At 53.1% G+C, this 52,510-nt stretch carries 46 protein-coding genes; 10 read left to right on the plus strand and 36 right to left on the minus strand.

What is annotated here, in order from left to right:
• A partial coding sequence (locus RDM26_RS03885) for an amino acid permease (protein ID WP_307737726.1) occupies window positions 1-732 on the plus strand: 732 nt, incomplete at its 5' end.
• Between the two features lie 504 nt (window positions 733-1,236).
• Here the strand turns inward: RDM26_RS03885 and RDM26_RS03890 are convergent.
• Window positions 1,237-2,967, minus strand: a complete 1,731-nt coding sequence (locus RDM26_RS03890) for an ABC-ATPase domain-containing protein (RefSeq protein ID WP_307737727.1) — start codon at window positions 2,965-2,967, stop codon at window positions 1,237-1,239.
• Between the two features lie 121 nt (window positions 2,968-3,088).
• Here RDM26_RS03890 and nrdF point away from each other — a divergent pair, with 121 nt between their 5' ends.
• A complete protein-coding gene (nrdF, locus tag RDM26_RS03895) occupies window positions 3,089-4,063 on the plus strand; it encodes a class 1b ribonucleoside-diphosphate reductase subunit beta (RefSeq protein WP_307737728.1) in 975 nt (324 codons plus the stop codon).
• 181 nt (window positions 4,064-4,244) lie between these two features.
• Window positions 4,245-5,021 carry an SDR family NAD(P)-dependent oxidoreductase gene (locus RDM26_RS03900; RefSeq protein ID WP_307737729.1) on the plus strand — a complete coding sequence of 259 codons (777 nt, stop codon included), beginning with the start codon at window positions 4,245-4,247 and terminating at the stop codon, window positions 5,019-5,021.
• 136 nt (window positions 5,022-5,157) lie between these two features.
• Here RDM26_RS03900 and nrdE read toward each other — a convergent pair whose 3' ends face one another.
• The 3 genes from nrdE to nrdH all read right to left on the minus strand — a co-directional run bounded on the left by nrdE (window position 5,158) and on the right by nrdH (window position 8,103).
• Window positions 5,158-7,314 carry a class 1b ribonucleoside-diphosphate reductase subunit alpha gene (gene nrdE, locus RDM26_RS03905; RefSeq protein ID WP_307737730.1) on the minus strand — a complete coding sequence of 719 codons (2,157 nt, stop codon included), beginning with the start codon at window positions 7,312-7,314 and terminating at the stop codon, window positions 5,158-5,160.
• Window positions 7,299-7,712, minus strand: a complete 414-nt coding sequence (gene nrdI / locus RDM26_RS03910) for a class Ib ribonucleoside-diphosphate reductase assembly flavoprotein NrdI (protein WP_307737731.1) — start codon at window positions 7,710-7,712, stop codon at window positions 7,299-7,301. The genes nrdE and nrdI overlap by 16 nt, the downstream gene beginning before the upstream one ends.
• Window positions 7,713-7,854: 142 nt before the next feature.
• Window positions 7,855-8,103 carry a glutaredoxin-like protein NrdH gene (gene nrdH, locus RDM26_RS03915; RefSeq protein ID WP_307737732.1) on the minus strand — a complete coding sequence of 83 codons (249 nt, stop codon included), beginning with the start codon at window positions 8,101-8,103 and terminating at the stop codon, window positions 7,855-7,857.
• Between the two features lie 824 nt (window positions 8,104-8,927).
• Between nrdH and RDM26_RS03920 the strand changes: the two genes are divergently transcribed.
• The 3 genes from RDM26_RS03920 to RDM26_RS03930 all read left to right on the plus strand — a co-directional run bounded on the left by RDM26_RS03920 (window position 8,928) and on the right by RDM26_RS03930 (window position 11,267).
• Window positions 8,928-9,389, plus strand: a complete 462-nt coding sequence (locus RDM26_RS03920; RefSeq protein WP_307737733.1) for an S-ribosylhomocysteine lyase — start codon at window positions 8,928-8,930, stop codon at window positions 9,387-9,389.
• Window positions 9,390-9,402: 13 nt separating this feature from the next.
• Window positions 9,403-10,281, plus strand: a complete 879-nt coding sequence (locus RDM26_RS03925) for a 5'-methylthioadenosine/S-adenosylhomocysteine nucleosidase (protein ID WP_307737734.1) — start codon at window positions 9,403-9,405, stop codon at window positions 10,279-10,281.
• Between the two features lie 107 nt (window positions 10,282-10,388).
• Entirely contained in the window at window positions 10,389-11,267 is an 879-nt protein-coding gene (locus RDM26_RS03930; RefSeq protein ID WP_307737735.1) for a polysaccharide deacetylase family protein, read from the plus strand.
• A gap of 77 nt (window positions 11,268-11,344) precedes the next feature.
• On the opposite strand, the gene RDM26_RS03935 is transcribed toward RDM26_RS03930, so the two are convergent.
• Both RDM26_RS03935 and RDM26_RS03940 read right to left on the minus strand, forming a co-directional pair.
• The gene (locus RDM26_RS03935) at window positions 11,345-12,532 is read right to left on the minus strand and encodes an ADP-ribosylglycohydrolase family protein (RefSeq protein ID WP_307737736.1); all 1,188 of its coding nucleotides are present in this window, start codon (window positions 12,530-12,532) and stop codon (window positions 11,345-11,347) included.
• A 117-nt stretch (window positions 12,533-12,649) separates the two neighbouring features.
• Complete coding sequence (locus tag RDM26_RS03940; protein ID WP_307737737.1) at window positions 12,650-14,542, minus strand: hypothetical protein; 1,893 nt, start codon at window positions 14,540-14,542, stop codon at window positions 12,650-12,652.
• A 353-nt stretch (window positions 14,543-14,895) separates the two neighbouring features.
• Here RDM26_RS03940 and RDM26_RS03945 point away from each other — a divergent pair, with 353 nt between their 5' ends.
• Window positions 14,896-16,341: a hypothetical protein gene (locus RDM26_RS03945; RefSeq protein WP_307737738.1), complete on the plus strand. Its 1,446-nt coding sequence runs from the start codon at window positions 14,896-14,898 to the stop codon at window positions 16,339-16,341.
• On the opposite strand, the gene RDM26_RS03950 is transcribed toward RDM26_RS03945, so the two are convergent.
• A complete protein-coding gene (locus RDM26_RS03950; RefSeq protein ID WP_307737739.1) occupies window positions 16,331-17,089 on the minus strand; it encodes an HAD-IIB family hydrolase in 759 nt (252 codons plus the stop codon). The two genes, RDM26_RS03945 and RDM26_RS03950, sit on opposite strands and share 11 nt — an antisense overlap.
• Before the next feature lie 439 nt (window positions 17,090-17,528).
• On the opposite strand from RDM26_RS03950, the gene RDM26_RS03955 reads away from it, so the two are divergent.
• Entirely contained in the window at window positions 17,529-17,759 is a 231-nt protein-coding gene (locus RDM26_RS03955; RefSeq protein ID WP_307737740.1) for a hypothetical protein, read from the plus strand.
• Window positions 17,760-18,232: 473 nt separating this feature from the next.
• Here RDM26_RS03955 and RDM26_RS03960 read toward each other — a convergent pair whose 3' ends face one another.
• The gene (locus tag RDM26_RS03960) at window positions 18,233-19,360 is read right to left on the minus strand and encodes a zinc-binding dehydrogenase (RefSeq protein ID WP_307737741.1); all 1,128 of its coding nucleotides are present in this window, start codon (window positions 19,358-19,360) and stop codon (window positions 18,233-18,235) included.
• 407 nt (window positions 19,361-19,767) lie between these two features.
• Here RDM26_RS03960 and RDM26_RS03965 point away from each other — a divergent pair, with 407 nt between their 5' ends.
• Window positions 19,768-20,523, plus strand: a complete 756-nt coding sequence (locus RDM26_RS03965) for a TSUP family transporter (protein WP_307737742.1) — start codon at window positions 19,768-19,770, stop codon at window positions 20,521-20,523.
• Between the two features lie 531 nt (window positions 20,524-21,054).
• Here the strand turns inward: RDM26_RS03965 and RDM26_RS03970 are convergent.
• The 25 genes from RDM26_RS03970 to rpsL form a co-directional block, all read right to left on the minus strand.
• A complete protein-coding gene (locus RDM26_RS03970; protein WP_307737743.1) occupies window positions 21,055-22,707 on the minus strand; it encodes an MFS transporter in 1,653 nt (550 codons plus the stop codon).
• A gap of 30 nt (window positions 22,708-22,737) precedes the next feature.
• Window positions 22,738-23,937, minus strand: coding sequence for a Gfo/Idh/MocA family oxidoreductase (locus RDM26_RS03975; RefSeq protein ID WP_307737744.1), 1,200 nt, complete (start codon window positions 23,935-23,937; stop codon window positions 22,738-22,740).
• A gap of 302 nt (window positions 23,938-24,239) precedes the next feature.
• Window positions 24,240-24,524 (minus strand): 30S ribosomal protein S17, encoded by a 285-nt coding sequence (gene rpsQ, locus RDM26_RS03980; protein ID WP_278606096.1) that lies wholly within the window; start codon window positions 24,522-24,524, stop codon window positions 24,240-24,242.
• Between the two features lie 5 nt (window positions 24,525-24,529).
• Window positions 24,530-24,760: a 50S ribosomal protein L29 gene (rpmC, locus tag RDM26_RS03985; protein WP_022864270.1), complete on the minus strand. Its 231-nt coding sequence runs from the start codon at window positions 24,758-24,760 to the stop codon at window positions 24,530-24,532.
• The gene (rplP, locus tag RDM26_RS03990; protein WP_024059446.1) at window positions 24,760-25,179 is read right to left on the minus strand and encodes a 50S ribosomal protein L16; all 420 of its coding nucleotides are present in this window, start codon (window positions 25,177-25,179) and stop codon (window positions 24,760-24,762) included. Before rplP ends, rpmC begins: the two co-directional genes overlap by 1 nt.
• 1 nt (window position 25,180) lies before the next feature.
• Window positions 25,181-26,077 (minus strand): 30S ribosomal protein S3, encoded by an 897-nt coding sequence (gene rpsC, locus RDM26_RS03995; protein ID WP_278606097.1) that lies wholly within the window; start codon window positions 26,075-26,077, stop codon window positions 25,181-25,183.
• Window positions 26,077-26,445: a 50S ribosomal protein L22 gene (rplV, locus tag RDM26_RS04000; RefSeq protein ID WP_022864273.1), complete on the minus strand. Its 369-nt coding sequence runs from the start codon at window positions 26,443-26,445 to the stop codon at window positions 26,077-26,079. The genes rpsC and rplV overlap by 1 nt, the downstream gene beginning before the upstream one ends.
• Before the next feature lie 27 nt (window positions 26,446-26,472).
• Window positions 26,473-26,754 carry a 30S ribosomal protein S19 gene (gene rpsS / locus RDM26_RS04005; RefSeq protein WP_024059448.1) on the minus strand — a complete coding sequence of 94 codons (282 nt, stop codon included), beginning with the start codon at window positions 26,752-26,754 and terminating at the stop codon, window positions 26,473-26,475.
• A 14-nt stretch (window positions 26,755-26,768) separates the two neighbouring features.
• The gene (gene rplB / locus RDM26_RS04010) at window positions 26,769-27,605 is read right to left on the minus strand and encodes a 50S ribosomal protein L2 (protein WP_278606098.1); all 837 of its coding nucleotides are present in this window, start codon (window positions 27,603-27,605) and stop codon (window positions 26,769-26,771) included.
• 14 nt (window positions 27,606-27,619) lie between these two features.
• Entirely contained in the window at window positions 27,620-27,925 is a 306-nt protein-coding gene (gene rplW, locus RDM26_RS04015; RefSeq protein ID WP_024059450.1) for a 50S ribosomal protein L23, read from the minus strand.
• Window positions 27,926-27,929: 4 nt separating this feature from the next.
• Window positions 27,930-28,574, minus strand: coding sequence for a 50S ribosomal protein L4 (gene rplD, locus RDM26_RS04020; RefSeq protein WP_278609058.1), 645 nt, complete (start codon window positions 28,572-28,574; stop codon window positions 27,930-27,932).
• Window positions 28,575-28,576: 2 nt separating this feature from the next.
• Window positions 28,577-29,245 carry a 50S ribosomal protein L3 gene (rplC, locus tag RDM26_RS04025; RefSeq protein ID WP_278606100.1) on the minus strand — a complete coding sequence of 223 codons (669 nt, stop codon included), beginning with the start codon at window positions 29,243-29,245 and terminating at the stop codon, window positions 28,577-28,579.
• An 11-nt stretch (window positions 29,246-29,256) separates the two neighbouring features.
• Window positions 29,257-29,565 (minus strand): 30S ribosomal protein S10, encoded by a 309-nt coding sequence (rpsJ, locus tag RDM26_RS04030; protein WP_022864279.1) that lies wholly within the window; start codon window positions 29,563-29,565, stop codon window positions 29,257-29,259.
• Window positions 29,566-30,080: 515 nt separating this feature from the next.
• The gene (locus RDM26_RS04035) at window positions 30,081-30,299 is read right to left on the minus strand and encodes a hypothetical protein (RefSeq protein WP_278609057.1); all 219 of its coding nucleotides are present in this window, start codon (window positions 30,297-30,299) and stop codon (window positions 30,081-30,083) included.
• Between the two features lie 61 nt (window positions 30,300-30,360).
• A complete protein-coding gene (locus tag RDM26_RS04040; protein WP_278606102.1) occupies window positions 30,361-30,627 on the minus strand; it encodes a type II toxin-antitoxin system RelE/ParE family toxin in 267 nt (88 codons plus the stop codon).
• Window positions 30,624-30,845: a type II toxin-antitoxin system RelB family antitoxin gene (relB, locus tag RDM26_RS04045; RefSeq protein WP_024059454.1), complete on the minus strand. Its 222-nt coding sequence runs from the start codon at window positions 30,843-30,845 to the stop codon at window positions 30,624-30,626. The genes RDM26_RS04040 and relB overlap by 4 nt, the downstream gene beginning before the upstream one ends.
• Before the next feature lie 380 nt (window positions 30,846-31,225).
• Window positions 31,226-31,951 (minus strand): pilin N-terminal domain-containing protein, encoded by a 726-nt coding sequence (locus tag RDM26_RS04050; RefSeq protein WP_278606221.1) that lies wholly within the window; start codon window positions 31,949-31,951, stop codon window positions 31,226-31,228.
• Window positions 31,952-31,956: 5 nt separating this feature from the next.
• Window positions 31,957-32,958 (minus strand): class C sortase, encoded by a 1,002-nt coding sequence (locus RDM26_RS04055; protein ID WP_307737745.1) that lies wholly within the window; start codon window positions 32,956-32,958, stop codon window positions 31,957-31,959.
• A 58-nt stretch (window positions 32,959-33,016) separates the two neighbouring features.
• Complete coding sequence (locus tag RDM26_RS04060) at window positions 33,017-34,492, minus strand: SpaH/EbpB family LPXTG-anchored major pilin (RefSeq protein ID WP_278606104.1); 1,476 nt, start codon at window positions 34,490-34,492, stop codon at window positions 33,017-33,019.
• A 203-nt stretch (window positions 34,493-34,695) separates the two neighbouring features.
• A complete protein-coding gene (locus tag RDM26_RS04065) occupies window positions 34,696-39,621 on the minus strand; it encodes a DUF5979 domain-containing protein (RefSeq protein ID WP_307737746.1) in 4,926 nt (1,641 codons plus the stop codon).
• The gene (locus tag RDM26_RS04070; RefSeq protein ID WP_307737747.1) at window positions 39,579-41,462 is read right to left on the minus strand and encodes a hypothetical protein; all 1,884 of its coding nucleotides are present in this window, start codon (window positions 41,460-41,462) and stop codon (window positions 39,579-39,581) included. Before RDM26_RS04070 ends, RDM26_RS04065 begins: the two co-directional genes overlap by 43 nt.
• A gap of 281 nt (window positions 41,463-41,743) precedes the next feature.
• A complete protein-coding gene (gene tuf / locus RDM26_RS04075; protein ID WP_278606106.1) occupies window positions 41,744-42,934 on the minus strand; it encodes an elongation factor Tu in 1,191 nt (396 codons plus the stop codon).
• 128 nt (window positions 42,935-43,062) lie between these two features.
• Window positions 43,063-45,216, minus strand: coding sequence for an elongation factor G (fusA, locus tag RDM26_RS04080; protein ID WP_024059456.1), 2,154 nt, complete (start codon window positions 45,214-45,216; stop codon window positions 43,063-43,065).
• Window positions 45,217-45,237: 21 nt separating this feature from the next.
• Window positions 45,238-45,708 (minus strand): 30S ribosomal protein S7, encoded by a 471-nt coding sequence (gene rpsG / locus RDM26_RS04085; protein WP_307737748.1) that lies wholly within the window; start codon window positions 45,706-45,708, stop codon window positions 45,238-45,240.
• A gap of 1 nt (window position 45,709) precedes the next feature.
• A complete protein-coding gene (gene rpsL / locus RDM26_RS04090; protein WP_022864284.1) occupies window positions 45,710-46,084 on the minus strand; it encodes a 30S ribosomal protein S12 in 375 nt (124 codons plus the stop codon).
• Window positions 46,085-46,481: 397 nt separating this feature from the next.
• Here rpsL and RDM26_RS04095 point away from each other — a divergent pair, with 397 nt between their 5' ends.
• Window positions 46,482-47,864: an isochorismate synthase gene (locus tag RDM26_RS04095; RefSeq protein WP_307737749.1), complete on the plus strand. Its 1,383-nt coding sequence runs from the start codon at window positions 46,482-46,484 to the stop codon at window positions 47,862-47,864.
• A gap of 8 nt (window positions 47,865-47,872) precedes the next feature.
• Here the strand turns inward: RDM26_RS04095 and RDM26_RS04100 are convergent, their stop codons facing one another.
• From RDM26_RS04100 to RDM26_RS04110, 3 genes are all read right to left on the minus strand, one after another.
• Entirely contained in the window at window positions 47,873-50,050 is a 2,178-nt protein-coding gene (locus RDM26_RS04100; RefSeq protein WP_307737750.1) for a thiamine pyrophosphate-binding protein, read from the minus strand.
• Window positions 50,047-51,129, minus strand: a complete 1,083-nt coding sequence (locus tag RDM26_RS04105) for an o-succinylbenzoate synthase (protein ID WP_278606110.1) — start codon at window positions 51,127-51,129, stop codon at window positions 50,047-50,049. The genes RDM26_RS04100 and RDM26_RS04105 overlap by 4 nt, the downstream gene beginning before the upstream one ends.
• Window positions 51,130-51,242: 113 nt before the next feature.
• Window positions 51,243-52,334, minus strand: coding sequence for a 1,4-dihydroxy-2-naphthoyl-CoA synthase (locus tag RDM26_RS04110; protein WP_307737751.1), 1,092 nt, complete (start codon window positions 52,332-52,334; stop codon window positions 51,243-51,245).
• Between the last annotated feature and the right edge of the window lie 176 nt (window positions 52,335-52,510).

A 52,510-nucleotide genomic window follows, 5' to 3' on the forward strand; every position in this document is an offset into this window, starting at 1 on the left:
AAATTAAAGACGGTCCTGGGCTACAATAAGCTGGTCTACAACTTCCAGAGAATCCCTCTTCTGGGCCACCTAATCCCAGACAAGCTCTACAAGGGGACGAAAATTCAAGGCCTGATGTTTGCCCTGGTGGGATTGGTCTTTGCGGCTTCCCTAGTTAACCTGGTGGTAATGACTTCGGCCGCCTCGTCATGCAACTCGGGGGTTTATTCCACCTCCCGCATGATGTACGCCATGGCACTGCGCAGTGACGCCCCGAAGCGTTTCCGAAAGCTTTCCCGTCGCTCCGTGCCCTTAAACGCGCTGATAGTCACCTGTCTGTTCTTGCTTACCTCCATTGCTCTGATGGCAGTAGGCGGCACGGTAATGGAAGCGTTTACCCTAGTAACTTCGGTGGCCTCGGTGCTATTTATGTTCGTGTGGGCCATGATAGTGGCCTCCTACGTGGAATTTCGCCGCCGCCTGCCCCAAAAGCATGAAGAATCGATATTCGCCATGCCGGGCGGATACTTTTCAATCACGTTAATCAGTGTGTTTATTGTGGCAATGGTGTTCGTCCTCGCCCTCGATCCCGCAACCCTGTATGCCATGTTGGCGAGCCTACTGTGGATTGGTGTTATTGCTGCAGTGTCGTTCCTGGTACGCCGCACTCCACATAATGCCAAAGTTCGCGCCGAGTTCGCTGACCGTCGCCGCCGAGAACTAGCTGCCGCCCAGCGATACCACGCCCAATAACCCGCCCCGCAGATTCTAGGTTCTTTCTCCTGCTGTGTGCACGGGGAAGAAGTTTTTCCTCCTGCCCAAAAATTTGGAAAACGTAGCGGCGTTTTCCAAATTTTGCGCCCACCTAGCCTGCTCGGATAAAACTTCTCCCTCACGCAAAGGGGGTACGGCTGGTACGCGAATCCCGCGAGGTACGCATTGAGCGTGCAGGGGCGGATTTATGCCGAAGGGCGAACAAGAACTCATTACTGAAAGCATCGGATTCTTACTAAACAAGCCGCCCGCCAAGTAGTCTTTTATTTTCAAGGCGCTGCGATAATAGTTCCCGCTTACGGGTCGTGACCGGTAAAAGATGCGAGAGGGGACACGCCAATAATCATTACACTTCACATCGGATACGTTCCCTTTAGGATAGATTCCTTTCTGCCCTTGTTTTACTTCTTGCGAGGGTCACTGGGGTTCCCCGAGCGCTTTTACCGGCCGTGACCCGACATTCGCGGGGAATTAACGAGAGACTTAGGCAGAGTGGGCTTTTAGGTGGCGATAACGGCATAGTGCCGCGAAAATGTCTTGGAGTCGCGGCGCGGCCAGGAACGCCGGGTAACGCCCAGCGGCGAACGCCTGCCAGCTAGAGGACGCGAACTCGGCAGCGAAGCGGGCGCAGGCATCTGCAATAGTCTCTTTGCCGTTAGCGTCAGTGACCAAAGCTCGAATCGCGTAAGCAATCGCTTCTGCTTGACCGGGATCAACTACTTGGGCGAGGGCGGAAATATCGATTTCTTCGCGGTTCAACCGCAAAGTGGCGGTGCCTTCCGCGCGAGTTTTTTCGCGCCGCCCCGCAGGTGGAGGCGGGCAAGATAGCAGGAGACGTTTACGCGCTGGCTCCTGCGGCCAGTCAGGGGCTGCACTATCCGTACTACTTGCCGTCGATCCTGCCCCGCTCACTTCCCGCGCCCTGGCAGTGGCATCGTAGGGCAGATAATTCTCAAGCAATAACACCTGGTCGGCTAAATCCAAGAAATCTCCCGAGCCTCCCATCACCATAATGGTGGACACCCCTAGTTCGTCCCGGATGCCTCCTACCCGGTCAATTAGGGGAATAATCGGTTCGCTGCGCACCAGCTGCCGCATCCGACTATCGCGTAACAACAGGTTGGTGGCCGAGGTATCTTCGTCAATCAGCAGCGCCCGCGAGCCGCATTCTATCGCTTCAGTAATCGCTGCGGCCTGCGAAGTTGAACCTGAGGCATTTTCAGTAAAGAACTCCGTGGTGTCAGCTCCGCCGGGCAAAGAACCGATAAATAAGGAAATATCGGTACCCCTGACCGCGCGCCCATCCTCAGCGCGCACTTTTATCGCATCGGGCAAAGTGGCTACCAGTTCGCGTCCATCCCCGGGAATATGGGGATACACTGAGCGTTCCAAGGCTTCTAACAAGGTAGATTTACCGTGATAGCCACCCCCTACAATCACAGTTATTCCTTTGGGGATCGCCATTCCAGATATTTTCCCGCTATAGGGCAGCTCTATAGTTTGTACCAGGGACGAGGGCGTATCCTCCCCTAATACCGTAGGTAGCTGGAAGCGCACCGCGTCTGTCATCGGTAAATCACTGATCCCGGAAGCCCGAGCCAGCAGCGCCCCATCCGCCACGAAAGCCACCCAGCCACGCTCATGAAGCATGTTTTGCAGTGCCTCATGGTCTTTGAGCGTGTGAATATGGCGAGTCAGATCGGCTAAATCTGGACCGTCGTCCTCACCGAAACATACGGTTTTATATACCAATTCGCACAGGTCATAGTCTAAAAATCGGGCAAAATTACGTCCTAAAATCCTCCGGCCTGCCGCTGGAAACGGTACCTGGACGCGCAGTTCCACCTCTTCTTCACTCAAGGTTACCGAGGAGCGTGGCAGGATTTCTTGCCCGACCGGCGCAATCCGCAGCTGCGCTTCAGATTTCCCACCCGGACGCCTCGCCCCAAAAATCTTCCGGGCTCGCCGCGCCAAAAAATCACCGGCAGCTATCCGCGCCAACTTATCTAAAGCAATCTCGGAGGGTATCTGGGCAGTATCCAGCGGTACTAATATCCGGCAGGCTGAAGGCGGGGCGAAGGGATCAGACTGTACCCGGTCGATAGAGAAACTAAAGTCCCCGAAACTCCATTGCCCAAGCAGTTGTTTATAGCCTCCATAGGAGCGGCCATCTAGTGATTTCGTTTTTCGAATTAGCTCATCTGCATCCCGCATAGTTTCCTATTCTATGCCGCACGTTGACTCGCCTTGTAGACTGGCATGGTAGCCCCGGGGCAACTCCCAAACTTTACGAGGCGGCTGCGCGAATTAACTCAGAGGATGAAAGGGATTTTTCGTGACTGACAAGCTGAAACTGGCTGATACGATCCAGGCGATAAACTGGAACGATATCGAAGATGATAAAGATATGGAAGTTTGGGATCGACTCACGGGAAACTTTTGGTTGCCAGAAAAAATTCCGTTATCGAATGATCTACCTTCCTGGAAAACCTTGAAGCCGGAAGAACAGCTCATGACTAACCGAGTATTTACTGGCCTGACCCTACTTGATACCTTGCAGGGTACCGTGGGCGCGGTTTCGCTGATTCCGGACGCCCGCACCCCGCACGAGGAAGCGGTCTACACCAATATTGCTTTTATGGAGAGCGTGCACGCGAAGTCGTATTCTTCAATTTTCTCGACTTTGCTGTCTACCACGGAAATCAACGAGTCTTTCCGATGGAGTGAAGAAAACGAGAACCTACAGCGCAAAGCGCATATCATCATGAACTACTATCGGGGTGATGATCCGGAAAAACGTAAAGTGGCTTCCACCCTGCTAGAGTCTTTCCTTTTCTATTCCGGCTTTTATGCCCCTATGTACTGGTCGGCGCACGCCAAGCTGACTAACACCGCGGATTTGATTCGGCTGATCATTAGGGACGAAGCGGTGCATGGTTATTACATTGGCTATAAATACCAGTTAGCGGTTAACGAGTCCTCGCCGCAGCGGCAAGAAGAACTCAAGGATTACACCTTTGACCTGTTGACAGAGCTTTATGACAATGAAGAAGCCTACACTGAAGACCTGTATGACCCCCTGGGATTGACCGAGGACGTAAAGAAGTTCTTGCGTTACAACGCCAATAAAGCCCTGATGAACCTGGGGTACGAGGCGCTGTTCCCCGCGGACTCTACCGATGTGAACCCCGCGATTTTGGCGGCGCTTTCACCGTCGGCGGATGAAAACCATGATTTCTTCTCCGGGTCAGGATCTTCCTACGTGATCGGAGAGATTGTCGATACCGAGGACGACGACTGGGACTTCTAAGTTTCTTGCGCTTGGCGAGGACGCCGGCTGATTCTTATGGAGCATAACCTCGCGTCCCGGCGCAGCAGCTAAAGAAAGCTTTTGATCCGCCTGCCTTATAGGCAGGCGGATCAAAACATTTACCGGTTTATCTCTTAACTCCTTTGCCCACAGCTGCCTTAAATCGGGTTATCGTAAAGGTATGAGTGATATTCCTACTTACCCGCAGCCTCGCCCCGCTTCCCGCGTGTTAGTTACTGGTGCTTCTACCGGTATTGGCGAGGCAACGGTTCGGCAACTACGTGCTAGCGGTTGGGCGGTAATCGCGGTAGCGCGTCGGCGTGAACGCCTGGAAAAGCTAGCGGAAGAAACCGGTTGTGAGTTCTTTGCCTGCGATTTAACTGACCGAGTGGCGGTTGAAGAAATGGTCGCTGACCTGTTATCAAAAGGGGCGCTGACCGCGGTGGTTAATAACGCTGGTGGCGCCATCGGAACCGATTCGGTAGCGGATGGGAAAGTAGCGGACTGGGAACAGATGTATCAGCGCAACGTGGTTACGGCTTTGAACGTCACCCAAGCTACTCTGCCTGCTCTGCGTGAAAATGGTGGCGACTTGCTGTATGTTACTTCTACTGCCGCCCTCGATACCTATCCCGGTGGCGGCGGATATGTGGCGGCTAAGCACGCCGAACAGATGATTCCCTTGACTTTGCGTCAAGAACTGGTGGGCGAGCCGGTACGCTTAATTGAAATCGCGCCGGGCATGGTGAAAACCCCCGAGTTTTCCCTAAATCGCCTGGGCTCTCGACAGGCCGCGGAGCAGGTCTATCGCGGTGTGGAAAAACCTTTAGTCGCCGCTGATATTGCGGATTTAATCAGCTGGTGCCTGTCGCGTCCGCCGCATGTGAATATCGACCGGGTAATTATCCGTCCGGTTGCCCAGGCTACCAACACTCTGGTAGCCCGCTCTGAGGACTAGACCGCAGGTGGCGCAGAGCGCGAGTATCGGCTCTGCCTGTAGCCTTTAGGATTGACTGCCCCGGCCGCTAATCCTCGCACCTGACGCGCGACCTCACAAATGGTCTCCCGGCTCTGCTAAGCCGCCCTCCGACCCCCTAGAGCATACAGGATACGCAGCCCTCAACCTCGGTTCCCTGCAGGGCGTGCTGACGCAGACGCATATAGTAAAGGGTTTTGATGCCCTTACGCCAAGCGTAAATATAGTTCTTGTTTACCTCGCGGGTAGTGACCGTATCCGGGTAGAACAGGGTTAAGCTGAGCCCTTGGTCTACGTGCTGGGTGGCCACCGCATAGGTGTCGATAATTTTTTGAGGTCCAATCTCGTAGGCGTCTTGGTAATATTCCAGGTTGTCGTTATCCATATAGGGCGCCGGGTAGTAAACCCGCCCGATTTTACCCTCTTTACGAATCTCAATCTTGGCCACAATCGGGTGGATTGAGGAGGTGGAGTTATTGATATAGGAAATCGATCCGGTGGGCGGTACCGCTTGCAGATTCTGGTGGTACATTCCGTATTCCCGAACGTTCTGTGCCAATTGCTTCCAATCTTCACTGGTTGGCACCTTGATGGATGATTTTTCTAGCAGCTGACGGCATTTCTCGGTCTTGGGAGTCCAGTCCCCGTTAAGGTATTTCTCGAAATACTGCCCGGAATAATACTGCGAGTCCTCGAAGCCTTCGAAGCGTTCCCCGCGCTCTTTCGCAATCTTGCACGAGGCTTTAATCGCCTCGAATGCCACGGTCATGAAATACATATTGGTGAAATCTAGGGCTTCTTCGCTGCCGTAGAATACCTTTTCCCGCGCTAGGTAACCATGGAGGTTCATTTGCCCGAGGCCAATAGCATGGCTCATGCGGTTACCGCGCTCAATCGAAGGTACTGCGCGAATATTTGACAAGTCAGATACGCTGGTCAGGCCGCGAATCGCGGTCTCAATGGTGGCGGAAAAATCCGGAGAATCCATAGTCTTCGCAATATTTAGCGAAGCTAGGTTACAGGAAATATCTTTACCCACCTGCTCATAGGTGAGGTCTTCGTTGAACTCGCTCTTTTCCGAGACCTGCAGGATCTCTGAACACAGATTGGACATGGAGATCCGCCCCTTAATCGGGTTGGCGCGATTCACGGTGTCCTCGTAAACGATATAAGGATAGCCGGACTCGAACTGGATTTCCGCCAATGTCTGGAAGAAACGGCGCGCATCAATCTTCTTTTTGCGGATCCGCCCGTCCTCTACCATTTCCCGATAATGCTCGGTAATGGAAATATCGCTCATCGGTTTCCCATAGACCCGCTCTATATCGTAGGGACTAAACAGGTACATGGGTTCTTTATTGCGTGCCAGGTGGAAAGTAATATCCGGGATTACCACCCCCAGGGACAGGGATTTAATTCGGATTTTCTCGTCCGCATTTTCCCGCTTGGTGTCCAAGAATTCCATAATGTCGGGGTGGTGAGCATTCAGATAAACCGCTCCGGCACCTTGCCGCGCCCCCAACTGGTTGGCATAAGAAAACGAATCCTCTAGTAGTTTCATTACCGGAACTACCCCGGAGGACTGATTCTCGATTTTCTTAATGGGAGCACCCGCTTCCCGCAGGTTAGTTAAGGATAGGGCGACCCCTCCTCCGCGTTTTGACAGCTGCAGGGCAGAATTAATACCCCGCGCGATCGACTCCATATTGTCCTCGATGCGCAGCAGGAAGCAGGAAACTAGTTCCCCGCGGGCTTTCTTGCCCGCATTAAGGAAAGTGGGAGTGGCGGGCTGAAAACGTCCGGTCATGATTTCGTCTACTAGCTTTATTGCTAGTTCTTCATCCCCACGTGCCAGATAAAGCGCCACCATACATACCCGATCCTCGAAGCGTTCCAGGTACCGTTTACCGTCGAAAGTTTTCAAGGTATAGGAAGTGTAATATTTGAACGCCCCCAGGAAAGTGGGAAAACGGAATTTATAGGCATAGGCTCGCTTAAATAGATCTTTAATGAACTGGAACTGGTATTGATCCACGACTTCCTGCTCGTAATACCCCTGCTCTACCAGGTATTTCATTTTTTCTTCCAGGTCGTGGAAGAAGACAGTGTTCTGGTTTACGTGCTGCAGGAAGTATTGGCGAGCCGCCTCTTTATCTGCCCAAAATTGGATCTTACCCTCTTTGTCATACAGGTTTAGTTCCGCATTTAACGCGTGATAGTCCAGTTCCGGGGAGGGCGCGGTTTCTACTCCGGTGTCAGTTAGATTTTCTGCCAAAACTCACTCAATCCTTTACGGCATATCTCGACGTCCTGGGGGGTTCCCAGAAGCTCATACTTGTACATAAACGGGATATTTAATTTTTGGGCGAGGATGTCGCCGGCAAGGCAATACGCTTTCCCAAAGTTTGTGTTTCCACTGGCGATAACCCCTACACAGTGTTCGCGGTTGCTCTTTTCGTTTAAGAACTTGATTACCTGCTTAGGTACAGCCCCTTTAATGTTTCCGCCCCCATAGGTGGGAACCACAATCACGTAGGGCTCGTTTACATAAAGGAATTCGTCACGAGGACGCAGCGGAATCCTTTTATTGCGAAAGCCAAGTTTTTCTACAAAACGCTTGGTGTTACCCGTTGCGGAAGAAAAGTAGACCAGCAGAGGTTCCCTATCGCTCACCTTTGACCTGCCTTACTGTTTTCGCTTCTCGCTAATACCTGCTCTGGGATGCACTATTAATATTGCTTCCGCAATACCGCCCCCCTGGAGGGCACGAAGTATCCGGAATATATTTTAAAAGCTTTTGGAGGACCCGCCCACCCTAGGCGGTAGCTGCCGCACGCGCAGCGACCACCATGCCCTTGATTTTATCGGGACGGAATCCGCTCCAAGAATCGGTATCAGTTACCACTACCGGAGCCTGTACGAAACCCAAAGACTTTACATGCTCGAGAGCATCTGGATCCTGGCTCATATCAACTTCCGCGTAAGCAATTCCTTGCTTTTTGAGAGCGCGCTTGGTCGCATCACACTGTACGCAACGAGGCTTAGAGTAAACGGTGACCGACATGTTTCTGCGCTCCTTAATTTGGCTTTGTTCGTCTGCGCTATTCAAAGAATAACATCAATGTAGTTCTTATGCCGCCACATTTAGGCGGTGAAGTAAACACTACACCTAGTATTGACTTAACACCAGTACCCCAAGATAATGTGGTTGGGGATAATCGGTGGAAAGAGCGCGAATTTCTGGGGATACCCAGTGAACCCGAACAATCTACTAGCTGGATACCCGGCACCTGCCTGCCTTTTAGGATGAAAACTAGTTCGAGATGATTGGTGAGCGGTTCCACCAAAAATTGTGGATAAAACTTTCCCCGGCGTGTCGCAGGAGCCGTGGCGCTTCCTCTCCAGTTACGAACAGCGCGGGGGCTGAGTTTTTCCTTTCGCAGTCGTCCGCGCACAGGGGCGGATTTCACCTATAAATTGCCACGCGAGGGAAAAGTTTGTCCTCCCGCCCAAGAATTCGGGAAACGTAGCGGCGTTTCCCAAATTCTTATGCCCACCGCGCCCACTCGGACTAAACTTTTCCCTCGCGCTAGTCCCAGATTTTGCTTCGCGCCCCTGCACGCTCAGTGCGTATCTCTCGGTTCTTGTTCCCGCTGAGATGTTTACGTGTGTGGTACCAGCGAGCGTGGAGCCTAGGTTTTATCCGATTAGGCTAGGCGGGCGTAAAAATCGGGCAAAACTTTGTAGCTTTGCCCGATTTTTTGGGCGGGAGGAAAAACCTAGGCTCCGCGCGGAAAACGGCAGGAGGAAAAACCTAGCCCCTCACACACACGCGAATGAATATAGATAAGGTGGTATCCAGAGCAGCTACGGATTAAGGAGCAGGCGATGAGTGAGCGCATGAACGTGGAATCTTTCAACCTAGACCACACGAAAGTGGTGGCTCCCTTTGTGCGGGTAGCCGACCGTAAACAGCTACCTGGCGGAGATGAACTGGTCAAATACGATGTGCGTTTTTGTCAACCAAACCAGGAACACTTGGAAATGGAGACCGTGCACTCGATCGAGCATCTCACCGCAGAGCTGATGCGCAACCACACCGATAAGTTGATTGATTTTTCGCCTATGGGTTGCCAGACCGGGTTTTATGCCCTGATGTTGGGGGTAGAACCTGGCGAGTTTATGCAGCTACTGGCGACAACGTTTGAAGATATTCAACACGTCGACCAGGTTCCTGCGGCGAATGAACGTCAATGCGGGTGGGGCATTCACCATAGCCTTGCCGGGGCACAAAAAGCTACCACTCGCTTCTTGGCAGCGCGAGAAAGCTGGAATCAGGTTTATCGTTAGGAGAAAAACCGCTATGAACAGCCGCGACACTGTTATTATTTGCGCGGAACTTACCGAACTGGCGCCCTTCGTCAACAGGATGTGGCTACAGGAGTGCCTAGCTCACCGCCACCAGGATTCTTACACTCCTGAAGATACTAGGAAAGCGCTCCCTACTCCGGTAACAGAAGTTTCAGGTTTACGGTTTTATTCCCTAGATCTGCCAGAGGTTCCCGGAAAAACTCTCGGGGTACAAAGCGGAGTGGGAATGGTTAATGCGGCCCGCACTACTGCGATCGCGATTGAGGTATTAGGTGCACACCAAGTGCTGTATTCCGGCACCGCTGGTGGTTTAGCCAAAGACAGCCAGGTGGGGGAAATAATTTTCGGCGATAATTACGTATTTCACAGCGCAGATGCTACCGCTTTTGGTTATCAGCGTGGGCAACTCCCGGGGATGCCTCCCTCCTATGCAGGTAGCGAAAGATTACTAGCTAGTGCCCGCAGCCTATTAACTGCTACCGATGGGCAGGATTCAATCACTGCAAGCAGTGTCGCTACCTTTATAAATCCGTCTTTCCCGGCAGAGGCAACACTTGCCGCTAGTTTAAAGGAGACCCCGGCACGCTGCGGCACCATAGCTACGGGGGATTCTTTTATTACTGACGCCAATGTCGGTGCGGTACGCTCGGCCTTTCCTACAGCTCTAGCCGCAGAAATGGAATCCGCTGCCGCAGCCCAAGTGGCATTTTTGTCCCAGGTTCCTTTCTTGGCGGTGCGCTGTATCTCCGACCTCTGCTCCCCGGAGGGGCAAGACGTATACCATGGCAATGCCGCTGTTTGCGGGGCGATTGCGGCGGCAGCCACCATTTGCCTACTTGACGCCTGTTATTTTCACGCAAAACTTCAATAAAAACGTAGTTTGCCGAGATTTTTACCGCTTTTTTTCCTTAAGTAGGGCTGTTCAAAAATCAGCAGGTTACGATATCCAGGTAGTCTTATTGCAGTGGGAGAATTGACATGGACTTGTCACGTCCTCGTAATTTTAGAGTAATGCTCGGGGTAATCGTAGGGGTCGCATTATTGTGTTCAGCTATGGTGGCCGCTTACGCGACAACCAGAAATTCGGGAACTCCGAAAGCAGCAGATTCTACCTCAACTTCGAAAACAAGCCCTACTAAAAATAAGCCCTCCAAAACCACTCCCACCAGCACTACTCCCCCCACTACCACTTCCAGCCCGACCTCCACCCCCACTCTCACTCGTCCTCCGGTGGATTGCGCTAAGGAAAAATGTGTGGCCTTAACTTTTGATGATGGGCCTGGCCCCGATACTCCGAAACTCTTAGATACTTTAAAAGCGGAAAATGTTCCCGCTACTTTCCTACTGGTGGGCAAGTCGGTTGCCACTTACCCAGATACGGTGACCCGCGAGTTCCAGGAAGGGCACTCCCTGGGTGTTCACACCTGGAACCATCCGCAGTTAACTAAACTTCCTGACGACAAAATAGTCAAAGAAATAACCAGCACGGCAGATGCGATCAAAAAAGCCGCCCCGGATGCCCAGGTTAACTTTACTCGCCCACCCTACGGGGCTTTTAACCCCCGGGTAATTTCTGTCTTAAAATCCTTGAACCAGGCCACCGTGATCTGGGACGTTGACACTTTAGATTGGAAGCATCGCGATCCGAATGCAGTGCTGAAACAGGTACAACAGCAAACTAAACCGGGGTCGATTATTTTGATGCACGATATTCACCCCACCAGCATTCAAGCAGTACCCGAAATCATTAAATATCTACGCTCTTCAGGGTTCACCATGGTGACAGTTCCCGAATTATTCGGGGGATCGCTCACTCCTGGCAAGATTTATTTTGATCAAAACATGGTTCGCGGATAGTCGCGGCCAGGGACTTTTAATTGCAGGCTTGCTCCGTAGTTCTTCATCTATCCCCCGGGACTATAATTGTTTGAGCTTTAAGGCTCCGGGGTGGTCATAGCGTCTACTTGGGCATCCGGATGGGCGGCGATCAGATCATTAAGTGAGGACGCGGAGGCAATCATCCGAGCCATTCCGTGGGTGCCCACCACCCCCGCTAACGCAGTTCCTAACCCCATTTCGGAAAGAGCGTCAGCTTTCAGCCCCGGCCAGCCGTGCAACCTCGCTTGCAGATCGACAGGTATTTGCGCGAGCCCAATTCCGGATGCAAATAATGCCCCCACTAAACCGGCAATGGTGTCAGTTGCTCCTCCCAGTTGTACCGCGAGGGAGATGGCACGCCGGAACGCATCTTGTCCGCTGAGCGGCATCCCGGCATGCTCGATTTTCACGGCCTGTAAAATCCCTACCACTGCTTGTAGAGCGGTGACTGCATAGGTGTTGTCACGCGGAGGTTTGAAGTAGGTTTCCTCGGCTTGTTGCAACCATTCGCGCCACGGTTCGCGGCGACCTGCGGGTAGCAACGCTATTCCCGACCCCAGGTTGATTCGGTTTACCCAGGTTTCCTCACCGGGGAGCGGATCAGTAACGGCTCGGCGGATCGCTTCCGCATAGATCACCGCTGCTTCACTGGCTAAGGAATCTACATGGGTTAGTTCGGATACTGCCCGTACTGACTCTGCTGTCCACTGGGGATCTTTTATTCGGGTGAGCCCCAAAATAGCGCAGCGGCTAAGCGGACCGGCTCCGGAAGTGCGGCGGGTACGCAAGTGAAAATATGCGGCGGCGGAACGCATTTTCCGGGCGGGGTTCATATTGGAAGTATCATTGCTGGTAGTTTCTAACACCACCCTGGTGGGCGCATCTAGTTTACGGGTTCCCCCGTGGTACCAGGCTAAATATCGAGTAGCGACTGCATCTAAGCCTTCTTCTGTGGTCAAATCGATTCCGGTGACCGCAACTTCTGCTATACAGATCCCCAGCTGAGTGGCTTCCGACCATTCTCCCGGACTTAGGCGTCCGGCAGCTCCCTGCATTCGGGGAATTCCCTCTAAAGGAGGTGTTTTAAATTCGTAACCAACTCCTAAAGCATTGCCGCATGCTTGCCCCACGAGAACGCCGCTTGCCCGATCTGCCATGATGGCGAGGGGGGCTTGTCCGCCACGCCGGATCAATTCATTTTCTTGATCGGTGCGTTCTGGATTCTTATCACGCGCATCAGCCACCCTTTCAACTTTAATGCACCTACTACCAGATAAGCGAGATTCCCCTGGCTAGAACGCGTGGTTTGCATAATAGCCAGGGGATGAGGACGAGAAAGCTGTCCTCTCTAGCGGGCACCCTCACTTGCGGCGGGCGCGGTAGGAAACTAGCAGTCCCCCGCATCCGAGCGCTATTAGAGCCGCCGACAGCGGGCCAGAGGGACTGGCACCGGTTTCAGAAAGTACAGTCGGTTCCACCGAAGGAGGAGGAAGGGTAGACGGTGGTGGGGTAGATGGAGGCGGAGTTGCGGGAGGCGGAGCCTGGGGCAGGGCATACTGTTCATCCGTTTCGGTTTCCGAACTTCTAAAAGCTTGCGTCCGCGAGTCCCCTTCATAGCTAGTTACGAACACATAGGTATCCTTGCATTCGAAGCGTTCCAGATTGAGAGGGGTTCCCTCTTTATCTTCGTCGACAATGTAGGTTCCGTTCTTAGCCGGTAATTCGATTCTCGCTAGGGGTTCTTTCCCTTGGGCATCTTGATCTTTAATGGGGTGGGGTAGACAGTAAAGGTCATTACGGACTACCGGTTCATCACGTTTCCATTTGCCGCTGCCCCCAAAGTCCGGGTGATCGTCGGGAAATCCACTCAGCTCTACCTGATCGGTCAGTATTTTTCCCTGTTTATCGGTTACTACTTTTGCCTGAGTTTTTACCCCGGGGAAAAACGGCAGTACTTGAGTTTCGCCCTCCTCAAAAAAGTTGGGGACATAGTCTGCTTTTAAGTAAGTATCCTCTGGCTGCAGATCCCGATGAGCGGCGGCAACAAAAGTATAGAAACCGGGTCGGTCTATCTTAAAAGGATCAGTTTCATTTGAGATAGTGACGCCCTTTTCTGCCTCTTGCTCATTTTGGGGAGTCGCCGGTAGCTTCCAGGTTTTTAATGGCTGAGCGTTAGCCGGAATCTGTCCCGGGCCGCGCGCAGAGCTAAAAGGACCGTAAAGTGACAAGTCGATCATCACCGTTTGCCAGGTCTCTTTTCCGGTATTCTTCCCCCATTTTTCTTCGGCTGTCACCAAAATATTGTCCGTTAGTTCCGCTCCTCCTTCTAGCGGATTCATTTGCGATTTAGTCTGCGTTTTTACTGCAAAAAACTGTCGAGGATCAGCATTGGTGGTGGCGATGGTGCTTAGCTGTGAATTCGGGCCGGAAATCAGCAAATCCTGCCAGCGCGCGTGTTCCCAAATTTCGTAACTAACCGGTGGCACTCCTGTCACCTTAACCTGAGCACTCACTTTTCCAGGGCCGGTTACCTCGATCGGGATCTCTTTGACCGTAGCCGCGGAGGAAGTATTTAGGGTTTTAGACTGGCCTTTACTGGAAAAATGTGCCGACCCCGATAAGGTGACGCTTTCTTTGAAACCTTTGAGAGGGCGACCGGCTGCGCTTTGTGGCACTGGCAAGCGCACGATTCCCTGCATGGATCCCGGATTTACTTTTATTTCTGGCTTTCCCATCCGGTAGGGGCCGGCATAGGCAGCGGCCTGCTGTAAGAGCTGGGCCGCCCGCTGCTTGATTGGGGCGGAGCCTTTTTGCTTTGTGGTTAGACGTCCAGACAGGGAGTGAATCGCATAGACAGTGGCTCCCAGTTCCGGGTTTCCTTTGGCGATGGCGCTTCGCAGCTGGCCAGCCAGATATGCCACCCGATATTGTGTCGAAGCCGGAAAGATTACGGCAGTTCCCTTTACCTTATCTTTGACTTCGAAAGTAGCTTTGTTGGAGCGATACTCTTTTCCCGCTCCGATTACTCTAAGCCCTTGATAGGTAATCCATTTGTTTCGCGGCGAGTTGATCTGCCGATCAGTGGCACAAACTGCGACTTTAGTATCGTCCGCAGACTTTCGGGCGTTCAACTCCATTTTTGAGTCACCATAACTCTTCCAGGCAGCCCCCGGCCCGGCGGCTTGGGAAGTGTCCTGATCGGTAACCACCATAGCGGAACTGATCATGGCGATGGCGGTGGCTATCCCGAGCATAGCGAGACGTTTTCGCCTTTGGGCTCGTCGTCGACGACGAGGGCTGATTCTCGAGTAAGGATCGGGTATCTGACTATTTCTGGCGGGAGTATTACCGCTATTTTTCACTGTTTCCATACCCATAGATTCCGCTTTGGAAAGGAGGTAAGCCAGATCCAAAAAACAATTTCTGAGTATCGGGTAGCTAGCTTGCCTTGGGGACAATCCCGCAACTACTGGTTGAAGCGAAAGTAATATCTTCCCAAGTGGATTATTTATTTTTTGTAAAACAGCTGGACAAATCACCCATATTATACTTTAATCTCAATAGAAACATTTACAACACTCGTAACTTACATAACAAGATGGTCCCAATGGTTAGTAAGAAAAAAATTTTTAAAATAGCAGCTGGCATCCTCGCCCTCTCATTAGCAATTCTTTCAGTTCCCCTCTCATCAGCATTTGGCAAAACTGGTTTTCGGGCGGGAAACATTATTTCTGATGCCAATATGTACCAGAAGACCCCCTCCATGTCAGCGGCACAGATTCAAAAATTCCTGGAGACCCAAGGCGCAGGTTGTCGCGGCAATGGATGCCTGAAGAATATGCGTCTGAATACCAGATCCTTTAACGCAGACTATTACTGCAAGGGCAGTTACCGGGGCGCACATAATGAGCCAGTTTCGCAGGTTATTTACAAGATTTCCCAGGCCTGTCAAATCAGCCCGAAAGTTTTACTGGTGACCATCCAAAAAGAGCAATCGGGAATTACGCGTAACCTGTCAACTGTTAGCCAGAACAAACTTACCGGTTACGGCTGCCCAGACGGCAAGCCCTGTGATGAGCAATACTATGGGGTTCAAAATCAAATCTATCAGACGGCGCACCAGTTGCAGCGATACCGCCTCAAGCCTGGATATTACAGTTTCCGGGGCGGCAAAACCGCCAATATCCAGTTTTCTTACCAAAGCGGATGCGGGGCTTCAAAAGTCAGATTAGAAAACCAAGCAACGGCATCGCTCTACAACTACACTCCTTTCCAGCCGAATCAAGCTTTACTTTCCGGCAATCATGATCGTTGCTCTTCTGACGGTAACTACAATTTCTTCAACATTTATCAACGCTGGTTCGGTGACCCAAGAGGCTCAGCTCCCGCAACCACCCCTAATAAGAAAGTCGTGGTTCCTGAGGGCGGGTACACCGGCACTTCCAATAACACCAAAGCCCAAGCCGCCAAGGAACAGGTCACTAGCACCCCGGCTGCTACCGGCAGTCACGCTAACACCGCCCCAAAGGTAGGCTCGGCGAGCTCTAGCTCCTCCAGCACTACTACAACTGCAAATTCTCAGGCCACTACCAGCCCCCAGTCGGCTAACAATTCCAAACCTACGGATAGTTCCCAGGCTGCAAAAGACGCGGCCGCTCAAAACGCTGCTATGAAGGCCGCAGAGCAAGAAAAAGCTCAGCAGGAGGCAAAGGCGGCAGCGGAAGCAGCTCAAAAGGCTGCCAAGGCTGCAGAAGCAAAGAAAGCGGCAGCCGCTGCCCAAAAAGAAAAACCAACCCAGCCAAGTTCGGATTCCCAAACCGCTAAACCTCAAAGCGAAGCGCCAGCCCAACCCCAACCGACTAGCGCCACCCCAAACAAAACAAAGCCAGCAAAGGCGGCTACTAAACCAGCAACCTCCAACAACAGTCCCGCTTTGGCTAGTACCGGCACCGTTGGCGGCTCCGCAACTATCTTGGCAATCGTCTTAGTGATAGCGGGGTGGAGGATTCGCAAGAACGTGATTGACAACCGTCCGATCCGCGTTAACTGCTGACGGCCGCCAGAACCTGCGCAATAATTTCTTGGGTCTGCCAGGGCCCGGAAGTCGCGCGGGTTTGCACTCCGGTGCGGACCGCCGGATAGTCATTTCCGTCCGGGTCGAGACGGTCCCCCACAAATAGGACTTCGGCAGGCTTCAGCGCCGTTCGCGCTAGGAACTTCTCCACCCCGTAGGCTTTATCGATCCCGCGCATCGTAATATCGACGGAAGTCGACCCGCCGGAAAGCACCGTCAGCTCAGGTAAAAGTTTACCGGCACGGGCAGCTAGCTCGGCCCGCTTAACCCCACTGGGATCCCAAGCATCTTTCGCTTCCCTGGCTGCCTGTTGTCCGAGGGCGGAATAGGTTAGCTGCGAACCCCGGTTTTCAATTATCTCCCCCGCCGGATCCTCACACCAATACCCGAGGGAGCGAGCGACATCCTCGATTACTATGCGCGCCTTCTGCACTTGTTCTGGCGCCATTTTCAGCACATACTGCGCTTTCCAGTCCCCGTCTTCAAATAGATAGTAACGCGTACCGCAAGTGGGCAGCAGGTGTAGCTGCTGGGGAGAGAAATCTTGGCTCGATAAGGGTTCTAAGAGCTGGTGGGAAAACTGTCGGAAGGAGCCCCCACTGATCACCCCGGTGGGTAAAACGCGGGTAAGACGCGCGAAGACCCTCGCCATTTCGGGCAGCATTACTTGTTTCGAGGGTGTCAAAGTGCCATCCAGGTCAAATATCATCGCCTTTATCGCGCCCACTCGTCGCCTTTCTGCCGTGGTTCCATAAGGTAGCCAAAAAGCCATTGTAGAGCTAAAAGTGAGTCGGAATTGCATTTACCCGAGGCAACTTGCTTTAGTTATTTGCCCTCGGCTGAGAGAAGCTAAGGAGCGCTTGGCAGGTATTGCTACACCAGTGGCGCCTAGACGATTTAGAAATGGGGTATCGAGAGAATTTCTACCTCTTGTCGGCATCGTGTAATCGTTTTCACAATAGCAATTTTAATCTACCAATTGCGATATCTACCAGGTATTTTATTGGTCACAAAAGCCGCACACTAACAAAAGTTCTCCCATTTTTTGTCCTAACATTGACGCCCCTCGAAAAAACCTCGTATAGTAAACATGTAAACGTTTCCACGAGGGAAAAAGTTCAAACCGAACTTTTCGAATCGCTAGAACAGAAAGAGAGAAAATAAAAATGGCTACTTTGGTTGCTCCTTCGATTTCATTGTCTTCTACTCGGCTCGAAGAGCCGAAAATGGTTGCCTACATCGCTTTCATCTCCTTGATGGTAGCTGGCGTAGCGATCACTTTGATCGGCGCATTTTCCGCTTACGCGGTCACCGCGATCCTGGGCGGACTGCTAACTGCGGTTAGCGGATTCGGTTTCGCCTGGTCTAAAGTTTATTTCCAGCTCAAGGGAGAATAGGTTTTAACCGGCATACGCCTAAAAAACATATGTGCGTCGCCGCCAGCGACGCCTAAAGTCTCACTGAGCTAGATATAACAGCTGAATAGCATCTCAGAAAATCTAGGCGCTAGCATACTTAAAACGCTAGGCGTCAAGATGGTCTGGACAGCCTCCTAATAATTCTGGTCTCGGCAGACTCTCTCAAGACTGTTACTAATGCGGGGCGGATGGATTTCCATCCGCCCCGTTTTTCTAGTTCCAAACCGAGCTTCAACGTCCTTGTTTCCCCTGAACTAGATATGTTCGGGTATTATTCCCGCCAGAGATCTTATAACTGTTGCAGCCACCTGCCCTAGATCCGCCCACCCCAGGGAGCAAAGGCAAATTAAACAGCCAAATAAAAAGGGCGGGCAGGTTCTTGTCAAAAGAACGTGCCCACCCAGTTACGGCAACTAGCAGCTACCTGACCACCTCAACAGTATTAACTTGCTTTACAGCGACATATCAACCACGGCACGGCCTTGTACCTTGCCCTGAGAAAGCAGCTTATAGGTGGCGCCGGCTTCTTCTAGCGGAATCCGCTTGGTAACAATCTTCTGGTAATCAATCATTCCCAGATCTGCCATCCGGATTACCTCCGGCAGATCCTGGCGGGTACGGGCACCGTACGACCCCAAGATGTGCTGAGCGCGACGGACTAGGCGGTTAATCTCTACCTGCGCAGTTTGTACTCCGGCTCCCAGGCCGATCGGCACCATGCGGCCTCCATCTTTAAGTACATCCAAAGCGGTGGTCCAGGTTTCCGGGCGCCCGAGCGCCTCGAAAGCCACATCTACGCCTTTACCGCCGGTGATCTTGAGGATTTCCGCACGCGCATCCTGAGTGACCGAATTAATCGCGTCGGTGGCACCCAATTCTTTAGCGCTGGCGAGCTTGTCATCGGAAATATCGATTGCCACGATCTGGCTGGCGCCAAAGGCTTTGGCGATCTGAATAATGTTAGATCCCACGCCTCCGGTAGCAACTACCGCCACGGATTCGCCAAAGTGCAGGTCAGCGCCGCGGCGTACCGCTCCATAGGCGGTCATAGCGGCACAACCAATAATCGCCGAGGAAACTAAATCCATACTAGAAGGCACAACCGCTACGGAGGTGGAAGGCACTACCGCGTATTCGGCGAGCCCACCCATGGAGTACATGGCGATTTCACTGCCATCTAGATCGGCCAGGCGGGTGGTACCGTCATAGAGTTTGCCCTGCAAACGGTTGAGATCAAAGAACGGTGCACACAAGTCGTCACGTCCAGACGCACAGGCTTCACACTGACCACAAGGCATCAGGAAAGCTCCGGAAACATACTGGCCAACTTCCAGCCCGGTATGTTCATTGCCTTCACCTAGCTCCACGATTTGTCCGGCAACTTCATGTCCGAGGACGCAGGGCTTGGGGAAGTCGATAGCTCCCCCAATTACATGCAGGTCAGAGTGACAAAGACCGCAGGCAGCGACTTTGATGAGCACCTCGCCCGCCTTGGGATGGGGGGTACGAATCTCATTTACTTCCAGTCCCTTCTCAACATCACGAAGAACTGCGGCCTTCATCGTCTCGGGAATCGTCATGTCCTGCTCCTTTGCTAGCGTTTAAATATTAATATTTCAGCCTTGACGGATACCGCCCTTGAAGCTGCACCCGTCGCTCACTTCCAGTATCGTACAGATTTACATCTTTGTCCATACATTTTGACAAAAAGTAGCTTTTTAAAATATATTTCTCTAAACAAGCGACAGAAAGGACTGTAGAAATAACTAAAAACACTGCTTGCAGATTCTTGGTCAAGTTCAGGCAGAGATAGGGATTACTATATAAATGTAATAACAATAGCTCTATTCACACCGGCGGGGATCATCTCGATTTTCACTGCCGGTATTCGTAGAGGCAAAAACTGCAGATACTGGCAGGCTCCTGACCGCACTAGCCTCCGATCAGAGCAGATGACCCCGTAGTTACCTGCCCCAGAAAGGAAACCATGCTTGACCTCACTCCTGGTTTAATCGCTATCTTGGTAGCCTGCGCCCTGATGTGCGGACTAGCAAAAACCGCTCTTCCGGGACTAGCGTGCATACCGGTCGCGATCCTGGCAGCAGTAATGCCTACCCGCCCCTCCACCGCCCTAATGCTGCTAATGCTACTTACCGGAGACTTGCTGGCCATCTGGACCTACCGTAAAGATGCTGACTGGAAAGTGCTACGCGGCTTGTATCCACCGGTAGCGGTGGGGGTAGCCATCGGTGCCGTTTTTCTGGCAAATGTATCTAACCAGGTGATGAAAGTTTCTATCGGGATCATTATTTTGGCGCTGACTGCCCTCACCCTGGGGCTGATCTGGTATGCGGGTCGCACCGGGCGCGACCTGGCGACCTCCATGAGCACTTCCCTACCCGCACGCCTGTTTTACGGTTCCCTGTCGGGCTTTACCACGATGGCCGCCAACTCGGGAGGCCCAGTGGTCTCCCTGTATTTCCTGGCCTCCCGCTTTGAAGTCCGCCGCTTCATGGGCACTCAAGCCTGGTTTTTCTTTATCGTCAACCTGCTAAAACTACCCTTTTCCGCCGGTATTGGCTTGATTGATCGGCAAATGCTGCTGATCGCTCTATGCCTCGCTCCTCTAGTTCTGGGGGCAGCCCTCCTGGGGCGCTGGTGGATAGGGCGCATCGACAATAAAATCTTCGATCCGATCGTAACTATACTAACCATCGTTTCCGCAGTATTCCTGCTGCTCTAGCCGAGAGTTCGCCGCACAATCAGATAAAGCAGGCAGACACCATCCAGGGTGTGCGGGAAAAGGTTTTATCCGAGTGGGCGCCGCGGGCATAAGAATTCGGAAAACGTCGCTACGTTTTCCGAATTCTTGGGCGGGAGCAGAAACCTTTCCCCGCATCGAGACACAAGCGACAGTAGATGCTGAGAGCACCAGAAAATGCGGGAGGCGATTTTAAGTCGAGGGGAAGATTTTCAGGATACAAGGGGCGCAGCCGGTAAAAGATACGACAGGGACACGCAAGCCACCAGTATCTTCCTTATTCGGAAACATACCTATTAATCTCTTGAGATAATTCCCTATCCTCGCTTTAGCGAGGAAATCGGGGCCCCCGGAGTGCTTTTACCGAGCCAGCCCCGATACGGGAGACAACCGACAACCCCCTACACCGGCAGCTACCAATGGCAGCAATCTACAGAAAATGTGGGGGCGAGATTAGCTCGCCCCCACATATCAGGTAATTTACCTACAGATTTTCAGCTGTAGATTTAGCAGTTATTTGCTGTACATGTGTTCCATGTAGGATTCGATTTCGTCCAAAGACCGTCCGGAGGTTTCCGGCATGATCTTGAATAGCACCACTGCAATGATCAGGTTCAGTACCCCGTACATTGCGTAGGTGGGGCCACCACCTAGAGCAGCAATCATCGGCGGGAAGGTCCAGGTAATAATGGCGTTCATAATCCACATACAGAAGATGGCAGTACCATTCATAATTCCGCGCACATTAGCCGGGAACATTTCACCCAGCATCGTCCAGACTACGGTACCGTTCGAAGACTGTACTACCAGCATGAATAGCGACATCATTAGCAGCACCAAGTACCCGGCCCAGACCGGCACACTGCCGGCTGCGTCATGAGGAGCAATCACGAATTGGAAGATTATGGCAATTCCCAGCAACAGGATACCTACCAAGGTGACGTCCCAGATCAAAATGGTGCGCCGGCGGAACTTGGTAATCAGAATCAAGCCGATTGCCGAACCCACCACGCTCATCACGCCGTTAGCTACCTGCGCAGTAATCGCGGCCGAAGTTCCCATACCGGCAATACCCAAGACTTTCGGGGCGTAATACATAACGGTGTTTACCCCGGTGGTCTGGTTTACAATCGCCAGGAATATACCCACGAACATTAGTTTACGCAGCCACGGCGTGTTCATTACGTCGCGGAAAGTACCCTTCTTACCGTGTTTCTCATTCTGGCGAGCCTCGACCATCTCGTAGAGTTCGTCAGTAAGATCCCCATCTTTCTTGGGGTCGCGTACCCGCTTCAAGGATCCAATAGCGGCGTAAACTTCCTGCTGCAGCACATGCCAACGTGAAGACTCCGGCATCAAGTGCATCCCTAGCCACAGAGCAACGGCAGGCACAGAACACAACACAATCATCCAACGCCAGGCAGAGCCGTTACCGGCGGAAACCGCCATATTCGAGATGAATTCGTGGATTGCTTGGGCATCAGAGCTACCCAGGTGCTTAGAAACGATCTGGTTTAAGGCATCCCAGGAGTATTCTCCGGCCTTAACTACCCCAGCAGGATCCGATTTGACGGTAATCTGCGGGCCGCCGTGAGCAGAGTTAATGATGGCATTCATCGAGAAGGCTAACAGCTGGCCGACTACAATCATCAGCTGGTCAACCGCCACGATGGTACCGCGGATACGCTTGGGTGCAGTTTCCGCCAGGAATACCGGCACGGTTGCCGAGGCGCCACCTACGGCTAGCCCCAGGATTAGGCGGAACGGATACATTACCCAAATATTGGGGGCGAAAGTATTTCCGAGGGCGCCGATCAGGAACAGAATCGCCAGCATGATGATGTTGTGTCGGCGTCCATAACGGTCGGAGAGCCGTCCTCCAAATAGCGCTCCGAAGGCTGCGCCAAGGGTAAGAATACCGCCAATCGCACCCTCTTGAGCCGGGGTAATCCCCATGCCGCCTGCACCATGTGGCATATACATATAGGGCAGGGCTCCGGAGATAACCCCGGTGTCATACCCGAATAGCAGGGAGCCTAGCGTAGCCACTGCGGCCACGGCGATAACTCCCCGGTGTTTACCGGAGGCTGGCGTTTCTTGCACCATTTCGCGCAGTTCATCTTTACTCAACTCATTAAGAGGAGTTTTTTTCTTATTTATTTCCATTGCTAGAACTTTCTATATTGAAGAGATAGGTTATTTGTCGTAAGTAGTGATGCCGCTTACTTTAGGGACATCGTGCCATTTACCGTCTGCGGCTGAAGCCACCGTTGCCTGGTCGATCTCGGCTGCCGACCAACCATCAGCCACTGACGGCGCCACCTGCTCACCGGTTAAAACACCCGACAAGAATTGGAAACACTCGATCGCTTTCATATCGTCAAAGCCCATCGAAGTGCCCGCCCCCGGCTGGAAACGTGAGAAATGGGGATAGTGAGGATTAGCCATCGAACGCACATACCCGTGAATAACCCCATTATCCTGACCAATACAAGCCTGCAGATCATTGAGGTATTCAAAGTTCCAACGCACCGAACCCTCGGTACCATAAACTTCCACAATATACTCAGCGCGCGGCCCCACGCTCACGCGAGAAGACTCCATAGTGCCCACCACGCCGGAATCAAAACGCACCATCATGGCCACATAGTCCTCGTTCCCGACTTCTTTCTTTTCATCAGAAACTTCCCAACCAGTATGCCCCACACCAGCCTTAGTGGGAATAGGACGCTCTTTAATAAACGTGTCGGTAAGCGCCGACACCTGACTAATCCGATCACGCAACACATACTGCACCAGGTCAGCTCCATGACTCATGAGGTCACCAACCACACCAGCACCTGCCTTATCCCGGTCATAACGCCAGGTATAAGGCCCATCAGGACTAGCAGCATAATCAGCGATTAACCAACAACGAACGTTGGTAATCCGCCCTAGCTTCCCCTGCGCAATCAGTTCCCGTGCCTGCTCAACTGCCGGGGTATGACGATAGTTAAAACCAACCGCCGTATTAACCCCCGCCTTCGCCGCAGCCTCAGCAATCTCCCGAGACTCAGTAGCACTTACCCCCATTGGTTTTTCAATCCAGAAAGGCTTACCAGCCTTCGCCGCCGCAACCGCGATCTCACGATGCAAAAAGTTCGGCGAACAAATAGACACCACATCCACTTCCGGATCGGCCAACACTTCCCGATAATCGGAAACCGCTTTCTCAAAACCCAGGGCACTGGTTGCCAGCTCTTGAGTCTGCACGATCGGATCACAAGCAACCACCAAACGCACCTCAGCTCCCAACTCCGGGAAACGCTCAGCCATCGCCTTATACGAACGCGTATGCAAACGCCCCATCCAACCCAGGGAAATAACCCCTACGCCAATCTTTTTCTTCTCGGCCATATAAACTCCTTACCCAGCCACCATCGGCTGCAATCCATTGAGCGCTTTGGAGCCTCCCTGCTCTCTTACGCACGCCATTCAATGTAACCGAAATATTTCGCTTTGTCCAGAATTTGACTTAACATTATTACATTTAATGGGGGATGGGGTTAGGGAGAAAAATATACAAAGAGGCGCGGGGAGAGTCTACCTGGGCGAATGCCCGATATAACTCTCCCCGCGCCTTGTAGCTATCAGGAACCGAACGAAAGATCTTGCCAGATCTTCGACTTTAACGATCCCCTTAAAAAGCCAATGAAAACCTACTTGGCTTTCTCAATGATTTCGCTAACCCGCCAACGCTTGGTCTTGGACAAAGGACGAGTCTCCATAATCCGTACCAAGTCGCCGGTGCCGCATGAGTTGTTCTCGTCATGCACCTTGTAGCGCTTGCGGCGGTTAATCACCTTGCCGTACAAGCGGTGCTTAACGCGATCTTCTACCTGCACAACAACCGTCTTGTCCATTTTGTCGGACACCACGTATCCCTGCAGCACCTTGCGGTGATTGCGCTCTACCGTAGCGGTCTTCTCTGTTTCTTCGCTCATGAATCCTACTCCTCAGCCTGCGGAGCGGTACGAATACCGAGCTCCCGCTCTCTAGCAATGGTGTAAATGCGGGCAATATCGCGACGCAGCTGCCCGATCTGTCCACGATCCTCACCAGCACCGGTGGCCAGCTGGAAACGCAGATTAAACAGTTCGGTCTTAGCTTCGTCTAGCTTCTGGGAAAGCTGTTCTTCGTCCAGCAAATCCAAATCAGACATTTTAAGGCCCTTTGCCATTACTGATCACCGCCTTCACGACTAATGAACCGGGTCTTAATCGGCAGCTTATGCTGCGCACGGCTCATAGCTTCCCGAGCGATATCTTCAGACACGCCCGCCAATTCGAACAGTACGCGACCAGGTTTGACCGGAGCCACCCACCATTCGGGAGAGCCTTTACCAGAACCCATACGAGTTTCGGCCGGCTTCTTGGTCAGCGGACGGTCAGGGAAAATGTTGATCCACACTTTACCGCCACGCTTGATGTAGCGTGTCATCGCAATACGAGCTGCCTCAATCTGCCGGTTGGTTATGTAGGCGTGATCAAGAGCCTGGATGCCGTATTCGCCGAACGCCAGTTCGGTACCGCGCTTAGCCATGCCCTTACGGTTAGGGCGATGCTGTTTGCGCCATTTAGTCCTACGAGGAATTAACACGTTACTCCTCCGTTCCGTTTTCTTGCGGCTTATCGGCCTCGGCTACTGCCTTTTCGGTAGCAGCCTCAGCTGCGGGTGCCTCTTTTTCCGAGGACGCGGCATCGGAGTTTTCCGCCGGTGCCTGGGTTGCGCCCTCTTGCCGGCCTTCGCTACGGCCGCGACGTCCGCCGCGTCCGCCATCTCGACCTGCGCGGCCGCGACGTCCACTGCCGCGTCCACCGCGTCCACCGGATTCAGCCTGTTTCCGGGCGAATTCGGTTTCGGTGAGATCGCCTTTATAAATCCACACTTTCACGCCGATCCGTCCGAAAGTGGTGTGAGCTTCATAGAAGCCGTAGTCGATCAGGGCGCGCAGCGTATGCAACGGCACCCGACCTTCGCGGTAAAACTCTGAACGTGACATTTCTGCCCCGCCCAAACGACCCGAGCACTGCACCCGGATCCCGAGGGCTCCCCCGCGCAGCGCCGACTGCATACCTTTACGCATTGCGCGCCTAAACGATACGCGCGCCGCGAGCTGTTCCGCGATTCCTTGCGCCACTAGCTGCGCATCAATCTCAGGATTCTTAACTTCGAGGATGTTCAGCTGCACCTGCTTACCGGTGAGCTTCTCCAAATCGCCACGCAGGCGATCTGCCTCTGCGCCGCGCCGGCCAATAACGATACCGGGGCGAGCAGTATGCAAATCAACCCGTACCCGATCGCGGGTACGTTCAATATCGATCTGCGAAATCCCGGCGCGCTCTAGGCTCTTTTCCATGACCTTGCGAATGCGCACATCTTCATCTACGAAATCACTGTAACGCTGTCCCGGCTTAGTGGAGTCCGAGAACCAGCGGGAACGGTGATCGGTGGTAATACCTAACCGGAAACCGGTAGGGCTAACCTTTTGTCCCATTAGTCGTTCTCCTCTTCCTGTTTGCCGTCAGAAACCTCGATCGTAATGTGGCTGGTCCGTTTGAGGATTCGCCCAGCACGCCCTTGAGCGCGCGGACGGAACCGCTTCATGGTGGGGCCTTCATCTACGTATGCCCGCGAAACTTTGAGTTCCGCAAACGTTTCTTTGTCGCCAGACCGATCTGCTTTAGCGGCGGCGTTGTACATTGCGCTGCGAAGCACCTTGCGAACATCAGTTGCGACCGCTTGCGGAGCGAAACGCAGGATGTCGTAGGCCTCGAGGGCGTTCTTGCCGCGAATCATGTTCACGACGCGACGCGACTTCTGCGGCGTAGAGCGCACGAAACGCGCTTTCGCCATGCCTTCCATCTTTGCCTTCTTTCTCTTCCGGCGCGCCTAGCGGCGGCGTGCCTTTCGGTCGTCCTTGTCATGTCCGCGGAAGGTACGAGTAGGAGCAAATTCGCCCAACTTGTGACCAACCATGTTTTCAGTGATGTACACCGGAACGTGTTTACGTCCGTCGTGTACCGCGATAGTGTGCCCAATAAAATCGGGGGTAATCATAGAGCGGCGTGACCAGGTCTTGATAACCGACTTTTTATTGGCGTCATTCAGAGCGTCGACTTTTTTCATCAAATGGTCGTCGACGAAAGGACCCTTCTTTAGGCTACGTGCCATGATTTATCTCCTACCTAACGCTTCTTGCCGGTCCGCCGACGACGCACAATCAGGCGATCGCTGGCTTTATTCGGACGGCGGGTACGACCCTCGGGCTTGCCCCAGGGGCTAACCGGGTGACGACCACCGGAGGTACGGCCTTCGCCGCCACCGTGCGGGTGATCAACCGGGTTCATTACCACACCACGTACCTTGGGACGATTTCCCTTCCAGCGCATGCGTCCGGCTTTACCCCAGTTGATATTGCCGTGGTCAGAGTTACCAACCTCGCCGATGGTGGCGCGGCAAGCAGCCTCTACGTTACGGATTTCCCCGGAAGGCATCCGCAGCTGGGCATATTTGCCTTCTTTCGCCACTAGCTGCACGGATACTCCCGCACTGCGAGCGATCTTGGCTCCCCCACCAGGACGCATTTCCACTGCGTGAATCACGGTACCCAACGGAATGTTGGTTAGTGGCAAACAGTTGCCAGGCTTAATATCAGCAGCCGGCCCCTGTTCAATGCGGTCACCCTGATGCAGTTTATTGGGGGCAATGATGTAACGCTTTTCGCCATCTGCATAGTGCAGGAGGGCGATATTGGCGCTGCGGTTCGGATCATATTCGATGTGGGCAACCTTTGCGGGCACCCCATCTTTGTCGTGACGACGGAAATCGATCACGCGGTAACGGCGCTTATGTCCCCCGCCACGCCGGCGGGAAGTGATACGGCCGTCGTTGTTACGTCCCCCGGTTTTGTGGATAGGACGCAGCAGAGACTTCTCCGGATGGTCGCGGGTGATTTCCGCGAAATCGGAAACCGATGCGAAGCGACGCCCGGGAGTAGTCGGCTTGTATTTACGAATACCCATTACTTGTTCACCCCTTACGCAGACGCTTCGTTGAAGATATCGATTGTGCCTTCAGCGAGGGTAATAATGGCGCGTTTGCCATCTTTCCGCTTGCCATATCCGGTGCGAGTACGTACCCGTTTACCTTTACGCGCAATCGTATTTACGGTCTTTACTTTCACATCGAAGATTTTTTCGATGGCAATCCGAATCTCGGTCTTATTGGCTTTGGGGTCTACCTCGAAAGTGTATTTCCCCTGATCCATTAGGCCATAGGCTTTTTCCGAGACGATCGGGCGGTAAATAATATCCCGCGGGTTCTTAGTAACCTCGAGTGCCATTGCTTTACGCCTCCTGTCCGGTCTTATCGGCGATGAACTGGCGAATCGCGGCCTCAGTGAAGATAACGTCCTCATTGTTGAGTACGTCGTAAGTATTGAGTTGGTCAACCATGAGCAGATGCACCTGCGGCAGGTTACGCACTGACAATACCTGTTCTTCTTCCGAGCGGCTCAGCACTACCAGAACGTAGCGCTGATCTACCAGGGATTCGATGTGTTCGCGACCCGCTTTGGTGGAAGGGGTATCCCCGGCTACCAACTGAGACACGAGATGCATACGGTCCTTGCGTACCCGATCAGACAGGGCGCAAGCCAGTGCGGCCACCTTCATCTTCTTGGGGGTGCGCTGGGAGTAATCACGCGGTTGTGGGCCGTGGGCTACTCCGCCACCACGCCACTGCGGCGCGCGGATGGAGCCTTGTCGAGCCCGGCCGGTGCCTTTCTGACGCCACGGCTTCTTGCCGCCACCGCGCACCCGCCCACGCGTCTTCGTGGAGTGAGTACCCTGACGAGCCGCCGCTAGCTGGGCGTTAACTACCTGGTGCATTAAAGCGATATTGGGATCCCGATCAAAAATACTGGCGGGCAGATCAACGCTGCCAACTTGCTTACCAGCGGGATCAGTTACGTTTAGCGAAAGATTAGTCATAGTTACGCACCTTTCACTGCACTACGAATCAGGACAATGCCACCCTTGGGACCGGGAATAGCACCGGTAACCAAGACAATGCCTTTTTCGGCATCGACTGCCTGAACTTTAAGATTTTGGATGGTTCGGCGATCTCCACCCATGCGTCCGGCCATACGTAAGCCTTTGAATACGCGTCCGGGGGTGGCGCAAGCGCCGATAGAACCAGGTTTACGGTGGTTACGGTGAGCACCATGGGAGGCGGAAACGCCGGCAAAGCCGTGTCGTTTCATAACCCCGGCGAAGCCTTTACCTTTGGTCTTTCCGGTAACATCCACTTTCTGGCCGACTTCAAAAATGTCGGCAGCCAGTTCCTGGCCAAGAGTGAATTCGTCATCTCCGCCGGTACGCACCTCTACCAGGTGGCGACGGGGGGTGACGCCTGCTTTATTGAAATGGCCGGCAAGGGGCTTGGTGACTTTGCGCTGGTCAATCTGGCCGAAACCGATTTGAATGGCGGTGTAGCCATCGGTTTCTTGGTCGCGAACCTGCGTCACCACGTTCTTGTCGACCTGCACGACGGTGATGGGAACGACTTTTCCGTCCTCGTCCCAAACCTGCGTCATGCCTAGCTTGCGGCCGAGAAGTGCCCGAGTGGGTACTGCGGCAGCCGGCTGGGTCTGCGTGGTCATAATTATTTTCCTTAGAGTTTGATCTCGATGTTTACGTCAGCGGGCAAATCGAGACGCATTAGCGAATCGACTGCCTTAGGCGTCGGGTCGACAATATCGATGAGCCGTTTGTGCGTACGCATCTCAAACTGCTCGCGACTGTCCTTGTACTTGTGTGGCGACCGAATCACGGTGAACGTGTTCTTTTCGGTCGGCAAAGGTACTGGGCCTACCACTGTGGCGCCCGCGCGCTGGACCGTTTCCACGATCTTCTTCGCGGACGAGTCAATGACCTGGTGGTCATATGACTTCAGCCGGATGCGGATTTTCTGTCCCGCCATTCCGTCTACCTCTTCTTCTTCCGTAGATGTTTCCCCGGTGTTTATCCCGGGCCTGCCAGGGGATTTCCTCCCTTGCTTGCGCTAAGCCCGCCGGGGCGAACTTAGCCGGTTGCAAGCGCAAAAAGCCCTAAAACATTTTAGGGAGGTGATCTGTGTGATCCCTGGCGAACTGTTTCACCAGGCACGAATCGATTCCTGCATTCTTGCTACCGGGCGCTAGGAGAGCGGGTACGCGCTGCGCACCTTTCAACTAGAGCCAGTAAACAACTCTAACGCGCCGCCTAGAACCCTTTCAAGCTGCACTCATGTGAATGACCCCACGTCCCCGCATCCGGGCGTGTCGCGGCACTTATTTTTGCCACGCAAGGGTTGTTTTTCCTAACCTCCTGCGCGGAAACTAGGTTTTTCCTCCCGCCCAAAAACTCTAAAAATGCTCTACGCATTTTCAGAGTTTTACGCCCGCCTAGCCTGATCGGATAAAACCTAGTTCCCGCGCGGCCTGCCAAGAAATACTCTTACGCAGGCACCATACTTGAGCGGGAAAAATCTATCCGAGTGGGCACGGTGAAATTGTCTGCCGCAATCAGGGAGCGCCGCGCTCGACCTTTCTTGCTCTCATTCACGGCGACCTGTCGGAATTTCCGACAGGTCGCCGCCACCTCCAACTCGTCCTCGGAATAAATATCGCCATTTTCCCCTCCCCCGCGTTTCCCGTGGCGAAAATTTCCGCGCATAAACGCCGCTTTGAAGTAACAGGATTTAACAGATGCTGGGCATCAACTCCTGCTGTGGGGGTTAGCGATAAACTTCGCGCCGATGTCTTATGAAGAGTGCAAGAATAACAAAGCGGTCATCTTTGATTTCGACTATAAGCCGATAATCCCCAATCCGATAGCGCCATAATCCAGCTAAATTTCCCGTTAAAGCTTTTCCGAGGGCGCGTGGGTTTTCGGTACCGGAAATATGCTTAGTGATCCATCCCTTTATGATGCGTTGTGTGTAACGGTCAAGCTTTTTAAAGTCTTTATCAAAGCGTTTCGATGTTTGCAGGATCCATCTCATAGACCGCACTCTTCCCATAGTTCTTCAATGGGACGTGATTTGCGGCCATCGCGCTCGTATTCTTCAAGAGCTTCGCGCGCTATTTGTAAATCGTATTCATCTTCAAGCCGCTCAAAGAACGCCTGTTTAAAGGCATCGCCAAGAGAGATTGAATGAATGCGCGCATAGCTGGAGGCTAGACGTTGTTCTTCGTCAGTCAAACTAATAGATATCGGCATAATACAATCTCCCCTTTCCTTTACTTCATAGTATTCCGGTTATGGGCAAACACCTCAAGGGTGCGGCATTTATTTTCTAGCGCATAGTGGTGCGGGCACGAAACTTGAGCGCGGGGGAAAGTTATATCCGAGTGCGCGCGGGTCGCGGCCGGTAAAAGATACGAGAGGGACAAGCAAGCCACCAGTATCATCTATAGTCGGAAACATACCTATTGATCTCCTGAGATAACTCCCTATCCTCGCTTTAGCGAGGATAGCGGGGTTCCCGGAGTGCTTTTACCGAGCCAGAGCCGCGCAGAAATAACCGGAGGAAAAACTTTTTTCCCCCCCCCGCGGGCTTGGATACCGGGCGGGGATGGAGTTATCAGGCTACGGCGAAATTAATTAGCTGCGGCGGGGGCTTCTTCGTCTTGGCGATGGCGCCGCGCGGCGGCAACCAGGATGCCGGTACTAAAGAGCGCGGCCGCTGCGATCAGGAACGGCACCACGTAAACACCGGTCTTGGGCATATGCGGCTTGGTGGGCGACGGTGTCGATGGCGCCGGAGTTTGTTCCGCCATCATTTTGGGGGCAACCGAAATATTGAAAGTCCATACGTGCAGGTCAGGATTACCGGAGGGCATAGTAATTAAAAACGGTTTAATCCGACCATATTTATGGGTGGTGTCTGCCGGTTTTTGATCACTCACCAGGTACAGTCCGACGGGAAGGTTAGCGAAGGTAACGTTGCCTTCGTCATCGGTAGTCATGGTTTTTGCGGGTTCTAAGCCTTTGGCCTCTGCCTGCTTAACCGTCATCTTTTGCAGCTGTGTCCAGTCGGCGGTAGGTAAATCTATCCCTTTGACCCGGTTAATCTGAATCACCTGTCCCCCGGCCGGGCCGTTGGGCAAGGATCCCGGTTTGGGGTCATCGTAAGGGTTGGCGGCGGTCTTGCTTATATGTAGCTGTCCCAGGCGCGCCGGATTGAAAGTTGTCGGGTCGAGACCGGTAATATCACCCACCACTACTGGTTGATCCGATTGCGGTGAGGCCATCGCCGAGGTTGGCACCAGGGCAAGCATTAGTGCGGCCAGCATCCCCAAGCCTGCTTTCAGCTTGCGTCGCATGCTGTTCACTGTGTCCTCCTTGCTTTTCGTGACGGGTAATGAGTAGTTATCTCGGCGTCGGTGGCGGGGATTCCGCCACTGGCAATCGGGGGTGAATCCCCGGATGTTTTCTTATTTTCTTCTTCGTCCTCGTCGCGGCGGCGCTGTTTCCATAGCCACCAACCGAGCAGCAGGGAGGCCAGGCAGGCCACAAAGATTATGGCTCCCATCCACCACGGCCATTCCAGCTTTCCGGCTCCGGCGAAGGGGTCGGTTTTATCCATCGGTACCCGCTCCCCGGTCACTAACAGCCGGTGACTGTTGATCCCGTAGGGCGTGCAGGTTAGGACGGTTAAAAGGTCTTTACCTTCTTGCCGCTGCAGGCTTTTCACCTGGTCGGGGCGGACTACTCGAATCCAACGCACCTGGTATTTGAGCTTTTGCCCCGCTACCTGCACATAGATAGCATCACCTTTTTTCACCTTCGTGAGGTTGTCGAGCAAAGTGGCTGTTGACAGCCCGCTATGCCCGGTGAGTACCGCGTGCGTTCCTTTCCCCCCTACCGGGAGCGAGGATCCGTACAGATGCCCGATTCCGCGTTCTAGGGTGTCTGGCTGGGAACCGTGGTAGATAGGTAAATCTACTTTGATTCCCGGGATTACCAGACGTCCCATTTCCGGGACGATATTTAGTTGTTTTAGATACACCTGATAGGGATTGTTGTCTTTGGCTACCCGCGCCAACCAGGGATCCAGGATGGGGGCTCCCGGCGTGTGCTGGTTATATGCCTGCGCTGCCTTGAAAGAATCAGACAGCTGCTGCCTATCAAGATATTTTTCTGCTTTTGAGTATTCATAGGCGATCTGGAGTTGGCGGGCATTGTTCCATTGGGTTGCTACCACGGGGTATAACAACACCGCAATACCCGCCAACGCCAAAATTACGGGAATCAGAGTGGAGCCGCGGCTGCGTTGGGATTTGCCTTTGCGCTGCGTAGTTGCTCCGCTGCTTTTCTCTTTCTTCCCCAAGATTCGCCTTGCTATTTAATGTCGGGGAGCAGGGCTGCTCCCCGACACTTAATTATAGTTATGCGCGTACCCGATTGCGACGGGCATAGTAGTATGCTCCGCCCAGCAATCCGGCTGCCACGATCAGGAACAGGATGATGCCCGCTCCACCGGTTAGTGGTAGCTTAGATAGGATATCTGAGCTCTTTACCGTGTTCTGGTAATCGACCTCTACTGGTTTATTCTGATCAGCAGCGGCTTTAACCGTGTCCTTATCGAAGCCGACTTTCACCACGGAGCTGCCCAACTCGTATCCGTCAGGCGCTTTGGTCTGCACGATGCACAGACTATTGTCACGTGCGCCAAGAGGTTCTGAGCTGGCTTCCCCAGCCTTCAACCCGGTCAAGATAGCCTCGCCAGTGGTGGAAGGATCACCGGTAGCTGCACTATCACAGGCGTAGACACTAAACTCTGCCCCTTTATCATTGATATCGGTTTGCCCGTCTTTGTTGTTTACTTGCAGCTTAGCCATCGGAATATCCGGCTGGTCTTTAGGATCAGTTTCACTGCCGCCATTTTCGCCTTTTTCTGATTCGTAATCGTAGGCTGCCTTGTTCTTAATGACCCATTTACTGGCGTCTTCGCTCCAAATGGGGTCACCTTTGGGGGCAACTTTACCGGTAAGGGTCACTCGTAGGGTCTTTCCTGAATTGGCATCCAGCTTGGCAAGTCCGGTTTTAGTTAGCTCAATTCCATAAGGAGTGCTGGTCAATACCGTGTAATCAGCAGCATCTAGCGCGGTCGTGGTATCGCCATCTACAATCTCAACTTTCTCAATCGTCGAGTTGTCGCTATCCACTTTCAGCGGACCGGAAGGAGTATCAGTGACTTTGTAGCTCTTTAACTTGTCACCTTGATCTTTCGCGGTCAGGGTAGGAATCGGGGAGTCAATCTCGAACTTCATCTCGGAACCGGGTTTAATGACCTGGTCTTTAGCGGTGATGTCTTTCTTGGTGATCTTCCCGGCTGAGCCATTCTTGGGGTACACGGTAACCGTTTCCATCCAGGTTCCAGTATCCGGATCAGTCATCGGAATCAGGATCAAGGATGGGAGCGCCGCTTTGTATCCGGTAGGCGCCTCGGTCTGGGTCAAACGATACAAACCGGGCTTGACGGTAAAGGAAATCTTGCCATCGGCACCCAATTCCTTCGTATCTTCAACTGCCGGGTCTGCCGGAGTAAAGTTAGCGGTAGTCGCTGTGGTGGCTGCATTGTAGCCAGCGGCGGTGGTTACATCGTAGTTACCTTTTTCCAGTTTGAAAGTACCCGAGGGCAGTTTCTTATCAGCATCAAAATGACCGCTCTTGCCGTCGGCGGGAACTCCGGTTTCTCCAATCTGCGGCTCTACTGAAATCGTGTAGTCTTTAGTTGCATCAATCGCGGGGGCCGCGCTGGCGCCAGGAGCACCGACTGCTACCAAGCCCAGGGCAGCCATGCCCAAGGCGGCCGCTAGCGCCGTCCCCCTCCGAACAAGTTTCTTGGTATTGGAAAACATTTTTACCTCATTTATGTTTTTTCTGTTTATTTAGGTTTAAATACTTTTTTAACTTCTTTGTCTTAAGATGATTGCGCTTTGCCCCCTCTATTACCCGGGGTCGCTGCCAGAGCGGAAGAATCTTTGCCGAACCAACGATCTCCTCCAGGCAGCCAACATCCACCCAGCGGGTAGACGCGGCAAGAGGGCGCGGTGTACTTTTTTCATTCGCGCCTCCTATGCCACATTACGGCTGCCGATGCCAACACTAGGGATATGCCAAACGCCCAGAGCCACGGTAAATACCCACCGGTTAAGGGGAGTTTCCCGAAGGTCACATCGGCTAGTTCTATCTGCCAAGCGTTAATCTGGGTAGTCGGCTTATAGACGGCGACCAGTCCGGAACTTTGAGTTTCCCCGCTCAGCCCAACTTGAGTGTCTTGGGCATCCGCTTGGGTAACCGGATCGAGGGTAATGTCAAACTTCCAGTCGAATGGGAATCGTTCTCCGGCGTTCTTACCGGCATTAAGGTTTGCCACCAGGTAGCTTCCAGGAGCCAGCTCGGTTGCGGATTCATAAACCCCGTTTTGTCCCGCAACTGCTTTCAGGGGTATTTCCTCCCCTGGCTGTCCGTTCGGTTCGGCTTTGACCAGCTTAAAGGAAGCATCGGGGATAACGTTTCCTTTGGGGCTGTCAGCTTTATAGATACGCACTTTGGAGCCGTTGGTATAGACCGAGTACAGTACTACCCCGCGCTGCGTATCTTGATTCAAGGTGACTGTAAAGGGCGAACCGCTAAGGGCGTTCTTTACTAAACCTTGTTGGTTAAAGTTGGTGCTGTCTTCTAGGAAGAACCCTAGTTTATCTACATCCCAAGGCACCCAGTTTCCTGCCACTTTCAAATAGGGGGTGGCGGAAGTATCAGGTTTATTACCGGTGACTACGCAGGTGCTTCCGACCGGCACTTTCGGTAGGGAAACGAAATTGCCCCGCTCTGCCTGGTCGGTTGTACCCTCTACTTTGGGATATTTCCCATCCGCATAGGCAGCGGGTACTGGAAGCCCCTCGGGGTAGGTACAGGAGTAACTGTACTGATATTTGGTGTCAGCGGGTAGTATTTCATCACGGCGCGCTCCCTCTACCGCTGTTCCTACTTCGTATTTGGCGTAGGGGGCAAAGTAGAAATCTTCAAAAGTAATAGTGGTTACTTTTTTGCCCTCTTTATCCAGATTTAGGGGGCTGACCTTTAAGGAATCGGGTTTGCTTTGGTTAGCGGATTTCTCTTCTTGGTTTGGCGTTCCCTCGGTTGTTACCGTGGCACTGGGGTTTAGGGACAGCTGGGGAGCATAGGTTGCTACCGGGTCTTTGCCGTCTTGGTTTTCATGCCAGAACACGCATTTGGAGGTGGCGGGTACGAAGTTTGCGCCCTCTTGCCCGGACAACAAGCTCACGGTAGAGTCAGCAGCCAAATCCGCCGATCCTTGGTAAACCTTGGGGTCGCCGCTCGCCTCTTTTAGATATTTGTCGGTACACCGATAGTGAACCCGGTATCCTACTTGCCCTTTATCGACTAATACCTGCCCGAACGACATATCCGTGTCGGTACTATCGTTGCGCACCACCTGCGCAACTTTAACGTTCGCTGCCGGGCGGTCAAACTTGTTTTCGATAGTGAACAGGGATTGCTTTTGTGATTCTTGAGCATCATTTACCAATTGGGGGTGAACGATAAATCCGAGAATCTGGTGATCCCCGCTCTGCAAGTTCAGGTTGGGATCATCTTTCACCTGCGAGTTTTGCCCTTGGTTATAGGCGAACAGGTCGGTTAATCCGTCTTTATTCGCAGTCACAGTTGGTTGGGTCGCGTCTTTTGCAATGCTGGTGGTGACTTTGGCATCTAGTTGTGGGAATTTCGCTTCCGCTAATACGCAGCGATAATTCACCGGAATCAACTGATTGGCAACCGCATCCTCCCAAGTACCAGGATTGGTAGCGCTCTCTTTGAAAGTCAACTCTACGTTGATAATCGCGGCAGCGCTACCGGGGATTTCTGCCCCTTCAGCTCCAATCAGAGGAGGCGGAGCGCAGTATAGACGGGCGCTAAAGGTTTTCCCATGGGCGAGCTCAGCCCCGTTACCACTATTATTCAAACTGACTTTCACCTGGGTTTTTTGGAAAGTGTAGTTGTTCCAAGGAACCATAGTTCCCGCAAAGTTCTCGGGTAAGGTATCGGGCACTACCGGGTTGCGGGGCTTACCTTGCGGATCTTTGGGGTTGTCTTTTTCATTGTTGAAATACGGATTAGCTTTGGCTTCTTTATCTCGCGGTAACAGCACTTGGGCTTTAACCGTAGTCCCTTCATCTGCCGGGCGACATTTATCTGAGGAGGCCTCGCAAGCAGTCGCGGGTTCACGGCTGCGGTAGCCGTCAGTTATCTCCCAGTAGTGATCCCAAACAGTGTTTTCTACCTGTGCAATATCGGAGTTTTCGGTGAGGGTACAGACTGCTCCCGCCGGCAGGGCATCAACCACGTGCCATTCACCTTGCAAGAAGCGTCCCATAGTGGCTCTGCCACTGGGTTTAAGGTTTTGCAGCCGCGAAGCCAGGTCATTACCAAAGCTTGCCTGGGCATCGGTATTTACATCTATGGTACGCGGAGAAGGAATGTTAATCGCTTTCCCGTTCAGGGTGCAGATCCAGTCCATTTGGAACTGTTTATCCCCGGAGATAATGGTTACCCCTTCACCGCCGACTTTCTTTTTGAGGTTGAAAGAGGCGAGCTGCATCCGGTAGTCACGTTTTAGGGTAATGCTTTGCCCGTCACCGGAAGTCCAATCGTATTGGTAGCCGTCAGTGGTAGCCGTGCCGTTTGCGCCCTCCCATTCAGGTTTCTGTAACGTGGTTCCCGGAATCTTCAAAGCGGCGTCACTAGCACTAACAGAGCAATTCCAGTCATTAGGCACGCTTAAGGGTTTCGCGCTGCCCCCGTTGGATAGCTGCAGAGGATAGGTAACCGTGGACTCGTTAGCTCCGGAACCTAGTTTGCAGGAAACGCTTAGGGGAACCATTTTGCTATCGGCATCATTATCAGCTATCCCGAGGGCGGCTTTACGCCACTGGTCGGGTACCGGGATTCTGTCTGTAGTTGCGGTAGCATTCGCTGCTTTAGAGGTCCACATACTAGAGCTAGAAGCCAGGTTTACGCTGGTAATTTTGGTTTTAAACCACAGGTGTAAAGTTTGGGTACTACTCTTTCCGCTTTCGGGAGCTTGCGTATTCGCCGTTAACTGTGCTCCCTGGTCTGCCTGCTCGTAATCGTCGCCACTAATGTTGTAACGGATCTCAAACTTACTTTCTTCTACTTGCGGTATTAGTCGCCCGCTGAGACTGCAGTTCGCTTGAGAGGGAATCCCCGCAGTTGCTATCTCGGTGGGGCTCCCATCCTTTAAATCGATGGCAACCGTTTGGGGGTCAGCCACGCCCTCGCAGCTAAGGGTCGCGTTTACCTTATCGGGAATCAAGCTGCGTAACGCCTGATATTCGGGACGCGAATGAATAATTGGTCGCAGATACCAACTACCCGCCGCAGGTAAGGAATAGGTGGTAGTTAGGTCAACGGTTGCAGTTCCGCTGGCAGGAATAGTGACTTGTTGTGGCGGAGCCTGATAGTTAACGGAAATATCGCTAATATTTTGCGGTACTGATTGAATATTGCAGACTGAACCAGCCGGTAAATCGGTTAGAGTTTGGGATCCATTTCCAGTGATAGTAACGGTTTTATCTGGTTGTGCTGTATCCCCGGGAACCCGACAGGAGGCAGTTATCAGATTATCTTTAGTCATTAGAACCTGCTGGGTTGCTGCCTCAGGTTTCGGGTTTGCCCAGGCTAAAGTGTGGTTTATTTCCAGGCTTGCCCGCTTATAGGTCAAATCATTGGTGACGGTGACATCTTTTATAACGGTGGTGTCGGTAATGGGGTTGATTGCTATCGGTGCCGGTATTGCCACCTCAGCATTTTGGAGAGCGCTACCTTGCGCGTCCTCGCTCAGGGTACAGGAGGCTCCAGCAGGAACACTCTCCACTATTTGCGGCTCTGAACGTTTGACACTGAAATTATAGGTTTCATTACCGTTTACCGGCAGACTAATTCCTTCGTCTTGACAGGATAGATGCATAGGGAATTCTTTATTTACCCCTTGCCCCGCAGCCTCGCCAGTGAGCTGTTTAGTCACCCGCAATTTGCCTTTGAGGCGCTGTAAGTCCTCGGTGAGGTGGATGACTTGCTCTCCACCGGAATGAACCCAGAAATAATTATTCTTACAATTCTTGGCGGTGCTTGGCTTACTGGTCGCATCTTCGGCGCAAATCGTGGAGCTGTAGCTGTCTTTGGTTACAACTCCGGGAATCTTTACCGGCTGCCCTATAGCCGGATTCGGTCCGTGGATATTAGCATTTGGCGGAGTGGTAGCAAATAAACAGTGCGTACCCACCGGCCAGATGTCATTTCCATTTTGGTCTTTACCGAGGGTAATACTGGCAGTTCCATCGGTGTTTACTCCTACCCAGTCCACTCCGACGAAGCCGGGATAGGAACCCACGTTAGTTTCGGGAAGTTCCGGGGGTTTGGTGGGGTCAGGCATGAAACGGCAGTTGTAGTAAACGGGAATCTTCTTCGGTAAGGTACCGTTAGCGATTTTTGCTGCTATCGCCGCATCGTTACCAGAGTTGGAGAACTTTACATCTACTTTGATATGCGCTCGCAGCGACGAATAGGTGGTGTTTGAAACTAATTGCGAAATCTCGGTAGTGGTGTTGTCCGGGTTAAATAACTGGACATTACCCACTATCTTGTTGGAAACAGATTGTCCACCGTCTTTAGTTTTCTGGGTTTGGGCTTCGTCTAGCTTGAAGTTGGTTCCTTTGACTTCAGTGTTGGAAGTGAAAAGTGAATTCGCTTTTGCCAGGGTGTAACCCTCCGGTAAATTTAGGGTTTCGTTAATTGTGCATTGCGTACCGACCGGCATAGCCACATCGGAAATATCTATCGGATCTAAGGTAGCAGCTACATTTAGCCCTTTTACTTGGCGCTTAGCAGTTCCTTGCGCTACTACCGCCTGGGGGTCTTGCGCCTTGGGGTCGGTGACTTCCATTGGAAATCATAGCTGACACCTCCGTTATAAGCAGTGGGCTGTCCACCAATCTCATAACGAATTTGTTCGTTTTCTAATCCCGCTTTCTTGATTAGCTGCATTTTTTGCATCGGCCGTGAATAGCTAGAACATTTAATGGAGAAGAACTCGTTGTATTGTTCTGCCGTTATTCTGAATCCACTTCTTCCGTCAGTATCCTTGTCGAGATTTTCAGGGAAGAAATCTTGGTATTGTCCATCCGTCCTACTTAAACCTCGACAACGGGCATTATGCCCTTGGAACTGGGTAAGGACGTACTTGTCTGTTCGTTCTGGTTGGCGAACATCAACTCCTTTGGTCATCTGCGCTTTGGTTAGGTTTATTACTACGCGTCCGTCGTTTCCGGTGGAATAATTTTGGGGGGTGGTCGCGGTATCTAGAGGGCTAAAGTTAATGGTTTGCCGCGCATTCGGCTTCACATAGCGGAAATTCCCATCCAAAAGATCAGAGGTTAACGAAAGGTGGGTATCCTCCCACATCCACTGACGCATAGATCTTTCAAAAGAACCGTTTGCAATCCCATCACGCGCGGGGTTACTGAAATAGTCTCCATTGGGATAACCAAAGTGACCACCTGGAGACCCCCCGGAGCTATCAGAGGGGAAGGGAATATATTGATAGTTACTAGTAGGTTGTTGATAGTCTTCTACCCCGGTTAAAGCCCGGAGGAACATATGGCGGGTTGATTCACCGCCGCCGTCTGGATTAGGAAACTTGTCAACCCAGTCCCCCATTCCCATTGTGCGGATATCGGCTCCCAGATTACGAATCCTGCTGGCGACATCCAACATGCCTACACGCCCGGGATTAGCAGTCAGAGGTAACTCTTTCCACTTGTAGCTATGGGAGTCTTGGCTGTCTTTATTATCAGGATCTTCTACAAAGTTTTTAGCAGGAGTATCTAAATCTTTATTAATTAGATCTTGGTTAAGTTGCTCCTCATCAGACTCGCCATCAATATAGTGGTTGATTTTCCAAACATCGTTTTTCCTGTCGTAAACGGACTTGTCTAGATGCCAGTGCGGATCCGATGCCGACATGATGATGATTTTGGAATAAAGGGGACGCGGAACAAAATCAGCTTCACCGGCATGTTCTTTTAATTGTTGCTGCCGGTAACGCAGCATATCCAGATACAGCTTACCTAAGCCCCACTCACCGTTACCAGCGTACCCGGTTTGCATATTTCCACCATTGCCATTGGTGGCATCCAATGACCAGATCTTATTCATTACTTTCTGGTAACCCGCAGCATCTGCCAGTGAAGTGGCTTTTAAGTCAGGCGTGTTATTACCGTACCGTCCTTGGTCTTGTTTACGGGCATAGTGGTAAATGCCGACCGAAAGGGGTGATCCTTTGAGAGGCTCAATTACGTTCGCTACCGCCTCGTTCTGATCCCAGTTGCGACAATTCGCGCTCAACTTACCATCTTGAAGACGTTTTCTTGACGCCGGTATTTGCGGGTAATCTTTCGGGCAGGGCTTATTCCCAGTTCCGGTGATCCCTCCACCCATAGTTTGGTAGCCATACCAAGAACCGAACTCAAAGACTAAAGCAACCGAACCCGCGTTTTTTATGTCTTCAGATTCCAGGTCACGGGGAGGATCTGAAGGCCACGGGTCATCAGCACCCCCAATTATAGGGTGATTCGGGTTAGACGGTTCAGCCTGTGCCTGTGGCAATGTCAATACTGCCACTGGGATCATGGCGATTACCAACCCCAGCAGGGTCAGCACCGCGACCAATTTCTGAGATTTGTTATGTCCTGCCACGTTACACCTAACAATCTTCACACTTTTCATATGAGTATCCCCTCCCACAACGATGTAAAGAAGGGCACTAGTACTAGTAAAAACGATTATAGTGTTACCACAATATGGAAAACAAGATTTTGAGGAAAAAATTCCGATAGTTTTCGTATTATGAGACGTTATCGCTGAAAGCTACTCTATCCATCCCCCCACAATAAAACCCTTTAGCCCCCGTTACCCGTCAGGGAAGGACTCTCGGCAACAAAAAAGTTGTGCCTGGGAGTTACCTCCCAGGCACAACTAAAAAGATTAGAAACTAATCGGAGATTAGTTTACAGATCGATCTTGGTTACACGACCAGAACCAACGGTGCGTCCACCTTCACGAATAGCGAAGCCCAGGCCGACCTCCATAGCGATCGGCTGAATGAGCTCCACCGAGATTTCGGTGGTGTCGCCGGGCATAACCATTTCCTTGCCCTCGGGCAGGGTGATAACGCCGGTAACATCGGTGGTACGGAAGTAGAACTGGGGACGGTAGCCAGAGTAGAAGCTCTTGTGACGTCCACCCTCGTCCTTCTTCAGGATGTAGACCTGACCCTCAAACTTGGTGTGGGTGGTGATAGAACCGGGAGCCACCACAACCTGGCCACGCTCCACGTCTTCACGCTTGATACCACGTAGCAACAGACCGGTGTTGTCACCAGCTTCAGCCTGATCCATCGACTTGTGGAAGGTCTCGATACCGGTAACGGTGGTCTTCTGCGGTTCGCGAATACCGAGGATTTCTACCTCGGAGTTCAGCGGAAGGGTACCGCGCTCCACACGACCGGTAACCACGGTGCCACGACCGGTAATGGTGAATACGTCCTCAACCGGCATCAAGAAGGGCTTATCGAGATCACGAACCGGTTCCGGAATGTATTCGTCAACCGCTTCCATCAGCTTCTGAACCTGGCCAACCCACTTTTCGTCACCCTCGAGCGCCTTCAAAGCGGAAACCTGGATGATCGGAGCGTTGTCGCCATCGAAGTCCTGGCTGGACAGCAGGTCGCGGCATTCTTCCTCAACCAGTTCCAGCATTTCTTCGTCGTCAACCATGTCGCACTTGTTCAGGGCGACCAGGATGGCGGGAACGCCCACCTGACGAGCGAGCAGTACGTGCTCACGAGTCTGAGCCATGGGGCCGTCAGTTGCGGCAACCACCAGGATGGCTCCATCCATCTGGGCTGCGCCGGTAATCATGTTCTTGATGTAGTCGGCGTGACCGGGGGCGTCTACGTGTGCGTAGTGACGCTTCTCGGTCTGGTATTCAACGTGGGAAACGTTAATAGTAATCCCGCGTTCACGTTCTTCCGGAGCGTTGTCTACGTCCTCGAAAGGAGTAAACGCGTTCAGTTCCGGATAGGTGTCATGCAGCACTTTGGTGATAGCCGCGGTCAAGGTGGTCTTGCCGTGGTCAACGTGCCCAATAGTACCAATGTTAACGTGCGGTTTAGTCCGCTCGTACTTAGCCTTAGCCACTTAATGTCCTCCTGGACTCGGGTAGTTATCTATCGCTTGGTTGTCAAAGTAAAGGTTAACACCCAACGCGAATGATCTCCTACGGGTTTATCTGTGATTTTTAACAAAATAAAAGGCACCCGCGAGGGCTATTCGCCTCGGGTCTTAGCAATGATTTCCTCAGCAACTGAGCGGGGGACCTCATCGTAGCTGTCAAACTGCATCGTGTAAACGGCGCGACCCTGCGTCTTTGAACGCAAGTCGCCCACATACCCAAACATTTCCGACAGCGGAACCTTTGCCCGGACTTCCTTCACTCCATTGACATCGTCCATGGACTGAATAAATCCGCGGCGAGAGGAAAGATCACCCATCACGTCACCCATATACTCTTCCGGAGTTCTGACCTCAACGGCCATAATCGGTTCGAGCAATACGGGCTTGGCGCGACGTGCGCCCTCCCTCAAAACCATGTTACCGGCAATCTTGAATGCCATTTCCGAAGAGTCGACGTCATGGTAAGCACCATCGGTCAAGGTCGCCTTAATACCGGTTAGCGGGTAACCAGCCAAGACGCCTCCCTCCATGGCTTCGCGAATGCCCTGGTCTACCGACGGAATGTATTCGCGAGGAATACGTCCACCGGTAATCTTGTTTACAAACTCGTATGGTTCTTCCGCATCCGTAGGGAGCGGTTCGAAAGTGACCAGTACCTTTGCGAACTGGCCAGAACCACCGGTCTGCTTCTTGTGGGTGTACTCCACATCCTCGACCGTCTTACGGATGGTTTCGCGGTAAGCAACCATCGGTGCGCCCACGTTTGCTTCCACGTGGAACTCGCGTTTCATCCGGTCTACCAGTACGTCCAGGTGAAGCTCGCCCATACCGCCAATAACGGTCTGGCCGGTCTCGTCATCTAAGCGCACGGTGAAGGTCGGGTCTTCTTCCGCCAGGCGCTGAATCGCAATGCCCAGCTTCTCCTGGTCTGCCTTGGTCTTAGGCTCGATGGCCACGTGAATAACCGGATCCGGGAAGTTCATAGATTCCAGAACTACCGGATGGCCACTGTCGCACAAGGTATCGCCAGTGGTGGTGTCTTTCAAACCCACGAAGGCGTAAATGTTACCGGCGTGAGCAACCTCGATCGGATTTTCCTTATTGGAGTGCATCTGGAAAATCTTGCCAACGCGCTCTTTCTTATCCTTGGTGGCGTTAGCCAGGTTAGACCCGGCCTTAATCTGCCCAGAATAAATTCGCACGTATGTCAGCTTGCCGTAGAAAGGATGCGCGGCAATCTTAAACGCTAAAGCAGCGAAAGGAGCCTCATTGTCCGGAGGACAAAGCACCGTCTTTTCTTCATCGCGGGGTAAATGTCCCTCAAGAGCGGGAACATCCAACGGCGAAGGCAGGTAACGCAAAACGCCATCGAGAACCGGCTGTACACCCTTGTTCTTGAAAGCACTACCCGCGAACACCGGGTAGATTTCGCTCTTCAAAGTGAGTTCGCGAATACCCGCGATAATCTGTTCGTTGGTAAGCTCCCCGTTTTCCAGGTAAGCCTCCATCAATTCATCGTTGGCTTCTGCGGCAGCGTCAATCAGCTTTTCACGGTATTCAACGGCGCGATCTTTCAAATCGTCCGGAATTTCCGCGTATTCCAGCACCGCACCCAAAGTGGGGTCGCCTTCTTTAACCTTGCCACCGGCTTTCTCGGCCTGCTCGGCGCTGAAAGTCTCGGGGAAGTAGATTGCTTTCATTTCCAGCAAATCAACAACCCCTTTAAACTCAGCCTCAGCGCCAATCGGCAAGACCATAACAACTGGCTTGGCGTGCAGACGGTCTTCAATGGTCTTTACCGAGTAGTAGAAGTCCGCACCCAGTTTGTCCATCTTATTGACGAAGCAAATACGGGGAACATCATACTTATCCGCCTGACGCCAAACGGTTTCCGACTGGGGCTCTACGCCCTCTTTGCCGTCGAAAACGGCTACTGCACCGTCGAGGACGCGCAGGGAGCGCTCTACCTCAACAGTAAAGTCAACGTGACCAGGGGTGTCAATGATGTTAATCTGCTTACCGTTCCAAAAACAGGTAGTTGCCGCGGAAGTAATGGTGATGCCGCGTTCTTTTTCCTGTTCCATCCAGTCCATGGTGCCGGCACCATCATGGGTTTCCCCAATCTTGTAGTTGATGCCCGTGTAATACAGGATGCGTTCAGTTACGGTGGTTTTACCAGCATCAATGTGTGCCATGATGCCGATGTTGCGAACCTGAGATAGGTCAGCAAGCACTTCTAATGCCACAATCGTTCCTTCCGGTTAGGTTTACCAGCGGTAATGCGCGAAAGCCTTGTTGGACTCCGCCATCTTGTGCATATCTTCACGACGCTTCCCCGCAGCACCCAAGCCGTTGGAAGCATCCAAAATTTCGTTCATGAGGCGTTCGGTCATGGTCTTCTCGCGACGCTGCCGCGAAAAGTCAACCAGCCAACGCAGCGCCAAAGTGGTCGCGCGCGCCGGGCGCACTTCCACCGGAACCTGGTAGGTGGCGCCACCTACACGACGAGAACGAACCTCAAGAGCAGGACGAACATTTTCTAGAGCTCGTTTGAGCACGCTTACCGGTTCCTGCTCGGTACGTTCACGTACGCCCTCGAGCGCACCGTAAACGATACGTTCCGCCAAAGATTTCTTGCCGTCTAGCAGCACCCGATTGACCAACTGGGTGACAATGGTCGAGTTGTAAACCGGATCAACTGCCAAAGGGCGCTTGGGAGCTGGACCTTTACGAGGCATACTACTTCTTCTCCTTCTTCGCGCCGTACTTGGATCGACCTTGGCCACGGTCACGCACACCCTGGGTGTCCAGCGCGCCGCGCACGATGTGGAAACGCACACCGGGCAGATCCTTTACACGTCCACCACGCACCAGCACAATGGAGTGTTCTTGCAGATTATGTCCCTCGCCGGGGATGTAAGCGGTCACTTCAATACCGCTGGACAGGCGAACACGCGCCACTTTCCGCAATGCCGAGTTCGGCTTCTTCGGGGTGGTGGTGTAAACACGAGTGCAAACGCCGCGACGCTGGGGAGACCCCTTTAGCGCACGAGTTTTACTCTTCGCCTTCTTAGTTGAGCGTCCTTTGCGGACCAACTGTTGGATGGTAGGCACTACTTCTCCTGTTACTTAATGTCGAAACACTTGCCACGCGGTACCAAGATATCAGCCCCAGAAACGGGCATACTGCACCGCCGGGGCCGGCCCGCCAGGTTAAGGCTGCACAGGATGCTTGCCTAGGTGGTCAGCGGATCGCGCCTAACTGACTTACCCTTAACGTCCGGAGCTCAACGGAGTAGAGCCCGTGCCAGGAAACCTGGCTAGTTCGGGGCCCGGTATCGCGGGCACCATGTTTAAAGTTAGTCAGCCCCCCTATTGCTGGTCAAACCGGATTAACCAATAAAAGCCCTTTTGTGACTGATTCCATCTGCAAAGCTAGAACTCCGGGATCCTTTGTCAATATGACCGGTAGGTTCGTGTCGGCTCGCTTCCTGGCTTATTATGGGGAATCGTGTGTCCATCTAGCCTATATGCCAGCGGAGTTTTGCAATACCGCGTATCGCGGCTAAGCGATCAAAAATGCTCCTTTGAGCAGGCAATAGGGCTTTTAAAGGAAAAGCATCGGCTAATTTCACCGGAAACCGCTGCCCCGGATACCTTTACCGTTTGGAGCGGGCCGAGGCTCAAGTTAGCGGGTTTAGGAATCGCTTGGCAGACCCGTTTTAGCGGCGATAACGCTTTTTCTATAGCCGAGGACGCGTGGCGGGATTTGTGCGAGCACGCGGTGAATACTGCCGGTAACCCGAGCGATATTCCCAAGGGAAGTACCGGGGGCAAGCATACTGAAGCAGGAAAACTAAATTGGCCGCTAGTTTTGGGCAGTTTCGGATTCACTGCCGCCACCCCCTCCCTGCTACTAGTGCCGGCTTTAGCCGTAGTTTCCAGCGGCTCTCACACCTGGCTGTGGCAAGCTAGCTGGCAGGCAAAGCAAGCAGATTTCCGGGGACGCCGCGGGAATACCCAGGAAGACGCGAAGTCGACTGCAGCACATACTGCCCAATCATCCCCGCTATCGCTTTCCAGCCCAGCGCAGGTAGTTAGCGAAACGTACCCGCATTTAAAACCAGAAGCCTGGAAGACGGCAGTCGGGTGCGCGGCAGCAGAAATCCGCTCCGGAAGGGCAGAAAAAATCGTACTTGCCCGTGATAAAGAACTACGCTTTGATCGCGATGTTTCCTTGACTAGGGTCACCAAATACTTGGCCGACAAGTACCCTAACTGCTGGACTTATGCGCTTGGTGACCTGGTGGGAGCCAGCCCCGAAATGCTAGCTAGCGTAAACGAAGGGAAGCTGCTATGCCGCGTCCTGGCAGGCTCTGCCGCTCCCGGTAAAGAACAACGCCTGTTAAGCGATCCCAAAGAGCAGCTAGAGCATCGCTTAGCGGTACAAAGCGCCCAGGATTCGCTGACCGACCTGAATTTAGATTTAGAGGTACCTGCCCCCCACCTACTGCACCTGGGGTATGTTACCCATTTGGCAACCGATATTACCGCTGAAAACCTTACGGAACAGGCAGTTACTTCTCTGCGTGCGGCAGCAGCGCTCCATCCCACGGCGGCAGTTTGCGGCAAACCCCGCGAAGTAGCTGCCGAACGTCTGTCCGCCCTAGAAGCTATGGATCGGCGCCGGTACGCCGCCCCGATCGGTTGGATGGACGCTAGCGGCGAGGGCGAGTGGGCGATTGCCCTGCGCTGCGCGCAGCGTGACCCTGCTCGCGCTGATACCTATCGCCTGATTGCCGGGGCGGGAATCATGGCAGATTCTGATCCCCAGCAAGAACTGGCTGAAACGGAAACCAAAATGTTACCTCTGTACCGCGCTCTCCAGGCGTAAAATTTGGTTTAAAGCGCAGCTAATTCCCGGCGGATTTCAGATTCTAAAGCGGCACGGCGAGCACGCAAATCCGGCAAATAAGCATTAATTTCCACGATTTCCCGGCGTGGATTTTCACAAAGAATCTTTTTCAGTTCCTCTATGTCCTTTGCGCACCGGTAATCCCAACCGAGGCCGGTGGCAAGCGCGGAAAGGTCGAAATCTTGCGGCGTCAAAAAATAGCGCTCAAATACTTCCTGGTTCTCCTGTTCACCGTGTTCAAGGGTTGCGAAGATGCGCCCTCCCCCATCGCTGAGTACCAACAGCTGTAAGACCGGCGTGGCCTCCAAAGGCCCAGTGAGCAACCCGGTCAAATCATGCAGGCAAGTTAAATCTCCGGCAATCAGCCGCACCGCCCGCCCAGTTCCGGAAGCTAGCCCCAAGGCAGTCGCGATATTTCCATCGATCCCTGCCAAGCCGCGATTCGCGCAATAGGTGATCCCCCGATCCCCGCGCGCGGCCAAATCGAAAGCACGAATCGTATTAGAGGCACCGAGCATCGTCAGCGGAGGCGCACCGGCAGCGGTCATCTTTTTATCGTCTAGCTGGGCAGGCGCGCTCTCGCCGCTTCCTACAGTACCCGAATACCTGACATTATCCGCGCTGTTTAAAACTTTTTTAGCCTTCGCTCCCCTGACCTGAGCTGAATCAGGGTCACGGTTAGCCCACGCTTCATATACATCCTCATAGATGCGGGCGAGAGCGAAAGGATCGATCCCCATTTCCAGTTCCCGCAGGCTACCTTCTAGTTCCGGGGCGCTTTCGGGAGAGGACATGCGGAGGCGGTGGGCAGCTTCGTTCTCAGCTTGTCGGGCTTCACCGGAGGTGGTAAAACCATGATTTTTTAGGTTTATCGAGGGCGCAGTCTGCCCATCCGCTACTACCTGCGGAAGATCACCAGGATCAAACGCCGCATAGTTGGCGTTTTGCCACACGGTTACTGCCCGACGATCAACACCTGTGCGGTAGGCACGTTCAACCGCTTGCGCTGCCTGGCGCCATCGTGCCAACCAAGCAGGGCTAGCCGCCGCGGGAAAAACGTTATCTACCTGCGCGGTGGTGGTTGAAACATATTTTCCGGTGAGATTGCTAGCCGCTCCCAAACTAGGCAAACGGTAGATGGGAATATCTTCCCGGGAAAGCAGCGCAGTTACCGGACGGGACAAAGTGGCATGCCCAGATACAATAACCTGCTCTATTTCATAAGCGAAGGCAGGAAGCACTTGCGGAGCGTGACAGATCTGCACCACGTTTCCCCCCTTGAGGGTAACGGTGGGTTCCGCCAGCACCGGAAGCCCCCATTCTTGCGCCGCTTGCGCCACTTGCGGGTGGCATTGATCCGCCAACACCACCACCGTTTTTGCGTTTTTTCGGGGCGGTTCACCTCCGCCATCAGCAACTATCTGCGTTTTGAAAGATCTTAGCGAGGAGGTCACACTTTCGCCTTGCTCTAAGGTAAGAGCTAGCAACTCGGGCGGAATCTGCCAAGTATTAGAAGTTACCAAAGGGGGCGAAAAACACAAATTAATATGTAGCGGGCAGCGCAGCGCGGAGCCACTCTCACCCTGACCCCTCGCCTGCGCGAGAGCTGCACTCAAGCGGTCTTTTACTACCTGCAGGGCGTCCTCGCTACCGTCAATATCTAATGCTACCGGGCAGGCAGCCCCGAAAATCTTTTCCTGCCAGGTAGTTTGGTTCGCCCCGGTGCCGCGAGCGGTGCGGGGACGATCAGCGCTCAAGGCAATCAGCGGGACGCCACAGTGGAAAGCTTCCAGCAATCCTGCATGTAACTCCGCCACTGCAGTCCCCGAAGTGACCACCAGGGCTACGGGATTGTAGGCCGCGTCCTCACCTTTATATATACCGGATTTGGCCAGTCCGAGCGCATAGAAAGCCGCAGAACGCTCATCCAGGCGCACATGGGTACGCACCACCCCCGCCTGTTCTAACGCTGCCAAAGCATAGGTTAGGGGCGCAGAACGAGAACCCGGACAAATCACGAAATCACGCACTCCGGCGCGCACTAATTCGCTGACCACTAGTCGCGCTAAGGAGGTGGCTGATTCTAGGTGCCCTCCAGTCAGGTCTGGGGATTGATTATTTTGGGAGCTGCGGGAGGGAGTGGAGGGAAAAGAAACGTCGCTCACCGACTAGCTACCTCCGCTACGTCCCGCATCCGCTGACTCCAACGGTTAACCAGATCTCGGCGGTTATCGTTGTCAGGGGCACTAATTAAGTCGGAGTTTATTTCTACTTCCCGCACTTCTAGCTGACCATCCCGCACCTGCCAGGGCTGGCGAGAAACGTCAGATTTAAGCAACTGGCTGGTGGCCAGGCCACAGGCATGGGGAAGCCGGGTCATTGCGGCTCCGGCGCGCACCCCTAATCCGATACCGATGGCACTATCAACTGCGGAAGAAACCACCACTTCCATCCCGCGTTCATTAGCTTTTTTCGCTAAATCAATAACCGCTGATACTCCCCCCAGGGGCTGGATTTTCACAATCATCACATCCGCGCAGCCTGTCGGCAAGTCGGCGAGTGGATCTGGGGAGCGGCGAATCAGCTCATCAACCGCGAGTGGCACCGAAGTTGCGCCTCGCAATTCCAGTAATTCCCGGGCGCTCTTGCAGGGCTGCTCGACATATTCCAATCCTCCTGCTGCCTCGTCTAAGGCCGCTATCGCCTCCTTGGCTTCCGCCAGGTTCCACGCGCCATTAGCATCTACCCGAATCCGGCAGTCCCCGCCGAATTGGTTTTCGAGGGCAGCGCGCACCGCTTTTACTCGTTCCACATCACCGGCAAGTTCAGTGCCCCGATCTGCTACTTTAACCTTCGCAGTCCGGCAGCCTCCGCTTTGCTCCACAATTTCCGTGGCGCGTCTAGGCGATACCACTGGCACAGTCACGTTCACCGGTACACTGTCTCGCAGCGGAGCGGGCAACGCCTCGGTCAAAGCGTTAACCGCTGACCACAGCCATCGTTTAGATTCGTGCGGTCCATAATCCCAAAAAGGCGCGAATTCGCCCCAACGGTTACCAGAACGCAACAGCACGCCCTCGCGCACAATTATTCGACGGAAGCGGTTGACCAGCGGCAAGGAATACACCAGTGCCTGGTCAATGTCGATCGCGGGAAACTCAGAGTTTTCAAATAGTTTACCGAGGTCACTAACTTGTACCTGCGGCACCTCCACTAGCATCGGGTCGCTTATGTTTCCTGCCATCACGTTGTCCTTGTTATCTTTCGAATCCTTCTATTTACACAAGTAGCACTTGACCTGGCACTGACCGGTTAATTCTACCGTTTCCTATTGTCGACCTATTTGCGCCCAAAAACCTAATAGTAGTGGGGGAAAGGTGTCCAATCCGGTTCTCGATGCTCCAAAAAGGCACGTCGCCCCTCCTCGGCTTCATCGGTGCCATAGGCCAAACGAGTTGCCTCCCCGGCGAATAGCTGCTGCCCCAGCAAACCATCATCTGCCAGGTTAAATGCATATTTCAGCATCCGGATAGCCTGCGGGGATTTACGGGCAATAGTCAGCGCCCACTCTAAAGCTACGGTTTCTAGCTGCTGGTGCGGAACCGCCTCATTTACCACTCCCCAATCTGCCGCCTGCTGGGCATCATAAGTGTTCGCCAGATAAAAGATTTGCCGCGCACGTTTGTCGCCGACCTGTCGCGCCAGCAGGGCTGAACCGTATCCGGCATCAAAGGAGCCAACGTTGGCATCGGTTTGTTTAAAGCGGGCATGCTCTACGCTGGCCAGCGCTAAATCACACACCACTACCAGCGAGTGTCCACCCCCGGCAGCCCATCCGGGAACCGCTGCAATTACCGGTTTCGGCATCGCGCGAATTAGGCGCTGCACCTCCAGGATGTGCAGGCGTCCGGTACGCGCCAAATCCAGATTTTGGCGCCGCTGGGAAACTTCCGCATCCGGATCGGCACCCTCTTGTTCGTAGCGATATCCCCCTCGGTCTCGAATCCGCTGGTCACCGCCGGAGCAAAAGCTGTAGCCTCCATCAGAATCGCTCGGCCCATTCCCGGTGAGGATTATCGCTGCTACATCGGCGGCGCTGCGCCCGTATTCCAGGCACGTCAGCAATTCATCTACGGTATGGGGACGAAAAGCATTGCGCACCTGCGGACGATCAAACGCAATCCGCAAAACCGGAAGTTTCGCCCCATTTTCCCCCCGATCAGCCAATTCGGTGGCGGCTAAGTCGGTTAGCTGATAGCGGTCTCGCCCCGGTTTATACGTTTTTTGATGCTCCTTCGATTCGAACGAGGACGCGGCGGCGAGGGCATCCGCCCCTCCCGCTTTCACTACCGCTCGATGAAAAGTCAGGTCAGTTAGCTTTTCAAAGCCGGGAACTGGAACCCAACGCTGCGCGTCAAAAGTATCAGAAACATGTGCAAGCTGGCTCATACCCCCACCCTATCGCGAGCGCGGTTAGCAAGTTTCCGTAGTATTCCACACAAAGCAAGAAGCTTTCCCTCCCGCTCTATGCGCGGGAGGAGTTTTTCGTGTAGTTCCCGCGGGGAGCCTGGGTTTTTCCTCCCTCCTCAGCAGATTCATGTCATACCTCAATCCGGGTCTGGCTC

The organism is uncultured Varibaculum sp., assembly GCF_902489465.1.
Lineage (GTDB): Bacteria > Actinomycetota > Actinomycetes > Actinomycetales > Actinomycetaceae > Varibaculum.

Bases quoted from the DNA above. Each gene is read 5' to 3' on its own strand.
- RDM26_RS03945 (WP_307737738.1), top strand. From the start codon at position 14,896: ATGGTTAGTAAGAAAAAAATTTTTAAAATAGCAGCTGGCATCCTCGCC.
- rplW (WP_024059450.1), bottom strand. From the start codon at position 27,925: ATGGCACTCGAGGTTACTAAGAACCCGCGGGATATTATTTACCGCCCG.
- RDM26_RS03900 (WP_307737729.1), top strand. From the start codon at position 4,245: ATGAGTGATATTCCTACTTACCCGCAGCCTCGCCCCGCTTCCCGCGTG.
- RDM26_RS03920 (WP_307737733.1), top strand. From the start codon at position 8,928: ATGAGTGAGCGCATGAACGTGGAATCTTTCAACCTAGACCACACGAAA.
- rplB (WP_278606098.1), bottom strand. From the start codon at position 27,605: ATGGGTATTCGTAAATACAAGCCGACTACTCCCGGGCGTCGCTTCGCA.
- rplV (WP_022864273.1), bottom strand. From the start codon at position 26,445: ATGGAAGGCATGGCGAAAGCGCGTTTCGTGCGCTCTACGCCGCAGAAG.
- RDM26_RS04065 (WP_307737746.1), bottom strand. From the start codon at position 39,621: ATGGAAGTCACCGACCCCAAGGCGCAAGACCCCCAGGCGGTAGTAGCG.
- RDM26_RS04040 (WP_278606102.1), bottom strand. From the start codon at position 30,627: ATGAGATGGATCCTGCAAACATCGAAACGCTTTGATAAAGACTTTAAA.
- RDM26_RS04105 (WP_278606110.1), bottom strand. From the start codon at position 51,129: ATGGCAGGAAACATAAGCGACCCGATGCTAGTGGAGGTGCCGCAGGTA.
- RDM26_RS03940 (WP_307737737.1), bottom strand. From the start codon at position 14,542: ATGCTCGGGATAGCCACCGCCATCGCCATGATCAGTTCCGCTATGGTG.
- RDM26_RS03930 (WP_307737735.1), top strand. From the start codon at position 10,389: ATGGACTTGTCACGTCCTCGTAATTTTAGAGTAATGCTCGGGGTAATC.
- RDM26_RS04110 (WP_307737751.1), bottom strand. From the start codon at position 52,334: ATGAGCCAGCTTGCACATGTTTCTGATACTTTTGACGCGCAGCGTTGG.
- rpsJ (WP_022864279.1), bottom strand. From the start codon at position 29,565: ATGGCGGGACAGAAAATCCGCATCCGGCTGAAGTCATATGACCACCAG.
- RDM26_RS03925 (WP_307737734.1), top strand. From the start codon at position 9,403: ATGAACAGCCGCGACACTGTTATTATTTGCGCGGAACTTACCGAACTG.
- nrdH (WP_307737732.1), bottom strand. From the start codon at position 8,103: ATGTCGGTCACCGTTTACTCTAAGCCTCGTTGCGTACAGTGTGATGCG.
- RDM26_RS03965 (WP_307737742.1), top strand. From the start codon at position 19,768: ATGCTTGACCTCACTCCTGGTTTAATCGCTATCTTGGTAGCCTGCGCC.
- RDM26_RS03970 (WP_307737743.1), bottom strand. From the start codon at position 22,707: ATGGAAATAAATAAGAAAAAAACTCCTCTTAATGAGTTGAGTAAAGAT.
- rpmC (WP_022864270.1), bottom strand. From the start codon at position 24,760: ATGGCAAAGGGCCTTAAAATGTCTGATTTGGATTTGCTGGACGAAGAA.
- RDM26_RS04035 (WP_278609057.1), bottom strand. From the start codon at position 30,299: ATGCGCGGAAATTTTCGCCACGGGAAACGCGGGGGAGGGGAAAATGGC.
- RDM26_RS03960 (WP_307737741.1), bottom strand. From the start codon at position 19,360: ATGACGATTCCCGAGACGATGAAGGCCGCAGTTCTTCGTGATGTTGAG.
- rpsG (WP_307737748.1), bottom strand. From the start codon at position 45,708: ATGCCTCGTAAAGGTCCAGCTCCCAAGCGCCCTTTGGCAGTTGATCCG.
- RDM26_RS04070 (WP_307737747.1), bottom strand. From the start codon at position 41,462: ATGAAAAGTGTGAAGATTGTTAGGTGTAACGTGGCAGGACATAACAAA.
- rpsQ (WP_278606096.1), bottom strand. From the start codon at position 24,524: ATGAGCGAAGAAACAGAGAAGACCGCTACGGTAGAGCGCAATCACCGC.
- rplC (WP_278606100.1), bottom strand. From the start codon at position 29,245: ATGACCACGCAGACCCAGCCGGCTGCCGCAGTACCCACTCGGGCACTT.
- RDM26_RS04050 (WP_278606221.1), bottom strand. From the start codon at position 31,951: ATGCGACGCAAGCTGAAAGCAGGCTTGGGGATGCTGGCCGCACTAATG.
- rpsS (WP_024059448.1), bottom strand. From the start codon at position 26,754: ATGGCACGTAGCCTAAAGAAGGGTCCTTTCGTCGACGACCATTTGATG.
- RDM26_RS03975 (WP_307737744.1), bottom strand. From the start codon at position 23,937: ATGGCCGAGAAGAAAAAGATTGGCGTAGGGGTTATTTCCCTGGGTTGG.
- RDM26_RS03890 (WP_307737727.1), bottom strand. From the start codon at position 2,967: ATGCGGGATGCAGATGAGCTAATTCGAAAAACGAAATCACTAGATGGC.
- rplD (WP_278609058.1), bottom strand. From the start codon at position 28,574: ATGACTAATCTTTCGCTAAACGTAACTGATCCCGCTGGTAAGCAAGTT.
- rpsC (WP_278606097.1), bottom strand. From the start codon at position 26,077: ATGGGACAAAAGGTTAGCCCTACCGGTTTCCGGTTAGGTATTACCACC.
- relB (WP_024059454.1), bottom strand. From the start codon at position 30,845: ATGCCGATATCTATTAGTTTGACTGACGAAGAACAACGTCTAGCCTCC.
- RDM26_RS04060 (WP_278606104.1), bottom strand. From the start codon at position 34,492: ATGTTTTCCAATACCAAGAAACTTGTTCGGAGGGGGACGGCGCTAGCG.
- RDM26_RS03955 (WP_307737740.1), top strand. From the start codon at position 17,529: ATGGCTACTTTGGTTGCTCCTTCGATTTCATTGTCTTCTACTCGGCTC.